This window comes from Aeromonas rivipollensis (genome assembly GCF_010974825.1).
GTDB classification, from domain to species: Bacteria; Pseudomonadota; Gammaproteobacteria; order Enterobacterales; family Aeromonadaceae; genus Aeromonas; species Aeromonas rivipollensis.
In genome coordinates, this window is the sequence record NZ_JAAILA010000003.1 from 1 (window position 1) to 57,671 (window position 57,671).

A 57,671-nucleotide genomic window follows, 5' to 3' on the forward strand; every position below is an offset into this window, starting at 1 on the left:
ATGGCGCTCCTGACCCGTTGGACGAGACGAGGGAACCCGCGAAGCGGACGGTTTACCGGGGGGAGAAGACTTTTGGTGCTATTTGCCAAAGAGGTTAGCACCCCTCACCCTGGCCCTCTCCCCCAAGGGGCGAGGGGATCTGACCGAAGGATGCCGAGGCTTTGGCAGGCCACAAACAAAAACCGCAGCCTTGAGCTGCGGTTTTTATTTCTATTCCCCAAACACGCTTTGACCCAAGCCAAAGCCCTATTTCCCCAACCCCTTGCACTGCTCTCCCCCTGCGGCGGGATAGGCGGAGAGCGTCACGTCGAGGGCGGTGCGCAGGCTGCCGGATTGGCAGAAGTCGCAGATGCCGCCAGCATCGATATCTGTGATGCGGGCGCCTTGCGGCCCCTCCTTCACCAGATAGGTACTGACAAAACGGTAGGTGCCGCTGGCGGCGTCGAGCGGGGTGCCCGGCTCGCCAAAGGTGAAGCGCACCTTGACCTCGCTGCGATCCCGGCTGCCAGCGATGGTGCGCGACGAGAGGATCTGCGAGCCCAGCAGGTGATCCCAGGCATTGGGCAGGAAGGGGTTGCCCTCGACAAAGGGAGGCTTCTCGTCCGGGGCCTCGCGAGTGGCTATCTCCCGCGCTTTGGAGGCGGCATTGAGCAGGCAGAGCAGCTCGGGGGAGACGATGTTGGGCAACGCACCGCCCAGGTCTGCCTGATAGAGGCCGCTCGGTTTGACGCTGCGCTCCCAGACCAGAAACTCGGCCACCTTGGCGCGGGCACTGGCTGTCGGTTCCAGCACTCCGCTGGTGGCGGTGCCGGCATGGGCCGGAACAGACAAGGCAAACGCCAGTAAGGGCCAGCCAGGTATCTTCATGGTGCCATCTTCCTTATGTTCGATTGCATGGACGGAGCGCCCTGAAAAAAAAAGCGCAGCCCAAGGGCTGCGCTCTGCGTCAGGTCGTCAACCGACGGGCCTCAGGCACGGCGCCAGCTGGTCTTGCCGGCGCTGTCTTCCAGCACTATGCCCATCTCGGTGAGACGGTTGCGGGCGGCGTCGGCGGCGGCCCAGTTCTTGTCGGCACGGGCCTGGTTGCGCTGGGCGATCAGTTGCTCGATCTCGGCCACTTCGTCGTCCGCTTCGCCACCCTTAAAGAAGGCGTCCGGGTCTTGCTGCAGTATGCCGAGCACGGCGCCCAGTTCCCGCAGGCGGGCACCCAGGCCTGCGGCGACAGCGATGTCTTCGGCCTTCTGGCGGTTGATCTCGCGCACCAGATCGAACAGGGCGGAGTAGGCTTCCGGGGTGTTGAAGTCGTCGTCCATGGCATCGACAAAGCGGGCCACCTGCTCGTCACCACCGGCGGCGGCAGCCGCAGGCAGGTCGCGCAGGGCGGTGTACATCCGCTCCAGGGCGGCGCGGGCCTGCTTCAAGTTGTCTTCCGAGTAGTTGAGCTGGCTGCGGTAGTGGCCGGACATCAGGAAGTAGCGCACGGTTTCGGCGTCAAAATGGGCCAGGACGTCGCGGATGGTGAAGAAGTTGCCAAGAGACTTGGACATCTTCTCCTTGTCCACCATCACCATGCCGCTGTGCATCCAGGTGTTGACGTAGTCGCCACCGTGGGCGCAGCAGGACTGGGCTATTTCGTTCTCGTGGTGGGGGAACTGCAGATCCGAGCCGCCACCGTGGATGTCGAAGTGGTTGCCAAGGTGCTTGGAGTTCATGGCGGAGCACTCTATGTGCCAGCCGGGGCGACCCGGGCCCCAGGGGCTGTCCCAGGTCGGCTCGCCGGGCTTGGACATCTTCCACAACACGAAGTCCAGCGGGTTGCGCTTGGCTTCGACCACGTCGACCCGGGCGCCGGCCTGCAGCTGCTCCAGATCCTGGCCAGAGAGCTTGCCGTAGTCGGCGAAGGACTCGACGATGAACATCACATCGCCGTTGTCCGCCACGTAGGCGTGCTCTTTCTCCAGCAGGGTTTCGACCAGGGCGATGATTTCATGGATGTGCTGGGTAGCGCGGGGCTCGATGTCCGGGCGCAGCATGCCGAGGGCGTCAAAGTCCTGGTGCATGTCGCCGATCAGGCGCTCGGTGAGGTCGTCACAGGTGACCCGGGTCTCGGCAGCGCGCTTGATGATCTTGTCATCCACGTCGGTGATGTTGCGCACATAGGTGAGATCGTAACCGGCGTAACGCAGGTAACGGGCCACCACATCGAAGGAGACGAAGGTGCGACCGTGGCCGATATGACAGTGATCGTAGATGGTGACGCCACACACATACATGCCCACCTTGCCCGGGTGGATAGGTTTGAATTCTTCTTTTTGACGAGTGAGTGTGTTGTATATCTTCAGCATCTTATAACCACTGCCTGTGAGTAAAATGGCCTGACATTCTAACCGCATCCGGTGGAGAAAACGAGGCAGAAAAAGCGCCGGATCCCCCATGCCATCTATGCCGCAGCCCCTTGATGGGCTAGAATTGCCACCACTTTAGGCCATAGCCCATGCAACAGCCGCGAGCCGGCTTCGTGCTCGCGCAACATTTGAAAGGACATATCATGGTTACTCTGCACACCAACCACGGCGACATCACCCTGACCCTGAACGCGGAAAAAGCCCCCGAGACCGTGGCCAACTTCCTGCAATACTGCCGTGACGGTCACTACGACAACACCATCTTCCACCGCGTCATCGACGGCTTCATGATCCAGGGCGGCGGTTATGCCCCGGGCTTCGAAGAGAAAGAGACCCGCGCCTCCATCAAGAACGAGGCGGCCAACGGCCTGTCCAACAAGATTGGCACCATCGCCATGGCCCGCACCTCGGAGCCGCACTCCGCCAGCGCCCAGTTCTTCATCAACGTGAACAACAACGACTTCCTGGACTTCAAGTCCCCCACCACCCAGGGCTTCGGCTACTGCGTGTTCGGTGAAGTCACCGCCGGCATGGACGTGGTCAACAAGATCAAGGGCGTCAAGACCGGCAACTACGGCCGCATGCATCAAGACGTGCCAACCGAAGACGTCGTCATCACCAAGGTGACCCTTGCTGAGTGATTGTCGCCTTCTGCGCACTGATATAACTGCGGCCCCGGCCGCAGTTTTTCCATCTGCGCAGGCCACCCCCGCCAACTGGCGCCGCCTCGACTATCTGGCCCAGGGCAATCCCCGCCAGCGCTCCGCCCATGCCCTGCTCAACGCAGGCTGCTGGGATGCGCTGGGGCGCCTGTGCCAGGACCTGGCGCTGGTGAGCACAGTCGCCATCGGGCTCGACAGGCCCGGCAGCGATCTCGACATCCTCTGCCAGCACCCTGATCCCGCGCGCCTCGCCGCCCTCTTGCGTGAGCAGGGCTGGACGGCCAGCGACAAGGGGCACCAGGTGTGGCTGATGGAGCAGACCCTGACAGGCCCGGACCAGGCGCGCTGGCCGGTGGAGCTCTATGTCACCCAAGCCCCGCTTGAGACGCTCAACGGCTGGCGTCACCTCAGCCTGATGGCCGCCCTGCTGGGGCACTTTGGCCACGACTTCTATCAGGCCGTGGTGCGCCTTCGCCTCGAGTCAGGGCTCAAGGGAGAGGCGGCCATCTGCCGTCTGCTTGGCCTTGGCGGCGATCCTTACGCCGCACTGCTGACCCTGGAGGGGCGCGACCTTGCCAAGCTCCACTGGCAGGCCCATTCCCAATGCGACTCGTCCACCCCGGCAGGCTCCCCTGCCCCCCTTTGCCCGGAACCCATCAAGAGCACTCATCCCACATCATGAGCACCCTTTTTATCAGTGACATTCACCTGTGCGCCCAGCGGCCCGACATGACAGCCGCACTGGTGCGTTTTCTCGAGCGCGACGCCCCCAAGGCCGATGCCCTCTATGTGCTGGGAGATCTGTTCGAATTCTGGATTGGCGACGACGATCCCAACCCGCTCCACAGCCAGGTGGCCGAGGCCTTCCTGGCCCTGAGCCGGCAGGATGTGCCCATCTACTTCATCCACGGCAACCGCGACTTCCTGCTGGGCAAGGCCTTCGCCAAACGGGCGGGCATGACGCTGCTCGGCGACCCTTGCGTCATCGATCTCTACGGGGAGCGGGTGCTGCTGAGCCACGGGGACCTGCTCTGCACCCTGGATGAGGGCTATCAGAAGTTTCGCCGCATCACCCAGCAGAAGTGGCTGCGCTGGCTCTTCCTGCGCCTGCCGCTGGCCCGCCGCCAGATCATCGCCTGCAAGATGCGGGGCCAGAGCCAGATGGAGAATTCCGGCAAACCACAGACCATCATGGATGTGACCCCGGCGGCGGTCGATGCGCTGTTGCGCCAGCATGGCTGCCAGTTGCTTATCCATGGCCACACCCACAGGCCCGCCGTCCATGACTTCATGCTGGACGGCAAGCCGGCGCGGCGCATAGTGCTGGGAGACTGGTTCGAGCAAGGATCCGTGCTGAGCTGCTCCCCGCAGGGCCAGCGGCTCGAGAGTCGTCCCCTCCCCGAGTGACGCTCCCCCTCGGGGATAAGGGATGCCCATATGACAACGTCTGTCCCCCTCCCCGAGCAGGATGCAACGCCGAACCCTGCATATACTCTGTGTCTGTGCACACAAATGAGGACTAGATGATGGGATTTCTTACCTGGGTTGTATTGGGATTGATCGTCGGCATCCTGGCCAAATGGATAATGCCGGGCAAGGATGGGGGCGGTTTCTTCATGACGGTGATCCTGGGGGTCATAGGCGCCATGGTGGGTGGTTACATCGGCACCCTGCTGGGCATGGGAACGGTGACCGGCTTCAACCTGCCGAGCATACTTATCGCCACCGTGGGTGCCTTGATAGTGCTGTTTTTCTACAACAAGATCCGCAGCTGAGCCGCTGAATCCGTTTCTTTCAGCACTCGATGTGTATGCCCCCCGGGCCAGGATCCGAAACCTTGGGTTTCGGATTTTTTATGGGCGCTCCGCCCCTTTCGCCTCCGGCGCAGCTGGCAGCCCAACCCAGGTGCCGGGGTTCTGGCGCGAGGCGCTGATCTATCGAGGTTGGCGGGTGCGGCATTGGTGCAAACCTAGTGCTTCCGTCTATGGCATCCCGTTATTGCCATACAGACAGAAGCCGGGGCGCTCGCTCAATTGCGCGTAGTAATCGCTCACCGCCGCGAGTGGCGGGCGCTCGAAGGGGGTATGGAACCAGCGATTCACCGACAGGCCGACGGGAATGTCCGCCAGCGAGAAGCGGCTCCCGGCCACATAGCCGCCGGTGGCCTCGAGCTGCCTGTCCAGGATCTGCATGTACCTGGACCACTCGGCACAACTCGCCTCCATCGCCTGGCTGTCCTGATGGGCGGGGGAGTGCCTCACCAGCGACATGAAGGCGTAGCTCCAGGCGCGGTTCAAGTCCGACGACTGCCAATCCATCCATTGATCGACCCTGGCCCTTGCCCGCGCCTCGGCGGGATAGAGAGAGCCGTCACCATAACGCGTCGCCAGATATCGGATGATGCTGTTGGACTCCCACAGGGTGAAGTCCCCATCTCTCATGACCGGCACCATACCGTTGGGATTCAATGCCAGGAACTCGGCACTCCGGGTGGACTGAAAACCGCTCCCCCACTCCTCCCGCTCGAAAGGGAGATCCAGCTCGGCGCAGGTCCACAACACCTTGCGCACATTGATTGACGACCCCTTGCCCAGTATCAGTACCATGTCTTCGTCCTTGTATAAGAAGGCACCAGCTTCCATCAAGGGGAGAGCGCCGGTCAAGGGGAGAGCCATGACTGCAGTTGGCCCATGGGACTGGCGCTCATGGGCCGCCCTGGGCATGGCCTGAGCGGGGTGAGCCACAGATGAAAAAGAGGCGGTGGGCTAAACTCATGCTTGCGTGCCCGGCTTGACCGACCCCTTCAGAGCGGCCGCGGGACAGGCGAAGCAGTAAAGGACAACATCATGAAAATATGGAAAATCTGCCTGATAGCAGCGCAGCTCATGCTGGTTGCCTGCGCCTCCTCCGACGGCTCGGGCCCTCCCCCGACCGGGGACGACGGCAGCAACGCCGGCGGCAAGAGCGGAGGTGGCAGCAGCTACCTGACCTATTAACGAGGCCATCTCCTGCAAGCTGAGGCTCAGTCAGGCCCCAACGTCTAATACGACAAGACCAGAAAGCGCCGGCAGCTCGCCGGCGCTTTTCGTCTCGCCAATCGGTGATGCCCTGCCCGACGACCATGCGCACAATGACCCAAAGAAGGGGCAGAACAGCGCCATCTGGAGCAAAGGTGGACACGGAGGAAAAACAAAAAGGCCACTATCGCTAGTGGCCTTCGTAAGTCTTTGATTGCTTTCTTCAATAACTGGTGCCTGAGGCCGGAATCGAACCGGCACGACGCGAACGTCGAGGGATTTTAAATCTAGCAGCTCCGTTTGCATCTTATAACATGTAATAGCAAGTAGATGGAGCGAGTAACACTGCTAATTCGCAACGAATGGCACCACGACATAGAGCATCGCATACCGCTTATCACAGAATTCGCAAAGATAGCGAAATAGCACCTTGTAAGACAGCCAGTATTCCGCATTTCCCCCACCCCAATGCTTTTGTTACATAAAAGCCAATCCAGCTACTCGCGCAAAATGCATATCTTGCGCCCCCAAGGAACTCCCAACCATATGATTTATCATGCAATATTAACTGGGTGAAACAGCCCCATTGGGGACACACCAATAAGGATTCTGCTCTCCCTACATACGCCATATCCTGCCGGGTGCTGTGACTTCACAGTAGGGGAGATACAGGTATCTCCTATTGAGCTGCTCAATGTCCCCTTATCATCCCTAACGCCGACTACAGTGTGGCTCGCGCCAGAGAGCCTTAAGCATCCGGTCCGAAGTGTGCAATGGCAAAATCGATGAAGCTTCGGAGTTTGGGGGTCATGCGACGATCCGGGGCATACAGGATGTGCATTGGCAATGTTGGTGCGTGGTATTCAGGCAGCAGTGTGACCAGCTGCCCGGATGCGAGATAGGGCTGAACAATTTCAAAGGGTTGCAGCAAAACGCCTACTCCGGCGATTGCAGCAGCCATTAAAGCCTCTCCACTATCCACCATCAAACGGCCTGAGACAGGGACAGTCACCGTTCCCTCAGGCCCGATCAAGGTCCACCGCTTACTCAACTCTGGGTGCAGGTAACCTAGACACTCCTGCCGAGAAAGATCCTGCGGCGTATTGATTGGCCCTCGCGCCGCCAGATAACTGGGGGCTGCGCACAGGATCAGTCGATAGGGCGCCAGTTGTCGAGCAATCAAGCCGCTATCCGTCAATTCACCAATACGAAAGACCACATCGTATCCTTCATCAACGACATCGACCAACCGGTTGGTCATGGATAACTCCAGCGTCACCTCAGCGTTGGCATTCAGATAGTCGGGAAGCTTTGGTGAAAGCGCATGAATGCCGAACGTCACCGGGGCGTTGATACGCAGCCGCCCACGGGGGGTTGCCCGGGTTTCTGCCGCCAGTCCTTCTGCCGCCTCGACGTCCGCCAAAATGCTTTTAGTCCGCTCGTAAAACTCGCGACCAATATCGGTCAGGTGTTGCCGGCGCGTGGTGCGATTGAGTAGGCGAACTCCCAGATGCTGTTCCAGCATCTGCACATGTTTTCCGACCAGCTGGGAGGACATTCCAAGCGCGTTCCCTGCCGCCGAAAAGGAGCCGAGTTCGACGGCTTTGGTGAATACCGTCATGCTTAACAACCTGTCCATTAGAAACACCCTGTTTCAGGTATTGGTTAATTTTGACAATTTATCCCACAAAAGCTCAAGTCGTATAGTGGCAACAGTTGATCTAGCCCTCTCAAGTTCAAGGAGTTGCAAAATGAAAGTTGCCATCATCGGTACCGGAAACATGGCCAGCGGCCTAGCAAGTACTTTGGCGGGAGCCAACCACAACGTCGCCATCGGCAGCCGCGATCCGGCCAAAGCCGCCGCACTCGCTGAAAAAGTGGGACAGGAGTCCCAAGGTGGCGGCATTGCTGCCGCTACCCGGCTGGCAGACATCGTGATCCTGGCCATTCCCTTCGGCGGTGCTGCCGATGCCCTCAAGGAGGCAGGGGATCTTGCCGGTAAGATTCTGGTCGATATCAGCAACCCGATCAGCGCCGACTACAAGGAGCTGGTGATAGGACACACCACCTCCGCCGCCGAAGAAATCCAGGCCCTGGCACCTAAGGCCAATGTCGTGAAGGCATTCAACACTATCTTTGCCCAGTTGCTGCCGTCCGAGGCCCGCCAAGGCAAGATGCTCCAGGTGTTGATCGCTGGCGATGACGAAGAGGCCAAATCTCAGGTGTCCGCACTAGCTCAATCGATGGGCTTTGAGGCGGTCAATGCTGGTCCGTTGAGCAATAGCCGGTTTATCGAGCCTATTGGTGAAATGAACATTCACTTTGGCTACTTCCTCGGCAAAGGCCCGACCGTGGCACCGGCCTGGGTACAGGTATAAGTTACTCATAGGGATGCCATGGCCAGCGTTGGACTGACCCTGGCATCCCGACAAGGACCATGATGAAACCTTTCATTCGTTCGGCACTGATTACGCTGTCATTGCTCATCCCGCACGGCTTGGTCAACGCAGCTCCGGCCATAGAGGTTCTGGGTAAGGACTACAGCTTCCCCCACAAGCTGACAGGCTTGCCAACCAAGTTATCAGGCTTCCAGGACTTGCAAATCAACGCTTTCACAACCAGCGATGGCGTAAAACTGCGCTATTGGGAGACAGGTTCAGGCAAACCCTTGGTGTTCATTCCTGGCTGGTCGGCCAGCGGTGCTGAATACATCAACGTGCTCTATCTGCTCAGCAAGCATTACCACGTTTATGTGCTTGATCCCCGTAATCAGGGACTATCGCAGCACGTCGAATACGGCAGTCGCATCACGCGCCTCTCGGTCGACCTAAAGGAGTTCACGGAACACCTCGGTTTGCAGATAGCGGATTACTGTGGCTGGTCGATGGGCGCGGCTGTCCTGTGGGGTTATATCGACCTATTCGGCACGAAGAGTATTCGCAAGGTGGTTTTCGTCGACGAACCAGTCTCCATCTACTCTCATGCCGACTGGACCGAACAGGAACGGCTCGACGCTGGCGGCATGACGTCATCGGTTGAACGTATGGTGGCAACCTTCACCACCGGAGCACCGACAAACCAATTGGTGGTCGATATGAAGGTTGTCGAGCGAGCCATGGTCAACGATTCGCCGTACTACGAGAACTCGACCGCTTTCGCGCACGAGTTTGTCAAAACCGATCCGAAGTACACCGCCAAGGTGCTGTTCGATCACGCCACAAATGACTGGCGCGACGTGATCCGCCACAAGATCGACATACCGACAGCCATCTTCTCTGGCGAATACAGCAACAACTTGCCTAGTCAACGCTGGATGGCTTCCGTCATACCGAATGCGAGGCTCTATACCTATAGCCGGTCTGAGCAAGGCGACCACTTCCTCATGTTCAAGAACCCGCTCAAGTTCTCGCAGGACCTGCATGCCTTTCTTGAACGTTAAGCCAACCATGACTCTCCGGCTCCCCCGGTGGGTCAACCGCTAAGCAAACATCCATTTTTCACCCTAAGGAGAATTTTATGCCCGTCGTACGTGTTACCTGGTTTGAAGGTAAAGAAACCGCCACTAAACAAGTCGTTGCCGCTGAGATTACGGATAGCATTGTCCGCAATACAGGAACGGACCCGAAGTACATCTACGTGATTTTCGAAGACGTGGCGCCATCTGATTGGGCCGGTGAAGGGAAACTGTTCGGTAGCTGACACCAAACCTTTTCAGGCTGACGATGACGGTGCGATCAAATGGTCGCACCGTGTTAATACTGGTGCAACGGCTCGGAAGAGCATTGATAGCCAGTCTTGCAGCCGACTTGTACTAGAAATTCGGATTGAGTGCTCGGTGCCGTTGCCGTTGCCGTTGCCGTTGCCAAGCCGCTTCTTGGAATAGAGACACAACCATGAACATAGATTTTTCTCCCCTGATAGACGATCTCCCCCTCGCGTATCGCTACCGTCCTGCCGTGGGTCAGCCAATTGGTCTGGTGATACTGATGCATGGGGTCGGCAGCAATGAGGACTCCTTGCTTGGCCTGGGAAGCTTCATTCCTAATAACCTTTCTGTCGTTTTGGTTCGCTCCCCTTTGACCATGGAGCCTGGGGCGTACTCCGCATTCTCGGTCAGTTTCACGGCAAACGGGCCCAAAATCGACACGGCAGCGGCAGAAGCAAGCCGGCAACGGCTCCTCCGGTTTATTCCCGAGCTGCAACTACGTTATGGCGTTACATCTGATCAAACCCTGATTGCCGGATTTAGCCAAGGGGGCATCATGTCAGCCAGCCTTGCACTGACCGCCCCCAAATGCGTTCGTGGCTTTGCCATTCTTTCTGGGCGCATCCTGCCGGAAATTGAGCCTCTCATCGCCCGGGCTGAAGATCTGCAACACCTGTCTGCGCTCGTGATACATGGTAAAAACGATGATCGACTGCCGTATTTCTGGGCAGAGAAAAGCACTGAGTTGCTTCAGGCACATGGCATCCCATCTCATCTGCTGAATTATGGAATTGGTCATGAAATTACCCATGAGGTGGCTACTGATTTTGCATCCTGGGTTCGCAACATCTTGCTTTGAGGGCTGTATAGATGATGCCTGACAAAGCCTTTGGCACCTCGCCACCCTCCATTGCACAACGCTTATCACAGAATTCGCAAAGATGAGGTGTGGATCACACCGTCGATGCAATCCCATGCAGCCTCACCTAATGGCCCCATTTGTCACCAACCAAGACAACCCAAGCGCATTGAATTCCCTTTGTGCACAAAGGAAACGAGATAACGTACTGTTTTGATTCACGAAAAGACAAAGTGTAAGAGCCCCATTGGGGATAGATACTACTGTTGTATTGAGACCAGTTGGTGATGGGGTAAAGCGACTTGCCCATGATGCAGACTTGAAGGAATGGTGATGATCAGATCGCCATGCCCTCAGTTAGTTCCATTCAAACCGTATCGATTTGGGAAACAACGTCGCTTGTAACTGAATGACCTGACCAACGAGTACAGCCTCCTTCCACTCGAAGGGGGGCACTCAACATCTTGATGCTGCCCCGCCCCCGCAATAAAACTCAACAAGTGAGGCATATCATATTAATTTTTAAAAGAAATTTGCTCATTATCTTCACCCCTGATATTTATTATGGTTATATTTTTCGGCAAGCATCAGGAGCTACCGAACATGGCGACTTATCCCATTCCACCAGATGAAGCGGAGCGACTCCATCTGCTCCACGCTCTCCGCATCCTCGATACACCATCAGAAGAGGTCTTCGACCGTATAACCCGTTTAGTTGCACGCATTTTAGATGTCCCAATTGCGTTGGTTTCACTGGTCGACACGGACCGACAGTGGTTCAAGTCGCGGATAGGTATTGATGTGAATGAAACCCCTAGAGAGCTTGCTTTTTGTGCTCACGCCATAGCGCAAACATCACCGTTGATAGTAACTGACACAACACAAGACTCGCGCTTCATGAGTAACGCTCTCGTAACGGGAGACCCAAATATTCGCTTCTATGCTGGTGTGCCTCTGCGTAGCATAGGCGGACTCTCAATAGGTACATTATGTGCTATCGACTCCAAACCTCGGCAATTGAACCCTGGGGAGGTCAGTATTCTTGTTGACCTAGCGGCACTAGTTAGCAAAGAAATGCAAATGCGTGAAGCAATGCTTTTGAGCCATGCTCGTTCCGAGCAAGCCATACAAGCGATGGAGGATGTCGAGGCGCGTTTCAGAACTATATTTGAACGTGCAGGTGTGGGTATTGCGATGGTCGCGCCAGACGGCGGATGGCTGCGTGTCAACGATGCGTTATGCCAAATTGTCGGTTACAGCCAAGATGAGCTCATAAACCTCACATTTCAGGATATAACCCACCCCGACGATTTAAATACTGATTTGTCTCTGCTACAGCAATTAATTAATGATGATATCGACCATTACCAGCTGGAAAAACGTTACATCACTAAATCAGGACGTTATGTTTGGATACAGCTAATAGTAACCAAGAAATTGAGTGAAAATGGTGAGCTAGAGTATTTCATTTCAATTATAAAAAATGTGCAGGAGCAGAAGGAAGCAGAGGCATCCTTGGCTGAGTTACATAAGGACTTGGAGAACCGAGTAGAAACAAGAACGAGAGACCTACAATTAGCCAATGAAATGCTGTCCGCCTCTATCGCACAGCAGCTTAGGTTTGAGCAAGAGTTACGCAGGCGCGAAGCTGAATTGCAAATGGTGCTCCAAAACGCGAACGATGCTTACGTATGCATTGATCACCACGGTGTGATCCGCGACTGGAATCAACAAGCAGAGCATACCTTCGGTTGGAGCCGCGAAGAGGCAATTGGCCGCCCACTTGATGAAACAATCATCCCGGCCTCAATGCGTGAGGCACATCGAAGAGGCTTGGCACGCTATCTGGCTACCGGTAAGCACCATGTCCTCAATCAACATATCGAGCTGACAGCAGTACGCCGCGATGGTATGACCTTACCTGTTGAGGTACGTATTAGCCCTTTATTCATTGATGGAAAAACAATTTTTAGTGCGTTCCTGCATGATATCACCGAACGTAAACAGGCCGAAGCAATCCGCGAATACGAAGCAACTCATGATTCACTGACTGGATTGCATAACCGACGTGGTATGTTCAACCTGTTACCAGAAGCTATAGCTCGCGCTAAGCGTACTCAGACATCTTTAGCGCTACTGTATATAGATCTTGATGGTTTTAAGCAAATCAACGATACACATGGTCATGATAGCGGTGATCACGTATTACGTGTCATAGGTACTCGCTTACAGGAAAGCATTAGACAAACGGATACAGCAGTACGCTTAGGCGGCGACGAATTTACTATCTTGTTGGAGAATATTAAGCACGGTACTACCGATGCAGATATAGTTGCTCATAAGATATTGGAAGCAATCCAACAGCCGATACAACTCGACTCAACAACAGGTGCTATTAGTGCAAGTATCGGCATAGCCGTTTATCATGCTGACAATATGATAAGTGCTGATCAATTGCTTAGCCAAGCTGACTCTGCGATGTATGAAGCCAAGAACGCAGGGAAGGCTCGTGTTTGCGTACATAAGTGACAATATGCCGATATAACAACGGTGTCTGACAATCGAGTCATATACCGCTTATCGTTATTGAGTCGCCTGAGCACCGGTTTTCGCTAATCCCCTCCACAGACTGCCACAACCTCACCGAACGGGCCTTCCTGGCCCGCTCAACCGCTTCTCACCGGTTGATAACAAAACCCTTCCCCTGATGACAAAAGCCCATCGCCGATGATGCGTTTTGCGAAAAACTGCCTGCCAGCCAATTCGTCACGCCGTGTCGCGGCCTGTCTAGATAATCCGCGACACGGTTATTCCCCTTCTGTGATGGTATGCACGAACACGACAAGATTGCTCAACGCCTCGGTATGCTCCTCACCCGCCTGTACAGTGGTGAGAAGCTGCACCTGGGTGATCTGGCCACCGAGTACAACGTCACCGTGCGCACCCTGCAGCGGGATTTCAATCAACGCCTCAGTTATCTACCGATAGAGCACCGCAACCAGCAATACTGGCTGGATCCTGGGTTCCTCAATCACAAGAACGACGGAAAGCTGCGAAAGCTGGCCGAACAGTTGGGCATCACCGACTTGTTCCCCCGCGCCAGTGAACATCGTCTGGGTCAACTACTGGACAGAGGCAGCCCCAGTCTCTTCGCCATCAAGGGGTTCGATGGTCAATCAGCTGACTCACTGAGTCACCAGTTACCGGTATTAGAACAGGCACTGATCCACCATCTGCAATGCTGGCTCATCACCAAAGACCAGCGCAAGCAACTGTTTAGCCCCTATCAGCTCGTCAATTACAAGGGCACCTGGCACTTGGTCGGCGTCAGCGAGGGGCTGTTGCAAGCCTATCCGCTGAGCCACATCGCACTGGTTGAGCTATCGCAACAGACCTTCACCCGTGATGCGCTGATTCAGCGACAAATCGATACCGACCCGACGCTCTGGCGCTCCGGCATGATTGAGGTGCTGCTCAAGGCCAGTGCCTCCATCGCCATCAACTTTCAGCATCGTCCGTTACTGCCCGAGCAGGAGATAGTCAAAACCCTGGATGACGGTGCGCTGTTACTGAGCAGTCGCGTGCTCGATGCCAATCAAATTCTGCCTGTCATCAAATCCTGGATGCCGGGGCTTACCGTGATCTCGCCCGGTTTTATCCATGAGCAGATCGTCCGCGATTTACGCCATCTATTGACCCTGATGAGTCAGGCTCCGCCCTGACCCATTTGTGACAAAGATCCCAGTTTACACATCTGGCGACAGCGCCTGACATGCCGCGACACCACCTGTCGCCGCTGTTTCACATTGTCGTCAACCATCCCGCAGTCGATACCCAAGGAGTAGTGCATGAACACCATCAGCCTGCAAAAAGTGTCCGACAACACTCTTTGCTCCAGCAGTCCCTATGAGCAACTCTTCGATCATGTCGCCGCCCATTTGCAAGCCCAGGGTGGCACGATAAAAACCATCGAGCGCGCACAAGGCCGGCTCGAAGCCGCATGGAAATATGGTTTTAACCCATTCGGTATGCGCATCACCGTGAATTTCGCTTCCCAAGGCGATGAGACCATCCAGCTCACCCTCAATGGCTCATTTGTCGATGCCATCGATACCTTCGGTGCCGCAAAGAAGAAAGCCAGGGCAATCACTGATGAACTGCTGAAGCCTATCGATATCGCGGCATCGCCGATTAAAGAGGGGGCAACATCCTCCCAGCAGCCCTCTGCCGCGACCACTCCCCCGCAGGCACCGCTAAACGGCGCAAACGCCGTTGCGCACCGTGGCAAGCGTAAGGGGCTCACCGCTGTGTTCGCTTTCTTGGGCGGCGGCATTGGTCTGCATAAGTTCTACACCGGGAACTGGGGCTGGGGGCTTATCTACCTCGCACTCTGCACCACCGGCCTTCCCCTGATCTTGTCCGTGATCGAGTTCATCCGTGTTTTGTGCCTGACACAGGAGGAGTTTGACCGTCGCTATAACTACCGCCCCATATCCGCGTTTTCATGGGTGTGGTGAGGAGCGCCTTGTATGAACATAAAAACTGCAGTCGGTTTAATGATGCTCTGCTCGACAGGCGCTTATGCTGGCGTACTCAGCATGCTGGATGTGGCAACCCTCAAGGAAAGCGAGCTGGAGATGTGCCCGAACATCTCCGTCGAGAAGATGGTCAACAGCTTTTTCGAAGACCCCGAGTGGACCGGCGGGAAAGCGGCGGATGGTCGGAAGTTGGTGAATGTCAGCGGCACCATCACCTATGCTAATCAGCCCGCACGGGCCATGGTGCAGGTCTGGATGCAAGCCGATGGTTTTTCTGTGGAGGCGCTGGAGATTAACGGACGACCCCAGCCGGAGGGAATGCTGGATCTGCTACTAGAGAAAATGTGCCAGAGCGCCAGAGGCTCTGACCATACCGGGGATCCACAGCAACAAGCCGTGGCGCTGCCGTTCACGGGAACCCGGTACTTCAACTTCGGAGGTGAAAATGGGATTCAACAATCCATCACTATCGCCCCCAACGGACGCGTCACATTGAGATCCCATGGTGCGACCTCTGTCTCTGTCGATTATCAGGGCGTGTATGAAAACCCACTGCTGACCCCGGCGGGTAACTACCGCGTTCATGCGGACAAGATATATCTCACCGACGAAGGCGGAGACCTCCCTGACCCATCAGAGTGTGAAGTCATCGTGTGCGAGACAGAACTGTCTGCACCTTGATGCACTGAAGCCAAAAACAACGACAAGCACGGTGAATAGAAACTCATAAATCAGAGGCTAATCAACATTTTATAGCCGTACACCGAGATAAAATTATCACGATGATAACGGACCATGCTCTGGGCGTTATCGCATACCAATAATAAACGGGAAACTAACAATGAAGAAAACCCCCTTGGCCATGATGTTGATGGCTACTTTGTCAGGCTGTGGCGGTGGTGGTGGTGGTAGCGACGGTGGAAACACGGATAGTCCAACCCCACCGAGTGCCTCCTTGGCGATGTCAGGAAAGGCGATTGATGGTTACATTCAAGGCGCTACCGTCTATCTCGATCTCAATTTCAACCGTCAGTGGGATGATGGTGAACCCAAGACAACCACCAATGATGCCGGTGATTATCGGTTAGAGCTGCCGGTAGACCTGCAAACCTGCGCTCAATACGCCCCCTTGGTGGTCGATGTGCCGGTAGATGCTGTGGACCAGGATCTTGGCCCGGTAACAGAAGCCTATCAGATGGTCCTTCCTCCCACCTTTGCCCCCATCACCAAGGATGATGTCTACCATGTGACGCCGCTGACCACGGTGCTCTGGAGCAGTGTAGAAAGTGAGCTGGCAGCCCAATCACAGACGACTTGCCAGACCGTCATGGCGAACCGGCAAAAGCAGGAACAGTTGATCGCCTCGATGAAACAGGCCGTCAGCCGTGTTGTCAGTCACTACAACATCTCCGAGCAGACGCTGTATGCGGACTTCATCGCCAGCGGTGATAGCGAGACAGCCACCCTGGCCCAGGAGATCGTGCGCGGCTTGCAGCAGTCCTTCACCGAGACAGAAGCCTTGAAACGGGAAAACCCGGACGCCAAGTTTGTCTATGTCGATTACCACAAGGGGGATAGTCGCGATCACAACAATACCTATCCGGACGCTTGGTATCGTGAAATCCAGTTGCAAGGGCCAGCCCAGAGCAGCACCGAGCTGGTGAAGGTGAGCGATGATTTCGCACAAATCATCAAGACCATCATCTATGGTGAAGAACGCCAAGTGACGGGCAATAACTACACCTACACAACCCGCTACGACTTTGAGTCGCGCAATGGGGATAACACCCCCTATAGCTGTGACATCAAGGAGACCCTCTCGACCCGCTCGAACGGAAAAATGTACTCACTGGAGAATCTGGCTAAAACATCAGCAGAGAGCTTCAACGACTGTGCTCCTGACGATATGGCAGCAGCGATCACCCACCGCTACGCCTTCATCAACTACAGCAACAACGATCTGAGCTACTCCACCCAATTCATCTATAGCCGTCAGGCGGGCGCATTCAGCTTCCTGAGCGATTGGGTCGGTCTGGAAGCACAGCTATCCACCCTGAATATGGGTGAGCTCACTGCTGCTCTTGAAGCCCTCCCCTATCAGTATGATGAACCATCCCAAGATCCTGATGCTACTAGCTGGGTCAAGAGCATGACGGCCAGTGAAAATGGCAACACCATCAAAACTAGCTACAACAGCAGCGGCCTCTATCAGAAGCAGACAACCTATGCGGACGGTACTCATAGCCTGGAATGTGGCACGGACGGCGTAAACTGGGGAGCCTGTCAGTAATCCGGCACCATAGAGCAGAAACACAGAGGTCAGGGCTAGTCGGCACTGGCCTCTTTTTCGCAATCATAAGCTAAAGGCGGACAGTCTTGGCTGATGGCAGGGCCGCATCCTTAATTCAGCAAAAAACCATCATCCAGCGCAACATGCTTGAAATGCGCATCGCAGCCTGCACGTAACCATATGATTTATCGACGAAGAATGGATAGGTGTAACAGCGCCAATGAGGATACACAGTGTACTGGTCCAAGGCAGGAGCTGGGGAAGTGATGTCCTGAGGGATGATTTAGGAAACAACGTCATGGCAACCCACCGTAGTTGCTTGCCCTCCAATGCTATACCTGCTCTTGAAGCAGGCTAAGGAACATGGATAATCAGGAAAAACTCTGTTAGATGCGGTGATTCTCACCTTAGGATTTTTATGCAGCACAAATATCTAATCAATGATAATGACCCTGATATCGCATATGTTCTTGAAGCACATCCACACCTCACTCCCGATATCTTATTTGAAGAAAAAGATGGTAAAATCACCCTCAAAAAACAATCCATAAAAATTTATTCCTCTGGTAAGACTTCACGGCTAAATGAATTCTTCAACCTGGAGATACTTAGCAAGTATATATATTACCTCCATGCCGAATGCGTTAAAAAATCGAGAGTTAAGGGTAAAGCATTTGATGCTCTGGTCGCATTTGGTTGGCGTTTTTATGGAGAGGATGACATCGCCGAAAGCCTGACCGGAGAAACAAAACGCCTGTATGCTGCATTGCTCAAGGAATTTGAGGCATGTAGCTCTATTTATAACATGACAACAGATGATTCATATTGTGGTGAAGACAATGCCATAAAGATCTATGCAACTAATCTCTCGGGTTTGCTGATAGCATTTTTGGATGAGGTGGAAATCCCTTCAAATATAAAAATCAAAAACAACACTAAAAAGAGAAAAGTTGTCAAAGCACACTTCGCAAGAGCCTGGCTCATTGAGCCGGCCATTAAAATGCTAAAGAAAATCGATGTAGATACATCAGATCCATACATAATTGATTTGGTAGGGTTTATTTGTATGGCTTTTGGCACTGCAGCATATTATGTCTTATCAGAAACAGACAAAGCTTTGATTGACTCTAGGTCATGGATAAAATCCCCAGACGAATATTTCATTGCAAACCTAAAGGAAGAGATGTTTCACGGCACTAAAATAACTAATCGTGCAGTACGAGACATCCCCAAAAACCTATACATCAAATTAATAGTTTTTTATTTGGAGGGAAACTGGGATGTTGTGTCAGAGCTGTACGGCACACCCAGCAGCCCCTTTCCATACACCATTAAAAATTTACTAATAGTTTTGAGCGATATTTGTGACGATGTATTTACTCTTACAGATCCGCGTCATAGTATCGCACCAGCCATACCGATGGGGAATAGCAATGAGGCTATTGATAAAGAGATAGTTATGCGGACAAAACTTAATAAAATCATCGGGAAGAATGGCCCTCTCCTGTCTGAGCTGACAAATAATGAGAATGCTACTTAACAAAAATGGCATTTCCTGAATGCATGTGATGTCAATGATGTAACCATCCCCGATGGCCTAGCATCCTCCTTTTTCTGAAGGAGGATCTATGTCTATTACTAATCTGAAGCTAACAAAACGAGCACTTGAGACCTTACCACCACCAGCCAATGGCAAGCAGCAGGTATATCGTGATGCTGACGTAAGGCAGCTATACGTGTACCGGTACGCTCTATCTACGTCTTTCGTCTTCGACACAACCCATCGTTACAAACGGGTCTTCGAGACCATTGGCATCTATCCGCAGCTCTCCATACAAGAGGCCAGGGATGAGGTACATGCGAGGCTCCATAAACTTGCCCGTAATACGTATCCCTTGGGACAAAACAAAACCCTCCAAGAGATCTTTGAAACCGCCTACCTCGACGATATGCAGCTGCATAAGCGCAATACGCAGTCAGAGCTATCCAAGGTCAGAAAACACATCCTGCCAGAGTTTGGAAGCCGTCGTCTAAAAACACTGGATCGCCAATCCATTGTGTCCTTCCAAAGGCGACTTGCTGAACACCTCAAGCCCGCCACTGTGAACAAGATCTTGTCTGCCCTGTCGAGGATGCTGACCTTGGCCGTGGAGCACGGATACCTCTCTGTCTCACCGATGAATGGGTTACGGCAACTCAAGGAGAATAACGAACGAAAGCGGATCCTGAGCCTTGATGAACGGTCTCGTTTTATCGATGCATGTTATGTCCAAAACTCGGAAGCAAGTCGGTCGCTATTGCTGTCTCTCTACACAGGGATGCGAATTGGGGAGGTGTGCTCCATAGAACAAGCCCACTTGCGCCTCGATGAGGCTTACCTGATCCTGCCTACGACCAAGAATGGATTACCTCACCAAGTGGCCCTAACGTCTCATGCCATCAGGCTCATCGAAACACAGCAACGACTGGTCAACAAACAGAGGTTCCTTTTCCCCTCCTCCCAAACCTCTTCAGGGTACATGAGCTACCCACGGCATGCCTTTCAGCGGATTTGTGCTGCGGCAGGGATCAGTGACCTTTGCATTCATGATCTCCGTCGAACCTTTGCCACAGAGCTGATGCTACAGACGGGTGATATTGCCATGGTTGCACAGGCCCTGAACCACTCATCACTACAGATGGCGATGAGATATCAGCAACGCACTACGACCCACTTACTCCCTCATATCAATGCCACTCAACAGCAATGGCTCTCTGAAGACATACCACTGCCCACAGCGTGTTCCAGTTGAGTTGCGCGGAACACCATTGAGACCCATTTGCAACCAAAACACGCAAAATTCCGCAATGCATGTGTTGTCAATGCTTTGGGGGGTCAACTTCTGAATACTGCAATCCAGTCGCACGAACAGGCAAACGAGAGGCAGTGATGGACGGTGTACATATGTTGACACGAAGCGAGTTAGCGCTGCGGTGGCGCATCTCAAAAAGCTGGCTGGACAAGCAAATGATCATCGCACCCGAGACGCTACCCGCATTTGTCACCATCGGGCGGCAAACCCGGTTCCCACTAAGTGAAGTGGAGAAGTGGGAACGTAAACAACTGCAAAACCAAAATTAACAACCCTAACTACAGGAGGCTCTCATGAGCACAAATAACACTCAACACACCGCTGCCTATCAAATCGTAGGTGCATTCATCAAAGTGAACGATGGTTTGACGAACCTCGGCACGATCAGCCGCGTTGCACACATGCAGCTCAATGATCCCGACCAGCCCCATGCGCTGATGGCATGGTCCGACAGCAACTCATACCCGGCCATTATGTACAGGAGCAGTGACCGACAAGAAATCGAGGAGCGCTTCAAAGAGGTCTCTAGTCTCGTGCTCAAGCAAAAGAAGCGCAAGTTCATCCGAACCAAGAAGTTACTGGTCGCAACAGACCTGATTGCCGGTTGCACCCCGATCGTAAAAGACGCCAATGTCTGGATCAGTATTTCCCTTCTGTTGCCAGACACCAAGCCCCTGTGGGTTGCATGCGACTCTAAAGAAGAACTTGATGAGGACATGGAGGCTATCGAACGCCAGCTAAGCGCCTAACCGTATTCCTTTTCAATAAAGGGTCTCCAAGGAGGCCCTTTTTTTTACGAGCCAACACGCATGAAAAGACAAGAAAAACCTACACATAATGCTGGAGACACGGCGGTGAGCTTTCCCTACGCAGATACCGACCTGCTGCCGGAGCTTAATAACAGCCCCCTTCCCGATGACTACGGCATGCTCAACGACGAGCAACACCAGAGTGCATTGGCGCTCGCGATTGAAAGCGCACTCGACCCCTGCCAGTACATGAATGCTCCCTCACGCCTTCCTGACTGGATGATAGATGGCCTGAGTTCTGATGTGATTGCGGGAGACCCCGACATACCTGATTACCTGCTACCCGTGCAGGAGAATTCTACCAACAAGGCACTGCGGTTACGCACCCAGCATTATCTCAAACCGGGAGAGACAGTAACCCCGGCCAAAGGGGCTAGGCTCCATATCGGCATAGACAGCGAATACGTTTACAATCCCGCGACAAAGCGTAACGACATTCTCTCCTACCAGTTCTTTGCTATGACAGAGAAAGGAGAACATTCAGACATCATTTACCCCGCATCCAATCGGATATCTGATCGCCTGAGTTTCGATAAATTCCTCGGCCACATCGTAGTGGTATGTAAGGAAAAAGGGATACTCACGGAGTGGCCCAAACATGTCTTTGTGTATGCCCATTTTCTGCGGGCAGACCTTGCCTCGTTTGGCGACTTCTGGCGGTTCAAAACTCAGGTTAATGGCATTCGCCGAACAGTGGCGTCAGTAAACAATGCCTATGGCATCGATCTTGAGAACGTCTTGCACCGTCAAGCAAAACCGGCCCCGCTGATTTTGCGAGACAAGCAGCGTAAAGCACAAAGAACCTTGATCACCTTTGTCGATACTATGTTACACACCCCTGGTGGTGCGGGCCTTGCAGCCGTTGGTGAACTCATTGGCTTACCCAAATTGTCTCTCCCTGCGGGTCACTCTATTGATCGCATGGATGAACTACTTGCCAGCAACAAGGCAGCCTTTGAAGCTTATGCCCTGCGCGATGCCGAAATCGCGGTCAAATATGGCCTACAACTCCATGAATTCACTAAGACACTGGGGCTTTCATCCCTGCCAAAGACGATTGGCGGCTGTGCCACATCGGTGTTCCTGAAACATCTGCGCGAAACAGGTCAAGACCGGGATCAGCTATTTGGAACCCATGAGGTGGTGCAAACTGGATGGAACAAAAATGCATCCAGACCTGTGACCAAGACAATTCGGGAGATGATCCCTGCTGCAAAGCTATTCGAGAGTCTTGCCATCGATTGCTACCACGGTGGACGAAATGAATGCTTTTGGGGTGGCCCGACCCCACTATCGCTCTTCAACGATTTTGACCTCAGCGGAGCCTATACCACAGGGCTCGTTGACCTTTTTCCCCTTGATTATGAGCGAGGGCGAATGACCACGAACACAGCCGAGTTCTGTGGTCATGTCTTTGGTCTTGCTCGCGTTAAATTTAGATTTCCAGACGGGATACGTTATCCCAGCCTACCGGTGCGTACTGAAATTGGCCTGCTGTTTCCCCTCACTGGTGAATCGCTCTGTACCGCACCGGAGATCGAGGTCGCACTCCGCATGGGTTGCCAGATTGAGATACATCAAGGTGTCATCATCCCTTGGACAGATACGACGCAGCGCCTGTTTGAGCCCTTTGTCTCGCAGGTTCGGGAAAAACGACAATCGTATGTGAAAAAATCCTTCGAAGAGCTGCTTTGGAAAGAAATTGGTAACTCTCTCTATGGCAAGCTGGCACAAGGTCTGAGGGGGAAGTCTGCCTTCGATACATCCAGTGGATTGAGCAAGCCCATTGAACGCTCAGCCATCACTAACGCATTCTTTGCCGCGCATACGACCGGCCTGATCCGTGCCGTACTCGGAGAAGTCTTGGCCTCCATCCCCGCTCACCGAACAGTGGTGAGCGTCACGACGGATGGCTTCCTCACCGATGCAACCTATGACGAACTTGTGCTGACTGGCCCGATATGCCGCCGCTTTCAGGAACTGGGCGAACGACTGGATGGCCCTGGCTTTCGGATGCTGGAGCAAAAACACCAGGTTAAACAGGTCATCGCGATGAAGACTCGTGGTCAGCTCACAGCCGAAGGCGTTGAGGGTCAGCCTCAGATCCTGGCCAAGGCTGGGGTTAAGCCCCCCTGCTCTAAGGACCAGCATCAGGCGTACATGCTTGACCTTTATCTGAATCGTACCCCCGGTCAAAAAGTCGAGAGTGACCATTTAATATCTACGGCTGAAATGTGGATCAATGAACACGATCTCGTCTCCGTGAGCAGGTCAAAAACCCTGAATCTTGAGTTCGACTTCAAGCGGCAACCCATGCTGCCATCAATGCAGATCGTGCTGGGCACCGAGCATATTTGTTTTGATACACGCCCCTGGCCGACGGTAGCAGCCGCTATGGAGCAACGTGTGGTATTCGATAACTGGCGGCGAACGAACTGCCTGAAGACCCTCAATGACTGGGAGAGCTGGGAGGATTACTTCGTCTGCAAGACGTCGATAAAAGGATTGCCAATGCGTGTGACGGATGAAGGTTCGCTTGGCATCCTAAAGCGGGTTTTCCTGCGTGCTTATACCCAGTCCGCTTTCGGTATGTCGAAAACGATGGGGTACGATGAGCTGGCCGAATGGCTGACCATCAATGGCTGCCCAACCAGTGTTGATGACTGTAAGTCCGCCAAACGCGCCAAACTGGTCGGGCAGTGTGTGCCGGTGACGACGCGCACCGTCCGCCTGATGCGGGTGATCCTGCAAGAGTGTCCAGGGATAGATCTGGGGGTGCTGTTCAAGCCCGAGGACATGCCACAGCTCCAAGGCCGGTTGAACAACCCCAAGACCGAGATAGCGCAAGTCACGCAGGATGCGCCGAGCAAGGATGAGATAACCGACTGATTGATATAGCAATATCTGGCTGGTGTAATAAGGCAATTGGGGAAGCAACTATTATGTTGCTTCCCCTTCTCTTTTTACTGGCACGGTGATGATGGCGATGCTATGTCCAGAGCACTAACCACCAGAGCCGTTTTAGACGCCCAATAGCCTGTCAGTGTGATCCGTGGGCATGAATCGGATCGAATGGATTCACTAGGCCGGATGTGTCGACTATCTTGAATCTCATATGAGCCAGCGAAGTGGGATTTCATGCATAGCAAATGGAGATGGCCAGCCTTGAAGGTTGCCATATGGGGCTGCAGCATGGTGAGTTCTTCGATCTTTACGATGTTGCCTATCAGCTTGGGATACCGATTCACGAGGCGGGTAAAGTTATGATCTATCTGAGGACGTTACGCCATGTGGAAAAGCAGGGCGAATGGCCGCTCGACGGATCTTTATCAAGGTACTGGCCATTCATCCAGAACCGGTAAAAGTAGAGTCTCTGGTTCAGGAGCCCCTGACCTAACTCAGTGTCATGCCAGCGGGCGCGATAGTCGAGCCGTTCCCGGCATGGAAAGACTTGTCCACCTTGGAGTTAACCATCGGCTATCGTTATGAACTACATCAGTTCAGCAGAGCTAACCGAAGAACAATTTGCAATTTGCCAATGCGGTATAAAGTCATTGGGGCATCGAAATCCAGCTGCATTGGGTACTGGATGTCACCATGAAAGAGGACGCCTGCCCGATTTACCGGGGGATGCAGCCAAGATACTGGGCAGTGCGCGGGGGGCACTAAACATGCTCCGAGCGGAAGAGGGAAAGCAAGCCAACATTCGCCGCAGACCACCTTAAACACAAAACGCAACACATAATGAAAATACCACGCGTTGCGAATCACTCTTGAACAGTTTGTTAGCCGTCATTCCGCACCTAATTTTTGCATTTTAAATGGTGATGATGCCCACACTGCCAGGATTGAATTGAGAAAACCCGTAACTTCACTCACATTGCCACGTGATAATGCTCTGTTGGGTAACTGTTCACATCATTTCACGGGGGACGAAAGAATGAATCTGAGCATTTTAGCTTTTGTTCCCGCCTCCACTGCTAACACCTCAATGTTGCCATTTGCTGTGAACGTATAGGCATCGTCTCCGAAAAAAAAACCAATTAGGTGCAGGATGTCGGTGTTAGCACTCTTACGAAAAATTATCGAATAATTTTTTTTCGTGCTCTTCAAAATCAAAAAATTCACTTAATGTGTATGATGAACAACCATTTTCATTCAAATGAAGTACATTTATTTTACCACCAATATAAATCCTTTCATGTTTAGGATTTTTTTCCTGAATAGTACGTTGCTCATACATCATCTCTGAAAAAACAGCAGGGATAGAATACTCACCATTAGGAAACGTACATTCAGGCTTAGCAGCTAGACCATAGGGACGAATTTCTGAAATAAAGTCGTTTGTGGAACGATATGCTATCCCAACCATTTTTTTAGAATCTTGGCAAAACCCAAATTGATAAACTGTTGTGGTTGCTTCTGGTGGTACTTGAAATTCAGTACAATACTTACTCCACAACTCACGCAAACCTTTTGAAGTATGGAAATCCAAGTTATTGATCCCGTTGATTACCATTCTGTCATTTACATGCATTGCCCAACGGGTGGCAAAACCACCTTGGCCTGTTCCCGCAATTACAATATTTAAATGAGGAAGATGGATAGCTTTGGAACAAAATAACAAAGGCTCGCCAGATGGCGTGACAGCGAGTGTATCTGTTGCAATAAGTGCCTGCTCTTCATCTATATAAAAAATCAATGATGACATTATTTTTTCCTGAGTGCTAACGTTCAAGCTAACCGGCGCTGCACGGCTTTATCGTGCAGCGACCGAGGGGAGCGGATTTAATGGCTTTGTTATGCACTTACAGCATACCTATTAAAGCTGAGGCGCCAGCCCCAATAAGGCTACCAACAGTGCTGTTTTGCAAAAAATCTTTTAGTTTAGATTTGGCCTCAGGATCATTACTTTTAGCGACTTTTTCCGCTAACTCCTGAATGGTAACGTTAGTTGTTAATGTATTGCTGTTACCAACTTGAACGTTTTCGCCAGTTATTGAACCAATATTGAAAGTTGAAGCAGCATGTTTGGTTACATGAGGCTGTGAAGTAGTATTTTCGACTTTAAGAGTCAGCATATGAGGATGATTAGTACCTACTCTTAAAGACCCGTCTTCTAAAAATGAGGCATCTATAACTTTCAGATGAATTTCGCGTTTACCTGATTTTTGAGTAATAACATCTCCAATACCTACATCTGGTTCATCTGTGTATGGCACAAGAACCTGACCTTTAGACATATTGCGTTGAGCCTTGTATTCCGTACCCGCGATAGTCAATGTTTCTGGGTATGCAAGCTTATCAAAATCCATCTTTGTCTCCTATGTACTCATGTAACTGAGAATTTATGCATAACGCCGCGCTCTGCGGAAATTCAGGAGCGCCAGCGAGTAAATTTACCGTAGCAGCGCCTTGTTAGCTCTACTAGCAATGACTAGACCTTTGCAATTGATTTAGCACATCCATAGCTAGCTCTTCATCCCTATCAAAACTACTATTCAAGAATTCTTGGTGTCTTGGTTCACTCAGCCCATGAAGACACGCAAACTCTCTAATAAAGCTATTTTTTGATTTCATAAGATCTTTCATACCAGTTGATGAAACCAGTCGCATTAACTCTGTATTTATTGCCTTGTAATTATGCTGGACACCGTTAATTGCTAGCACCGCCAAAGATTGTTCCGAGACAGGAGATAAATCAATATCACTATCAATCCTAACAGGTTCATCTCCTTCAGCACGAACAAGTTGAGCGGCAGAATGGGTGGCATTTACTCCCATAGATAAAACATCAGTAAAGTCCCTGGATGAAACGGCTTCCATTGTTTTAGCAATCAAATACATGTCAGGCCTATTTTTTAATATTTCACCGATTTCACCCAAATATTCTCTGCTAGATAAATACAGTAGCCTTCCTGACAAGTATCTAAGCTTTGGTGTCATTCTTTTTTCAGTATATGGTGACGATGAGCAATCTACCGTCAGCAAATCCGCCAATCTTGCAGAGAAAGACTCCTCGCACTTCTTCGCTTGGGCCAGCAAGCCATTTATAGTTATTGACTTTACAGACTTAGTTGCCCACTTATACTTACGCACCCAATCTTGAAATTTCTGTAAATAATTTGAATCTTTAACGGCATCGGAATAATCAACAATAGGAATTCGAATGTTGTTTCTCTGGAAGCTTTGTTGTAAAGCATCCTTTTTTGATGGGTTTGCGAGCAAAAATCTCTTTACATCAATTATTAAGGAAACCCAATCATTCCCAATAGAGTCATCAAAATCAAACTCCCCCTCGAGCCATTCTTCACATGACACTTGAAAATCTTTATCTCCATCATGAAGTACTAGGTTGAGCTCATTAAATTTCACCTCAAGCCTTTCTCTCCACGAAGAAACTTGCTCAGCAGTTCCCACAAAAACAACATCATCAACATAACGCCAGTAGTTTCCATTTGAAATCTCATTCATTTCCTCATCAATACGATCAAGTAATAAATTAGCAATCAGATGACTAAACGTCGGGCCAGTTAATAAACCCTTTCCAGTTCCATCCTGCTCGGAGACCTTCATGTGATTTTGAAGTATTCTAAGACCCAGATGTTCATAATCTTTATTTAATTCAGACTGTTGACATGCTTCTTTCCAAGCAGATATGGCATCTGCTGAAGTTATACTTGGATAAAATTTTTTAATATCGGTATATAGGACTAATCCATTTTCAGTTTTCCAACACGAATCTGATATAGACTTGTGCCTTTCCCTGAAACCATCAAAGTATGGCGTAAATACACCACTTTTTTCTTTTTCAGAAGATAACCGATAGCTATAAACATAAGGTTTGGGGATGAACACTTCATGTTTAGAAAGTTCAGTAATTAACGCCACTTCAGCCAACGCTTCGCTAGGTGCTGGGACATATATATCTCTGTGTATGCAATTACCTTCAGAAATATCTTTAAAATGATACATCCTTAGATACCCAAAACTCTCGTTATGAGTCGTGAGCCTAGTACAGACATCTTTAATCCAGCGGTTTTGCCGTCCAACTGAACTTTCTAAATAGTACCGAAGCGCAAGGTATGGAAATATATCCCTCCTGCGATATTGATTAAGGGCTTTAACCGCAAGTTCATTACTCATTCTTGAACCTCAACAGGAAGATCAAATCTCATAACAGTCAATCTTACAGGGAAGGTTCCTTCTTTAATTGGCTGCTTACACGTTACTTCTGTCTGCGCATACCAACTTGAATCTTCTAATGCTGCTTGGCTTCCTATCAAGTTTTTAAATGATTCTTTGAGCCACTTAATAGCTCGATTAAAGAAAGTAACTACATTTTTTCTTTGAGGCTCAATCCAAATGGCAGTACTCATAGAGTCTCTGCTATGTAAGAAAATATCATCAAATTGGGGCTTGGCCTTTTTCCAGTTACCAGAGCTCTCAAGGAAACCTGTAAAATTAGTAAGTAAGAGCATTCTTGCATGACAATCATGACTTAAAAGAGTCATTCGCTTAATTAAATCAACCGTACTTACCTTGCTTAATGTGTCCCATTCTAGTATTTCGTATTTTATCCATATTGCTTGATCTTCAAGCTTATCTTTCAAATATTCTAGTTGTTTTTGTAAATACCCCCTGGCAGTCTCAGATATCTCTCCAGCTATAATTGTAATTTCTAACGGATGGCGTGGAAGGACGTTACTTTTTCTTAGTTCATAAAGAGTACAAAGTATACTGATTATTGCAGCACCAGAACCACTTGGGAGATCGGCGACAAAAACCCTATTCCCTGCAAATGTTGAAGCATAAGCATCAGAAACATCTGACAGTTTTGCCTTAGGATCTAATAATGACAATATTACTCGCGCGCACGACCCGTTATAACGCCAAGCAAGATGTTTATCGGTTTCCTCTTTCGATATACCACCTTCAAAACCCTCAGGGGCCTTTTCCTTAGCTAGATCCATAAGTGAATTTTCATTCAACAGTCCTTTCCACAGGTCGATCAGCTGATTTGGTAGTAAAATATTGCCTGACTTATCACACCATAAGCTGTCTGGCAGATTTTCTGTCTTTATAAATCTATTTTTCAAGTATTTACCCTTGTTCATCCTGACAAGATCACTAACTACGATCAGACGATCAAGCCACTTCATAGAGCTAACAGTGATTAGATGGAAGGCGTCAACAACCCGTTAACAGAGCCTTCCATATAACTCCAACCTATTTTCATCATCATCAAGTAAAATCCCAATTAAATCATTACATTACCAGCAACCTCTGGGCGACTAAGCGCATTCCCTTTGCCTCCTCTTTTTGCGCTATCACTGTATAAAAAATCAGTTGGTAAGCCATGGATGCGCCGCCAAACCACGCCTGTGTGAACAGATGCATAAGAGCCCTACCATACCAGTAGATTGAAACATTTAACATTTGCCATCATCACAGAATGAGCGATTACTCGACAGCGGCAGTTCTGTGCTGCGCAAATCGAGTCTATTGCGTACAAGCGCGTATCAAAAACCCCAGAGCGCCAGCCGGTTTCAGGCTTGGTGGAATAACGCCATTGGGGATACACCCATATCTGTCTTTCTCCCTCCTCGCCAATGACAAAAAACAAGCCTCCCAGCCACAGGCCGGGGGATACTTGTTTTGGGGGTGGTGGCTGAGAGGGACACCTGAAACAGACGAGGGATGGACTAACCTACTGAGCCGCTGACCGGTTTCGAGTTGGGTTAGTCCATGGCTCCTTGCCCTGCATGGAAAGGTGAACACAGCAGCACCACTGCCAGAACCAAACCACCGCTGGTTCCTGTTCCTCTCCTGTCCGGTGCGACGGTTACGCAGCCACTGAGACGGTAAACACGCCCATCTGGTAGTAACTGACGAAGTTCGACTCCCACATCGTATAGAGCTCCCTGGCCGACGCTGGTCCCATCTGGCCGTAACGGAGCAGGTAGTACTCTTCGCTCAAAAAGTTGAAGTCGATCTCTTTGACCAACTCCGCCATATCCTCCGGTCCCTGATAGCTAAAGTCCGTCACGTAATCGAAAAGCCACCGGTCTTTACGCTTGAGCAGCCGAATTTCCACCGGATGAAACCCGCCACGAACCGGGCCGTAATCCGGGTCTCGGAAGTTGAAGACCAGACTGGATTTCCCCTTCAGCACCATTCCAGATCTAACCAGTTCCTGGTCCAGAATACTCATCAATGTCTGACTGGCAGGCAGGGTAAAATCGCCCGCGAATGGGATCGTCATAATCACCTCAGATTGGTTGTTTGGGGGGCTCACCCTTGGACAGGTAAGCACTATGCAGAGGTTATTCGATGGTAGAAGTTACGGTACAGAGCTCATTGGTTAGCGACCCCAAGCGCTCAAGGTAATCAGGCACCAGTTCGTGCAGCATCGGATTGCCGTCAGCCTTCTGGATCAACTTCAGCCCGTCCGAGCGCAGAATGGCTGATAAGAATCCGGCGTTGTTGGCGCTGCCCCCTTTAAACAGTCGCTTCATGACGCTGGATTTGAACGGCTTGTCTGCGGGCAAGGAGCGCAACACATCGTCAATCGCCGACAGCGCAATCCACTCCTTGCTATGCAGACCCCCACCCTGATTGCCGGTAATTTTCAGGAACAGCTCGCCACTCTCTTCATGACGACCGATGGCATAGAAAATCAGCCCTTCTGATCGGGCACTGAGTTTCTCGGCGGTATGGTTGAGCAAGGTGTGTATGGGTGCAGGGCCGCCGGGCACGGAGTCTGCGGTGTCGCCGGGTCCAGGCCTGGCCTTGTCGGCGTCAGCCGCAAGGGCTGGCGAGAGGGGGTCGGCGCAGCCGCTTGCTCCGGATGTGAGTGGGGGCTCTGTGGTTGGCGCGGTGTCGGGGGTGTTTGATGCTGCTGCCGTGTTACTGACAGATTTAGGGGTCTCTTCAACGCGGTTTTTACGGGGTCTTGTCATGATAGTTTCCTTACAACGTCATTAGATAACCGGAGATTGCGATCTCCAGTTCATCGCTAGATGGGTCATAGATAAAGGGTCATAGAAAACGCGATAGCGTGACAGGACCGACTCCATCACTGTCACAGTGATCTCATTCGGTCTTTCGCGGATTGACGGTGGTGTGACTTAACCGGCAGTGCGGCTAATGCCGAGGTGATGACCGATAAATCATCCAGATAACCGGCAAATGGAATGGGATCTGGTACCACGTCGAACGGGTTTACCAGATAAGCCAGCGCACCGATGATGAGCGCATAGCACCAGACCGGCAGATCGCCATCCGTGAGCAGGACATACAACAGCACGGCCTTCTCCAGCAGCTCTTTAATCCCCTTGATCTCTTTTAACTTGCGCATGATGTCGCTATGGCTGGGATTACTCATGGTGCATCGCCTCCAGGGTGGGAAGCAGCGGTGCATCTGAGTGGATCAGCAGGTAAATCCCAGCCCCCTCATCGTTGAGAATGGCCAGCAACAGACGCCAATCTTCGGATATGGCGAACTCTTGCTCCGGGTAACGCAAACCGAACATCACCTGATTCTGGGTATGCTGTGACATGGCCTGGAACTCACTCATCGAGTCAGCCATCTCGATAATGACCAGACTACAACCGGTCGTGTCCCAGAATGCCCTCGCCTCCTCTACTGATGAAAAGGGCTCGATAATTTGCTCCATGACCGGGACATGGAGTGCCGGGTAGGCCGCAAGCAATGACTCCTCCGGCCATTCCATACAAGTTTTCATCGTGTTTCTCTCCAACTAAAAGGCCCTTAAGCTCAGATGAACTTAAGGGCCTGGGAACTGTGACATGTGGACCAACAGCCGATGTGACAGCGCTGTCTGGTTATTAATATCTGTTTATAAACAATACCTTTTCGGTCACTCCGCCTGGATCATCGACGAGAGACCTTCACTGATATTGCGACTGCGCTCAGAAGTCAGCTTTGCATAACGCTGGGAGGATTGAATGCTGGCGTGGGCCAGTTGCGCCTTCACGTCATACAGGCTGTATTGACCGGAAGAGACCAAGGCGCTGGCGACAGAATGGCGAGCCGTATGGAAGCAGACCTCATCGAGGTTTTCGATACCGGCCTTCTGCAACACCCGTTCATAGGCACATCTGGGTTCACCGATGGGCTTGCCCTGACAGCGAATATGCTGGCTCGCGAACACATAGGGATTACCGGCTATTCTGGGGAGCTTCTCCAGAATATCGATAGCCAATGCGCTCAGGTAAATGATCCGGCTCTTGCCATTCTTGGTCAGAGGTACGAACAGCGTCTTATCCTCCCAGTTCACATGTTCCCATTTAGCGAGTAACACCTCTGATTTTCTTGCCCCCGTCAGGTAGAGCATCGCAATGAAGCTGCCTGCGGCTTGATTGCGATCCTGCAATGCCACCTCAATGACCCGTTTCATCTCTTCAATCGATAGGAAACGCGTCCTGGCATTGTCCTCCTTCAACAGCTTGATCTTGGCCGCCTCGTTGGTGTCCAGAATGCCCCAGCGCACCGCATAGCTGCCCATGGTCTTTAACTGGGCCAACACCCGGTTGGCGGTACTCGGTGCATAGGCCGTCTGCTGAGGGTTGTTAGGGTGAACCATCTCCGATTGCAACTGCAGGACATCCATCGCCTTGAGTTGCCGGTAACGCATGGCACCAAAGCGTGGTTCGATGTTGTGTTTAAACCGCTGAATGTCGCTGTTGATCGACCGTTTGCCGATGGTCTTGAGGTGCGGCAAAAAGGTCTGCCAGAAGAACTCCGAAAGGGTGGGCTCAGTTTTGTAGCTATCCCGCTCTGCTACCGGGTCGATGCCTTCTGCCAGCATCGCCTTGTACTTGCGGGCAATGGCCCTGGCTTGGCTCACATCGATATCGCCGAATCGCCCTAGGGCGATGCTGCGCTTCTTGCCCTGGAGGGTATAGCGCAGTAGGAAACGCTTACTGCCCTGGCTTTTTCCTGACAAGAGTTTTAAGCCGATGACCTCTGTATCGGAGAACTCCAGTTCAGTAGCGCCAGCCTCTCGTTGTTGTGCGGGCAAAGCCTTGATGGCTGCATTGGTAAAGCGAAATTTGGTCTGCATAGATACCTCCGATGATGGGTTAGATCATGGGATTAATATCTGTTTCAAAGGGGATTCAATGCGGGTTTAGGAGGGGGTGAAGAGAAAGGGGGAACTGTGAGCGGCACTTGTCTCAGCACCAGAGACAGACCCCGGAAAGGTCCGGAGCAGTGGCCTACCAAACATCCTTGGCTATGTTTGAAGACTGGGCAGATTGTTTGCAACGAGTAGCAGGAAGTAGTAAGTCGCTTAGACAAGAAATGGACAAGAAAGGAAAATTTGGAGAGAAATCTTGGAGAGAGTTAAAAACAAAAACGACGCAATGAAGCGTCGTATCTGTTTAATCTGTAAGGCTTTTTTCTTCAATTTTAATGGTGCCCGAGGCCGGAATCGAACCGGCACGACGCGAACGTCGAGGGATTTTAAATCCCTTGTGTCTACCGATTTCACCACTCGGGCACCGCAATCGGTATCAAGTCCGCGCCGCGGGCTTGTCAATATGGAGGCACGTTCCGGAGTCGAACCGGACTAAACGGATTTGCAATCCGCTGCATAACCGCTTTGCTAACGCGCCATGCAAAAGAGAGTTGGCTCTCTATTGTCTGAATTTGGAGCGGGAAACGAGACTCGAACTCGCGACCCCGACCTTGGCAAGGTCGTGCTCTACCAACTGAGCTATTCCCGCATCGGTCTGGCTGACTGCCTGACTACGAGAACGCATTCTAGCGATGTTCCTCGTCCAGTCAACCAAAAACATTTAATACTCTGATCGTTCGGGCATTTTTTGCCCTTCTCCCACACTTTTGCCACTCATGGCCGTTTCTCTGCCCCAACGGCAAGGAAACGGCCATTTGCCCATAGGCGGACTAGAAGCGGGAGTGGTAGGTCAGATCGCCCCAGGCGGCCTTCATGTACTGGAACATGGACCAGAAGGTGAGCACAGTGGCGACATAGAGCAGCACGTAGGCGAGCCACACCATCCAGATGTCGTATTGCCAGATGAGGCCGGTGAGCGACACCATCTGGATCATGGTCTTCCACTTGCCAATCCAGCTGACCGCCACCGAGGAGCGCTTGCCGAGCTCCGCCATCCATTCGCGCAGGGCGGAGATGATAATCTCGCGGCCAATCATGGTCATGGCCGGGATGGTGACCCAGATGGTGTTGTAGTGTTCGACGATGACCACCAGGGCGGCCGCCACCATGATCTTGTCGGCAACAGGATCGAGGAAGGCGCCAAAGGCGGTGGACTGGTTCAGCTTGCGGGCGAGATAACCATCAAACCAGTCGGTCGCGGCCGCCAGGATGAAGACAAGCGCGGCCGCCAGGTAGGACCACTGATAGGGAAGGTAGAACAGGATGACGAAGACGGGGATGAGCAAAATCCGAAAAAACGTCAGCAGGTTAGGAATATTTGTCATTATTTTCAGCCACTTCTTGTATGCCGCTACATGGTAGCCCCAAGCCGATTACCGTTGCAACCGGACAGGCGCCCGCCTTGGTCTATTAATCCGTCAATAACCTCAGGATGCATGCCATTATGGCATTTGCGGGCCCCCTGCGTCACGGCTCTTGTGCGGCCGGAGCCGGTTTGCGGGATCCACATCAACTGCAAGCCACTCTGGGTAGCCCTGGTCAGACCCGCTCCTGACTGATGCCGGATATCCGATTGCTCCGAACGCCGCCAGCCCGGAATAAGCCTGTTTATTCAGGGTTAGAGCGAGTGCAGGGCGTCATGAATGGACTGGGCAAGCTCCTGGCTGATACCGGGCACCTTGGCAAGCTCGTCCACCCCCGCCTTCTTCACCTCCTGTAAGCCGCCCAGATATTTGAGCAGCGCCTGCCGCCGCTTGGGCCCCACCCCCGGGATGTCCTCCAGGGTACTGGTGGTGCGGGCCTTGGCTCGGCGGGCCCTGTGGCCCGTGATGGCAAAACGGTGGGATTCGTCGCGAATGTGCTGGATAAGGTGCAAAGCGGGCATATCTGCCGGCAAATGCAGCTCTTCGTGGCTCTCCCCCATGATCAGGGTCTCCAGCCCCGCCTTGCGGGTTACCCCCTTGGCGATGCCCACCAGCAGCGGGTATTTGCCGCCAAGAAACTCCAGCTGACGGGCCAGGATCTCCTCGGCGCGGCGCAACTGACCGAGGCCGCCGTCGATGAAGAGCACGTCAGGCACCTTGTCCGGCTCCTGCTGCTTGCCAAAGCGGCGCTCCAGCGCCTGCTCCATGGCGGCGTAGTCATCGCCCCCCGTGATGCCGTCGATGTTGAAGCGGCGATATTCCGACGAAAGCGGCCCCTCCCGGTTGAACACCACGCAAGAGGCGACGGTGCGCTCCCCCATGGTGTGGGAGATGTCGAAACACTCCATGCGGGCGATGGGGGTCTCGAGCTCCAACAACTCCTCCAGCTGGTCGTAGCGGGCTGTGATGGTGCTCTTGTGTGCCAGGCGCGAGCGCAGCGCCGTCTGCGCGTTGATGGAGGCGAGCTTGATAAAGCGGGCACGTTCGCTGCGGGTGCGGCTCTGCACCCGCACCTTGTAACCGGCTGTCTGGCTCAGGGTCTCGGCGATCACCGCCTCGTCTTCCAGCGCCACATCCAGCAGCACCTCGCTCGGGATCTGCCTGCCCCCCTGCCCCGACAGATAGAACTGCAGCAGGAAGGATTGCACCACCTCCTCCAGCGGCGTATCGCTCGGCACCTTGGGGAAGTAGCTGCGCGAGCCGAGCACCTTGCCCTGACGGATGAAGAGCACGTGGATACAGGCTGCCCCCTGATCGAAGGCCACCCCCACCACATCCAGCTCGTCCAGCACGTTGCCACTCACCGACTGCTGCTCGGTGACCCGGCGCAGGGCCTGGATCTGATCCCGGTAGCGGGCCGCCTCCTCGAAGCGCAGATCGCCGCTGGCAGACTCCATCTTGCCCACCAGTTCCCCTATCACCTGCTGGTTCTTGCCCGCCAGGAACAGCTTGGCCAGCTCCACCTGCTGGGCATATTCCGACTCGCTCACCAGCCCCGCCACGCAGGGGCCGGCGCAGCGCTTGAGCTGATAGAGCAGGCAGGGGCGGGTGCGGTTGGCATAGACAGCGTCCTCGCACTGGCGCACCGGGAAAATCTTCTGCATCAGGTGCAGGCTCTCGCGCACGGCGCCGCCGGAGGGGTATGGACCGAAGTACTCCCCCTTCACCTTGCGGGCACCGCGATGGACGCCGATGCGGGGATGCTGGTGCGCCGTGATGATGATCCAGGGGTAGGACTTGTCATCCCGCAGCAGCACGTTGTAGCGCGGCTGGTACTGCTTGATGAGGTTGTGCTCGAGGATCAGCGCCTCTGTCTCTGTGTGGGTGACAGTGACCTGGATGTCGGCTATCTGGCGCACCAGGGTGCGGGTCTTGATGCTGTCGACATTGGTGCGAAAGTAGGAGGCGAGCCGTTTTTTAAGATCCTTGGCCTTGCCCACATAGATGACAGTGCCGCCGCCGTCATACATGCGGTAGACACCGCTCTGGTGGGTGACGGCGCCGAGGAACGCCTTGCTGTCGAAGAGAGGTTCAGAGGTCGTCATGCGGGCTCCGGCAGCAGAGATCCACATGGCAGGCAACGGCGCTTGACGACGCCTGGCTGTCGAAGAGGGGTTCGGGAGAGGGGATCATCGGCGACTCGACTCAACACTAAGGGCGAAAACGGACCAAGAGAGCATACTGCGCCGGGCCTGCGAAAAGCAAAAAGGCGGCACTCGCCGCCTTGGGTGGGCACAGGCATCCCTTACAGAGTGTCGGCATCCAGCATGCCATAACGAATGGCCAAGTGGGTCAGCTCCACATCGCCATTGATCCCCAGCTTGCTGAACAGGCGGTAGCGATAGCTGTTGACCGTCTTGGGGCTCAGGTTGAGCTGCTCCGAGATATCGGTCACCTTCTGCCCCTTGGTGATCATCATCATGATCTGCAACTCGCGCTCGGAGAGGGACTTGAAGGGGTTCTCGTCCGCCGAGGCAAACTGGCTGAGCGCCATCTGCTGGGCTATCTCGGGGGAGATGTAACGCTGGCCGGAATGCACCAGGCGAATGGCGTGGATCATCTCGTCCGGCGCGGCCCCCTTGGTGAGGTATCCGGCGGCACCCGCCTGCATCACCTTGGTGGGGAACGGATTCTCGGAATGAATGGTCAGCACTATGATGCGCACATCGGGGCGCAGCCGCAGGATCTTGCGGGTCGCTTCCAGACCGCCGATGCCCGGCATGTTCATGTCCATCAGGATCACGTCGGGGTGATGCTGCCGACAGAAGGCCACGGCGGTTTCCCCGCTCTGTGCCTCGCCCACCACCTTGATCCCGCGGACATCTTCCAAAATGCGTCTTATCCCTGTACGCACCAACTCATGATCATCGACCAGGAATACATTAATCACCCAAACACCCCGTTTTTTATCTCGTTATATGCCAGTTAGGGTTAACACGGCGTCTTGCATCATAACCAAACTCGATGATTTGGCAAACCATGGCCGGGAAAAGTTTGAAAGCGATCGTAAATACTGTTTACAATCAAATAATTATATAAAAATTCAACCAAGAAATGGCCGTTCGGACCGTCTTGATGAAAAAAAGCCCAGGATTTTCATCGCGGGCTTTTTCAGATGGCATCGGCTCTCCTTACTTGGCCCTGGCCGCCTCCTGCATCAGCCGATCATGCTGGAACTTGTACTCCGGCTGGGTCTCATTGAGCCTGCTGCGCAGTTCGCCGTTGTGCCCTATGGTCAGGTGGCAGGAGACGCACTGCAGCGTCTCCCCATTTTGCTGCATCTTCTGGTAGTGTCCATGCATCTCCAGCGACTTGGGATTGCTGGCCACGGTCTTTTCCAGCAGCCCCTGATGGCAGGATAGGCAACCCGAGTCGTACACAAACTCCTCGCGCCGCTCCCGCTTGCCGAGCCAGTCGATCTGGCTGGTGTCCGTCAGCGTTACCTTGTAGACATCGTTGAGACCGCTGGTTGCCTTCTTCAGCAGGTAGTTGAAGGTATTGTCATGGGGCAGGTGGCAGTCGGCACACTCCGCCTTGAAGCCCACCCTGTTGTTGCCTCCGTGTATATCATGCCGATAGGCCTCCACCATGGGCTGCATCTCGTGGCAGGCACCACAGAACTGCTCGCCCCCTGTCGCCTTGACCACCTCGGCCCCGATCAGGCTGATCCCCATGGAGACCAGGCCCACCACACAGGCCAGGAGCAGGCCGAATTTCATTCGATTCATTGCGAGGGCTCCTAGGGAGTGGGGCCGAACCAGTCACGGGTGTTGTCGTGGCAGGTCTGGCAGAGGTTGTGGGACGGCTTGTGCTCGGCGTGGCACTCGTAGCAATCGAGATCCAGCTTGTCGTGCAGCGAGTTGTGCGGGTTGGTATGGTTCGCATCCATGAACCGGGTGCGATTCGCCACTTTCTGCGCACTGCCGTGGCAGGCCAGGCAATCCTCGGTCTTGAGCCGCTGGTACTGCTTGGGATCCCCACCCTGATGACAATTCTCACAGGTGAAGCCGAGCTTGCCGTGATGGGGCTTGAGCCCATGGGTCGCCGGGGCTGGCGTCATCGCGCCGACCGGGGCCTCGGCCAGGGCGACAGTGCCAACCCAGAGGCTGGCCAACGCCATCAGGACCAGGAGTAATGATTTCATCCCTCGCTCCTTAGGCCCAAGGCGTCGTGTGGGCGGCATTCTCACCGGCGATCATGCCGTAGACACCGCTGTCCAGACTGCTGCAGGCGGTCAGCCGGATGTAGCCGAAGGTCCCGGCGGCCGCTTCACCGCACACGAAGGCGCCGGGAATGGGCTGCTGGCTGATCACGTCCAGCGCTTCGGCCCTGGGGCTGATGAGAGCACCGCCCTGGCTGTAGTTGTAACGGGGGTTGAGGTACATGGCGTAATAGGGCGCCTTGCCGATGGCGGTGGCCTTACCCACCACGGATTTCGGCTTGCCGAAGGCATCCTGATCCTTGGCCATGTTGGCGTTGTATTCGGTGATGGTCGCCTCCAGCCTGGTCAGATCCATCTCGAAACGGGCCGCCAGCGCCGCCAGGGTATCGAACTTCCAGATGGTGCCCTCGGTGCCGTTCTTCGCCTCCAGCGAGAGATGCAGCCGCTGCTTGTCGTGGTAGCTGTCTACCCCAGTCTGGTCATAGATGAGGATCGCCTGCTGACCGGGCTTGAGCTTACGCCGCTCGGCCAGGATAGCGAGCCCCAGCCCCTGGCGGTCATTGTTGTTGTGCTCGTTGATGAAGCGCCGACAGGTCTGCGGGTTTACCAGAATGCCCCAGTTGATGTCTTCGGTGGGGATGGCGAAGGCGAAGCGGAACAGCGTCATGTGCACCGGCTTGAAGCCCGCCTGCATCATGCACTTGAGGGCACCGCCTGTGGCACCGGGGCTGGCGGTAGAGACGCAGTCGTGCAACACCCCTATCTCATCGCCGCGGAACTTGCGATCCTGGTTGAAACCGCCGGAGGCCATCACCAAGGCCCGCTTCACCTTGTAGAACCTGGTGACGCCGGTGCCGTTGAAGGCGGGATCGTCATTGCGGCCAAAGTCCGGGGTATCGAGATCGAAGAAATACTCTTCCCTGACCCGCACCCCCACCACGCGCCCGCTGCCATCCCGATAGATCTCTTCCAGCTTGACCCGCTTGCGGATCTCGATGTTGGGCAGGTGCCTGGCCATGTAGGCGTGCAGGTTCTTGATGACACCGGTGCCGCCCTCCTTCGGCCACACGACCCGGGCACGAGAGTGGCCGCCGAGATCCTTCACGCCGGTGCCGTTGCCCATGCTCTTGTCGTATTCGACACCGTGATCAGCCATGAAGTTGAACAGCGTCAGGCTGTTTTGCGCCACCACCTTGCTGATGTCCGGATGATTGAAGCCCCTGGACTCTCTTTCCATGTCCGCATAGAGCAGTTCCCAACTGTCATCCGTCACCCCCATCGCCTTCTGCCATTCGGAGCCGACCACCGCCATGTTGAGGCCGGAGATCAGCGAGGAGCCACCGAGGCGAGACATCTTGTCGGCGATGACGATCTTCATGCCGGCGCGGGTCTCCGCCGCCTTGATGGCCGCGACCGAGCCCGCGATACCGCTGCCAATGACCAGGATGTCCATCTCCTCGTCCCAGGGCAGTTGGGTCGGATCGATGCAGCCTGGACTCTGGCCAGCACTGGCGACCCTGGGGATGGCGGTAGCGATGGACGCAAAGGCTGCCGTTTGCAGGCCCTTGGTCAAAAAATCGCGCCGGGAACGGTTGGACTGCTCTGGCATGATGAACTCTCTGCTATTGAAGAAGAGCCTCATGCTCCATAATGCGCGTCCGCCGCTCTATAGTGGCTGACCGCAGATCGGTGTCGACCTTGATCTGGATCAAGGACCAGACAGTACCGGATAGTGCCCTAATCGCCCTTTCCCTCTATCAGGAGCAACGAATCTCATGGGCCGCGTCCTCCTCTGCGTTTCCCTGCTCTGGCTCGGCTGGCTCGGGCCGCTCGTCGCCAAGGAGTGGCAGACCAGCCTCAGGCCGGTGATCCGCATCGGTGTCATCACCTTCGATCAGCCCGACGCCGAGAAGGCTCGCTGGCAACCGACGGTGGATTATCTCAACCGGCGCTTGCCGCAATACCAGTTCCGGCTCGTGAGCGGGGACGTGAGCAGCCTTAATCAGCTCGTGGCCTCCGGCACCCTGGACTTCGTCATCAGCAATGGCCTGAAGTTTCTGGATTACCAGCGCCAGCATGATGCGGTACGCCTGCTGAGCCTCAGCCCCCTGCAGGGCTCCGCCGAGCAGGCGGTCGGCTCGACCCTCATCTCTCGTGCCGATGGCCCCCCTATCACCGACTGGCAAATGCTGGGGCACCAACGCGTCGTCGCCACCAGTCCGGAAGCCTTCGGTGGTTTTCAGATCATCCAGGGGCTCTGGCTCAAAGCCGGACTCGATCCCAGAGAGGCATTCCCCGGGTTGCTGTTTGCCGGCTTGCCGCAAGAGGATCTGCTGCACCTGCTGCAAGACGGCAGCGCCGAGGTGGCGATCCTGCCGACCTGCATCCTGGAGCAGGCCATCGCTCAGGGACGCTACAGGGTCGATCAATTCAGGGTCATACTGCCGCAGCCCCAATCCGCGCTCCCCTGCCAGAGTTCGACCCCGCTCTACCCCTCCCTCAGCCTGGCCAGGCTGGCGCACGTCAACGAGGCCTTCGCCCGGGATCTCGCCAGAGTGTTGCTGGAAATACCTGCCGATTCGGATGCCGCCAGGGCCGGCCACTATCTGCACTGGACGGCGCCGGTCAAGGACGCCGCCGTCATCGCCCTGCAACAGCAGCTCGACGCCGCCAACGCGCAGCCGCTGGCGTTGCAGATCTGGCATCACTATCGCGGCTGGTTGCTGATCGCCCTGGGGCTGTTGTTGCTGCTGGGGGGCTATCACCTGAGGGTGAAACACCTGGTGCAGTTGCGCACCCGCCAGCTTAAGGAGAGCAACCAGCAGCTCACCCAGGTGCTGACCGACAATCGGCTCGCGGCCGAGCGCCTGAGCCAGCAACAGCAGCAGCTCTTCTCGGCACAGCGGGTGCTGCTGTCCGGTGAGTTGGCGGCCGGGATGGCACACGAACTGAACCAGCCGTTGATGGCGCTCAACAACTACCTGGCGGGTTGCCGGCTGCGCCTGGCGGCCCAGCCACCGGCGCTGGCCGATGTCGAGCAGGGGCTCACGCTGGCCCTCGCCCAGGTGACCCAGGCCAAGGGGATCATCGCCCGGCTGCGCAACTTCATGCGCAAGGGCGAGGCGCAGGATCGCCTGCTCTCCCTCGACGAGTTGCTCCGAAATACCCTGCCACTCTTCCACGACCAGTTCGTGCGTCAGCGCATCAGCCTGCACCTACCACAGGGGGAACCCGTCCATCTGCGGATCGACCCCATCCTGATGCAGCAGGTGCTGGTCAATCTGCTCTGCAACGCCAGCGAGGCGGTGGCGCTCAACCCCGACACCCGACCGCCATGCATCGCCATCCGCCAGCGGATCGAGGCCAATCGGGTGATCATCAGCATTCATGACAACGGCACAGGCATGACAGAGGCGCAGCGGGCCCATCTCTTCTTGCCGTTTCACACCAGCAAGAAAGAGGGGCTGGGCCTCGGCCTTGTCATCTGCAAGCGGATCATCGAGTCCTATGGGGGCACCATTTGGGCGGAAGCGGTGCCGCAGGGGGCGGTGATCGCCTTCTCGCTACCGCTCCAGCCACTGGAAGAAGGAGAGCAGGAATGAAGGATAACGTCTATCTGGTCGACGATGACCCCGCCGTGCGGGCGTCGTTGGGCTGGCTGCTGGAGGCGGTGCAGATCAGGCTGCAGAGCTACGACGGGGCTCGCCGCTTCCTGGCCGAGGTCGATCTGAACCAACCTGGGTGCCTGATCCTCGATCTCTGCATGCCGGGGATGAGCGGCGGTGAGCTGCAGGAGGCGCTGAACCGGCTTCCGAACACCCTTGCCATCGTCTTCCTCACCGGTGAGGCAGATGTCGCCACGACAGTGTGCCTCTTCAAGCAGGGCGCCTTCGACTTGCTGGAGAAGCCGGTAGACTCAACTGTGCTGCTGGCGGCGATCGGCCGCGCCTGCGCCCACAGCCGCGCGGCACATGAGCGTCAGCTCGCCCGCCAGGTGCTGCAGGCACGGCTCGAGCTGCTGTCGCCACGGGAGCGGGAGATCATGGAACTGGTACAGGAGGGAATGCAGAACAAGCAGATAGCGGATCGGCTCTGCATCGCCCTGCGCACCGCAGAGATCCACCGCCACAACATGATGAAGAAGATGGGTTGTACGACCCCGCTGCAGTTGGTACAGCTGCTGACGGAGGCTCAGTCTCGTTATCCGGCTCGAGCGATGGATTTGGACAACCCGGCCCCTGTCTGAGCGGCAATAGAAAAACGGCGCCTCTTGGCGCCGTGTTTCTCAGATGGACACTCCGACCTCAAAGGGCCAGCAGCGCACGCACCTTGTCCAGGTCCTGCTGGGTATCCACCCCGACCGGGGGGGCTTCCAGCGCCTGGGCCACGTGGATCTTCTCCCCGTACCAGAGCACCCGCAACTGCTCCAGCGCCTCTACCTGCTCGAGCGCGCTCGGCGCCCAGTCCACGTAGCGCTGGATGAAGCCGGCGCGATAGGCGTAGATGCCGATGTGGCGCTGATAGTGACTGCCAATCTGCTCCCGACTCTGGGCGAAGCGATCCCTGTCCCAGGGAATGCTGGCCCGGCTGAAGTAGAGGGCATAGCCATCCTTGTCCGTCACCACCTTGACCGCATTGGGGTTGAACGCCTCTTCGGCGTCCTGAATGGGCACCGACAGGGTGGCCATGGGGGCCGTGGCGGCGGCCAGGTTGTCCGCCACCTGGCGGATGATGGCGGGCGGGATCAGGGGCTCATCCCCCTGCACGTTGACCACGATAGTATCGGCGGCAAAACCGTAGTGACGGCACACCTCGGCCAGGCGCTCGGTGCCGGACTGGTGATCCTTCGATGTCATGCACACCTCGACGCCGGTGGTCTGCAGCGCCTGCTGCACCCGCTCATCGTCGGTGGCGACTATCACCCGATCGGCGCCCGATTGCAGGGCCTTCTCCACTACGTGCTGCACCATGGGCTTGCCATGGATGTCCGCCAGCGGCTTGCCCGGCAAGCGGGTGGAGGCGTAGCGGGCCGGAATGACGACGACGAAACTCATGGCTTCAGCTCTTCCAGGGGCAGATGACGCGCCCGGTTCTCCAAGAGGACGGGTATCCCCTCCTCCAGCGGATAGGCCAGTCTGTCGAAACGGCAGATGAGCTCATGGGCGGCCTTGTCCGATTGCGGTTGATAGTGCAGCTTCCCCTTGCAAACAGGGCAGGCGATGATGTCGAGCAATTTGATATCCAGTGCCAAAACGAAACTCCTTCAACGATGTCGAGCAAGCGACGATCTCGAGCGGGCTATGCTGTCGAGCAGTTTAATGGTCCATCGCCGGAGCCGGAACCCGGCTCCTTGCAACGGCGCCGCACGGGCTATGATGCCGTGCAGGCGATGATCTTGCGCCATTCAATGTGCATGGTCAGGGTCGGACGCTTGCGGCGGGGTCAACCGCTGCAGCAGAGTGTCAAGCAGTGAGGCGGGCAACTCGGCGCTCACCGGCAGATACCACCAGTGCGCCGGCGCGAAGGCCCGGCACTTGACCGCATCCTTCTCCGTCATCAGCAGGGGACGCTCGCCGAAGCGGGCGAGCAGCTCATCCCGATCAAAGGCCTGATGATCCGCATAACCGACACTCTGTACCAGCTCATAACCGAGCCCGGTCAGGGTGGCAAAGAAGCGGGGGGGATGGCCTATGCCCGCCAATGCGTCCACAGGTCCGGCGAGGGGAGCCTCGAGGGGGGCGTCGTCGCATACGCGGCGCGGCGCGGCCGCCACCAGTGCCATGGGGTATTCCCCCTGGGCCGGGGTCCCGCCGTTGCAGATGATGGCATCGACCCGCTTGAGGCGGGTCATGGGTTCCCGCAGCGGCCCCATGGGCAGCAGGCAGCCATTGCCAAAGCGCCGGGTCCCATCCACCACCACCAGCTCTATGTCCCGTGCCAGGGCGTAGTGCTGCAGACCGTCGTCGGTGATGATGATGTCCACCTCGCCGCTCTGCTCAAGCAGACGCACCGCATCGGCGCGTTTGGGGGCCACCACCACGGGGCAGCCGCAGCGCCGGGCGATGAGCACCGGCTCATCCCCCGCCTGGGCCGTGGTGCTGGTGACGCCCAGCCGATAAGGGTAATGGGGCGCCTTGCCACCGTAACCGCGGCTGACTACGCCGGGGCGCCAGCCACGGGCTTGCAGCTGTTCCACCAGCCAGACCACCACAGGGGTCTTGCCATTGCCGCCGACCGAGATATTGCCCACCACTATCACCGGCAGGCTGGCCCGATAGCGGGTGAACCAGCCACGGCGATAGGCGAAACGGCGCACACCGCTGACGAGGGCAAACAACAGGGCCAAGGGGGCCAGCGCCCAGCGCCAGCCACTCTTGCCGTACCAGAGACGCTCCAGCATCAGCCCTTGTTACTCACTGCGACGTTGCCAAACTGAATGGCCCGCAACTGGGCATACGTGCCCTGCTGGGCCATCAGGGCGTCATGGTTGCCGCGCTCGACGATATGACCCTCGTCGATCACCAGGATCTCGTCCGCCTTCTCTATGGTGGAGAGACGGTGAGCGATCACCAGGGAGGTGCGCGCCTTGCACAGCTCGTCGATGGCCGCCTGGATGTGGCGCTCGGACTCGGTATCCAGGGCCGAGGTGGCCTCGTCCAGCAGCAGCACGGGGGAGTCCCGCAACAGGGCGCGGGCGATGGCAATGCGCTGACGCTGACCACCGGACAGGGAGGCGCCGTTCTCGCCGATGACGGTGTCATAGCCTTCCGGCATCTTGCGCACGAACTCGTCGGCATGGGCGATGCGGGCCGCATGCTGTATCTCTTCCCGGCTGTAGCGCTCTTCTGCCGCGTAGGCGATATTGTTGGCCACGGAGTCGTTGAACAGGTGCACATGCTGGGAAACCAGGGCGTACTGCTTGCGCAGCTCGCTCAACTTGTATTCGCGGATGTTGACGCCATCCAGCAGTATCTCCCCCTGCTCTATGTCATAGAAGCGGGTCAGCAGGCTGGCGATGGTGCTCTTGCCGGAGCCGGAGCGACCCACCAGGGCCACGGACTTGCCCGCCTCCACCTTGAAGCTGATGTTGTGCAGCGCCGGGGTCTCCTTGGTCGGGTAGGTGAAGGTGACGTTGCGAAACTCTATCTCGCCACGGGCCCGCTCCAGGGTGCGGGTGCCGGTGTCCTGCTCCGGGGTGGAGTCCAGCAGACCGAACAGGCTCTGGCAGGCGGTGATGCCGCGCTGGAACTGGTTGTTCACGTCGGTCAGGCTTTTCAGCGGCTTGAGCAGCATCATCATGGAAGTGACCATGACGGTGAAGGTGCCCGCGGTCAGGGTCGCCTTGACCGAGTCTATGGTCGCCACGTAGAGGAAGACCGCCAGGGCGACCGAGGCCACCATCTGGACTATGGGGCTGCCGATGGCGTCGGCCGCCACCATCTTCATGGTCTGCTGGCGCATCCGGTTGCTGACGGTGAAGAAGCGCTTGTCCTCCACCTGCTGGCCACCGAACATCAGCACCTCTTTATGGCCCTTGAGCATCTGCTCGGTGGAGGTGGTGATGTCACCCACCGCCTGCTGGATGTGACGGCTGATCTTGCGAAAACGACGGCTGATGAGACCGATGAGCACACCCACCACAGGGCCGACCACCAGGAAGATCACCGACAGCTGCCAGGAGTGCCAGAACATCAGGCCGAGCAGGCCGATGACGGTGGCCCCTTCGCGCACCAGCGACACCAGGGTCGAGCTCGCAGCGGACGACACCTGACCGGCGTCATAGGTCACCTTGGAGAGCAGGTTGCCGGTATTTTGGCGGTCGAAGAAGCTCATGGGCATGGCCATCAGGTGGCTGAATACCTGCTGCTGCAGCCGCATCACCACATGGTTGCCGACCCAGGCCATGCAGTAGTTGGAGAGGAAGGCGGCACAACCGCGCAGGGCGACGATACCGAGCACGAAGAAGGGCATCCACTTGAGCACGCTGCTGTCGTTGCCGTTGAGGCCCTGATCGATGAGCGGCTTGATGGAGTAGACGAAGGTGGTATCCACGGCCGCATAACCCAGCATGCCGATGATGCCGCCCACCAGCCCCAGTTTGCGATCCCGGACATAACCGAGCAGGCGTTTGAAGACGGGCCAGCTCTCTTGTGAGGTTTCTTGTTGCATGAATAGCCGTTAATAAGGGAAATGACGGGGTATTCTAGCCAAAGCGCAGGATTACACCAAGCGTTGCCATAGCCTGACCATCTCCCTCACCCTTCCTCAAAGGGAAATGACGGATTATTGCCTTGGCCAAAGCGCAGGATTACACCAGGCGTTGCCATAGCCTGGCCATCTCCCCTCCCCTCCCTCAAAGGGAAATGACGGATTATTGCCCTGGCCAAAGCGCAGGATTACACCAGGCGTTGCCATCGCCTGGCCATCTCCCTCACCCTTCCTCAAAGGAAAATGACGGATTATTGCCCTAGCCAAAGCGCAGGATTTCCACCAGGCGTTGCCATCGCCCCAGCCCAATCCCAAAGAGAAATGACAGCTAAGGGAGTGGTCCTAGCGCCATAACCTGGGTTGCCACCAGTGGCCATTGCGCCTGTACCAGGGGCCCTGCTCGCGCTCGGCCCGGATCTTGAGCCCCCCCTCCCCCGCCTCGATCAGGATGGCGCCATCCTGCCCCGTCACCCACTGACGAGCCCCCTGGTATCTTGCCACCACCTCGGGGCGGGGAAACTGCCACTGGTTCCTGTCGCCGGCGCTGTGGATGACGACATCCGGGTTCACCGCTGCCACGAAGCCCGGGGTGGAGGAAGTGCGGCTGCCATGGTGAGGGCTCACCAACACGGTGCTGGAGAGGGTGCTGAGGTGAATGCTGGAAAACGTGCTGGCGAGTTCCTCTCCTTCTCCCTGCTCTTCCAGGGCCAGCAGGCGGCGCTCCGCCCCCTGCTCTATGTCACCGCTGAGCAGGATGCGATGCCGGCCGTCGCTTATCTGCACCACGCAACTGTCGTTGTTGCGCCCCGCCCCCGGCCGCTCGGGCCAGAGCACGCGCACCTCCAGCCCCTGCCAGTGCCAGCGCTGACCACGGCGACACAGGGTCGTGCTGCGGGCGAAGCCGAACGAGGAGAGCTCGCGGCGCACCGGCATCGCCTGCAGCATGGCGCGCCTGTTGCCCGCATGATCCCTGTCCTTGTGGCTGATGATGAGGGCATCGAGCACCCGCACATCGAGGCGGCTCAGCACGGGCAGTATGGCGGCCTCCGCCATGTTGTAGCCGCCGGGATAGCTATCCCCGGTGTCATAGAGGATGCCGCGCTCGCCCCGGGTGACGAGCACCGACAAGCCCTGCCCCACATCCAGCACCCGCACCTGCCAGGGCGTGGGAGCAGGCCAGGCACCCAGCAGCAGGGCGGCCCCCACAGGGAGCAGCAAGCCGCGCCCTCCCGACAACTGCCAGGCCCCCCACAGCAGCACCAGCAAGGCGCTGACGGGCATCAGCCAGCCGGGAACAGGCCACCAGAGCTGCAGATGGTCCGCCAGCAGGCCGACTCCCCACAACACCCAGGTCAACCCCAGATCGGACAACCAGAACAGGGCATGCGCCAGGGCGGTGGAGAGCGGCGCCAGCAGCACACCGATCAGCGCCAGCGGAATGATGCCGAGGCAAAACAGCGGCAACGCCAGCAGATTGAGCAAGAGCGCCAGCGGTGCCATGCCCTCGAACAGCAGCAGTTGCAGGGGTAGCAGGCCGAGCAGCATCAGGCATTGCAGCCGCACCAGTCCGGGACGCGCGTGCAGCAGGCTCGCCAGCAACAGCAGGGCCACCGCCATGAAGGAGAGCCAGAAACCGGCCGAGTAGAGGGCGAAGGGATCCCAGAGCACTATCACCACGAAGGCCCACAGCCAGATGCGGTGGCTGGGCCAGTCCCGTTTCAACCAGCGCAGCAGGCTCCACACCAGCACCATGATGAGGGCCCGCTCGGTCGCCACCGCAAATCCCGCCAGCCAGCTGTAGACGGCGGCAAACAAGAGGGAGACCACAATGGCCCCCCGCAACCCCAGCAGCCGCCCCAGCCACCAGCCGAGCACCGCCACCAGGGCGATATGCTGGCCCGAGATGGCGATGATGTGGGTCAGGCCGCTGCCGCGAAACAGATCCCACTGGGCATCCGTGATGCCCCCCTGCTCCCCGAAGCTGAGCGCCGCCAGCAAAGGGGCCTGCTCCAGCCCCTGCCAGGCGCTGCTGGCCGCGGCAAGCCAGCGCTCCCGCATCCCGGGGGCCGCCTCCTGGACCTCGATGAGACGGCGCAGGTTGCCGGTCGCGGTGATCCCCTTGCCAAGCAGCAGGCGCCGCCCGTCCATGCCCGCCTCGTTGGCCAGTCCATGGGCGGGCTTGAGGGAACTCACCAGGGTGATGCGACTGCCTGCTGGCAGGGGCGGCAGGGCCTGATAGGCATTGATCCTGACCAGGGGGGCTATCGCGAGGGGCTGCTCGTCCAGCGTCTCGACCCGCAGCAGCAGGCGGGCAAATTTATCTCGCGGTTTATCGCCCGAGGACTCCGTACTTTGCACCCGTGCGGTTATGATGTGGCTGGTCTGTGTCTCCAGCTTGTCCAGCCAGGCCAACCGATACTGCAGGTTCAGCTGCATCCAGAGCACGCCGAGCACCAGAAACAAGAGCCGCCAGTGACGGCCATGGGCAAGCAGGATGGCGAGGGCCAGCAGCGTGCCACCCCATGCAGTAGAGGGTAACCAGGGCCAGAGCAGTGAGGAGCTTGCCCCCAGGGCAAACGACAACAGACGCAGATCCATGGAGCAAGTATTTAGCAAGGTTTCAAACATGCCCAAACGACTCATAAAACGCTGGCTGCCCGATCAGGACAAGCTCAAGGAACACAAGCACTTGCGGCTGTTCGGCAAGCTGCTGCTCGATGCCAACCTCTGGCACCTCAACCGCCGCTCCGCCGCCGGTGCCTTCGCGGTCGGCCTCTTCATGGCCTGGATCCCGCTCCCCTGCCAGATGCTACTGGCGGCCGGTGGCGCCATCCTCTTTAGGGTCAATCTGCCCCTCTCGGTCGCCCTGGTCTGGCTCTCCAACCCCTTCACCATGCCGCCGCTGTTCTATGGCGCCTACCTGGTGGGCTGCCAGCTGCTCGGGCACCCCGCCCAGCACATCGATATCCAGTTCACCTGGGAGTGGCTTGTCTCGGTATTTGAAACCCTGGCCCCGCCGCTGCTGCTGGGCTCCCTGGTGCTCGCGCTGCTGAGCTCCTTGATGGGTTACGCCTTCATCCGCACCTTCTGGCGCATCAACACAGTGCGCCAATGGCAGAAGCGCAAGGAGGCGCGGGCATGCTGAGCCGCTGGCTGGCCCGTTTCAAGATAGACCCGGACACCCTGCGCCAGCAGAAGTGGTTCGCCCTCTTTGGTGAGCGCCTGCTGACCCCCGCCCTCTGGCAGGGCGGCACCCGGGCGCTCAGCGGCGCCGTGGCGGCCGGCCTCTTCGCCAGCTGGATCCCCATCCCCATGCACTCCCTCGTCGCGGTCGGGCTGGCGCTGGCGTTTCGCCTCAACCTGCCGCTGGCCCTGCTGGCGGTCTGGTTCAACAACCCGCTGACGCTGCCCTTCATGTACCTCTATGCCTATCGCACCGGCTGCCTGGTGCTGCACCAGACGCCTGAGCCCTTCCACCTCACCTGGTCATTGCACTGGCTGGAGCACGAGGCGGCGACCCTGGTGCCCCCCTTCCTGCTCGGCAGCCTGTTGCTGGCGGTGCTGACCGCCGCCACCGGGGCCCTGCTCACCCTGCTGATGCTGCAACTGGGCAGGCTGACCCGCCCCCGCTGAGCCTCCTGCCCGCCCTTCGGCTTAGCCACAGGGCGCAATTCGCGCCGCCTTGCCATCGTTTGGCTCTGCCACCACACTCCTTGTAGTCCTCAGCTTGCCGCTACCTGCAAAGACAAGGAGTTCACCATGGCCCAACCCCTGACGCTGGCCTATGCCAATGGCCAACCCATCTCACTGCTGCCCGCCATGGCCAACCGCCACGGCCTCATCACAGGCGCCACGGGGACCGGCAAGACAGTCACCCTGCAGGTGCTGGCAGAGGGGTTCTCCCGCCTCGGGGTGCCGGTCTTTCTGGCGGATGTAAAGGGGGATCTCAGCGGCCTCGGCGCCGCTGGCACCCCGTCGAGCAAGCTGGATGCCCGGCTGGCCCAGCTCGGCATCCCGGCCCCCGCCTTCGCCCCCAGTCCGGCCCTGTTCTGGGACCTGTTTGCGGAGCAGGGGCACCCGGTGCGGGCCACAGTCTCCGACATGGGGCCCCTGCTGCTGGCCCGCCTGCTCGACCTCAACGACACCCAGAGCGGGGTGCTGGAGCTGGTGTTCAAGGTGGCGGACGACGAGGGCTTGCTGCTGCTCGATCTGAAAGACTTGCGCGCCATGGTGCAGTTTGCCGGGGACAACGCCAAATCCCTCACCACCCGCTATGGCAATGTGTCCACCGCCTCCATCGGCGCCATACTGCGCAACCTGCTCACCCTGGAGAGTGCGGGAGGGGACCACTTCTTCGGCGAGCCCATGCTGGATATTCAGGATCTGCTGCAGACCGACGGGGCCGGCCACGGCCACATCAATGTGCTGGCGGCCGGCAAGCTCACCCAGTCCAGCCGCCTCTATGCCTGCTTCCTGCTCTGGCTCTTGTCCGAGCTGTTCGAGCAACTGCCCGAGGTGGGGGATCCCGATAAACCCGTGCTGGTGTTCTTCTTCGACGAGGCTCACCTGCTGTTCAACGACGCCCCCAAGGCGCTGCTGGAGAAGATAGAGCTGGTGGTGCGCCTCATCCGCTCGAAAGGAGTGGGCGTCTATTTCGTGACCCAGAGCCCGGCCGATATTCCCGACAGCGTGCTGGGGCAGCTCGGCAACCGGGTGCAGCACGCCCTGCGCGCCTTTACTCCGAGCGACCAAAAAGCGGTGCGCATCGCCGCCAACACCCTGAGGGCCAACCCGGCCTTCGACGCGGCCGGCGTCATCACCGAGCTCGGGGTGGGCGAGGCCCTGGTCTCCCTGCTCGATGAGAAGGGGCGCCCAAGCGTGGTGGAGCGCGCCTTTATCGCCCCGCCCGCCAGTCGCATAGGTCCCCTGGGCGACGCCGAGCGGCAGGCCCTGATCCAGGGATCAGTGCTTCACGGCAGATACGAGACCCGCGAGGATCGCGAATCCGCCTTCGAGCGCCTCAATGGCGGGGCACCAGCCGCCTCGGATGATGCCTCCCAGACCCCGTCGGAGCAGGGGGGCGGATTGCTCGACGCCCTCAACGGTATCCTGTTCGGTCGCACAGGCCCGCGCGGTGGTCAGCATGACGGCGTGGTGCAGACCGCCGCCAAGAGCGTGGCCCGTACCCTGGGCAACGAGGTGGGGCGCCAGCTGGTACGGGGCGTACTCGGCTCCCTGCTGGGGGGCAGCAAACGGCGCCGTTGATGTCGGAAAACAGGCATGAAAAAGCCCGCCGACATGGCGGGCTTTTTATTGAGCGGATGCCGATGGTTGTGCTTACAGCACCTTGGCGATGGCATCGCACAGGGGATCTATGTTGGCGCGGGTGATCCCGGCCACGCTGATCCGGCCGGAGCCGACGATGTAGATGGCAAACTCGCTCTTGAGACGCTCCACCTGATCCTTGGAGAGACCGGAGAAGGAGAACATGCCGTTCTGCTCGCGGATGAAGCTGAAGTCCTGGCTCACACCGAGGGCAGCCAACTTCTCTACCAGCAGTTCGCGCATCTCGCGAATACGCACCCGCATGGCCGCCACCTCTTCCACCCACTCGGCATAGAGGGCCGGATCGCTGACTATGGTAGTCACCACGGCGGCGCCGTGTGACGGCGGGTTGGAGTAGTTGGCTCGGATGACGGTCTTGACCTGGGTGAAGGCCACGTCGGCAATCGCCTTGGTCGCGCTGACCAGGGTGAAGGCACCGACCCGCTCGTTGTAGAGGCCGAAGTTCTTGGAGAAGGAACTCGCCACCAGCAGTTCGTCATGGCACTCGGCGAAGATGCGTAGCCCCTCGGCATCTTCCTCTATACCACGGGCAAAGCCCTGATAGGCGAAGTCAAACAGCGGCAGCCAGCCAGCGGCGGCGCTCTGTTTGGCCAGGGCGCGCCACTGATCAGCTGTGGGGTCAATGCCGGTCGGGTTGTGGCAGCAGCCGTGCAGCAGCACCAGATCGCCGGCCTGCGCTTCACAGAGCGACCCCTGCATGGCGGCAAAGTCGAGACCCTTGGTCGCCGCATCGTAGTACTTGTACCACTTGACGGTGAGGCCGGCAGCCTGGAACACGCTGACGTGGTTGGCCCAGGTGGGATCGGAGATCCAGATGGTCTTGGCCAGACCGTTGCGCACCACGAACTCGGCGGCGATGCGCAGGGCACCTGTACCACCCGGCGCCTGGGCTGTCTTGGCGCGGCCGCTGGCAATCAGGGCGGAATCCTGCCCGAACAGCAGTTGCTGCACTATGCGGCCATATTCGATATTGCCTTCAATACCGAGGTAGTTCTTGGTCTTCTCGTCGGTGAGCAGCTTCTGCTCTGCTTTCTTGACGCAATGAAGGATAGGAGTGGCACCGGTCTCATCCTTGTAGATCCCGACCCCCAGATTGATCTTGTGGCTGCGAGAGTCGGCACGGAAGGCTTCGGTCAGGCCCAGGATCGGATCCGCTGGGGCGGCAACAACCTTTTCAAACATGGTATTCCCTGTATTCCGTTGAGTTCATTGGCTGGCAAACTAGGTTGGCAAACTAGGTTGGCAAACAAAAGCGCTCCTTTGGCGAGCGCTCCGTCAACTCTTTATACCACTGCCTTCCATAGGGGAAAACCGCTTTCTCAAGGTGGATGGCAGCCCCCTCAGCCGATTGCATGCCAGCCCGATGCCAGGGCGCATACCTCGGCCGACAGGCCACGGTTGGACTCCACCAGATCGCTGCACAGGGCCCGCAATGGACGGGGGATCCGGCTCGGCTCCCAGGGGCGAGCGCCCTGCAGAGGGGCGGCATAGGCCTCCTTGATGGGAGCCAGGTCCCGGGGCAGCCACCAGCTGGCCGGGCGTCCCAGCCGCTGGGCCAATACCAGGACCCTGTCGACCCCTGCCGGGTCCAGTGCTGTGAGGTGACTCCAGAGGGTCTGGGGCGGCAAGGCGGCAATCAGGGGTTGCAGGGCGCCGGGATCCTGGGCAGGAAGCCAGACCAGCAAGGCGTCGTCCGGGAGGCTCAGCTCGGCGAAGACGCCGACGGAGTCGGTGCTGATCACCCGCTGGATCTCCCCCTCGCCCCAGAGGATCTTGCCAAGCCCCGCCAGGGTGCGGGCGGGTAACGCCACCTCTCCCAGAGTGTGCAACCAGGGGGCCGCATCGAGCAGGGTACCGCCGCTGAAGAACAGGCTGAACGGGCGGGCGGCCCGCAGGCGCAGCGGCAGATCGCTGCACAGCCGTATCCCCTTGTCTTCAAAGTTGATCTGCTCGACCGGACTGAAGCTCGCCTCCCCCTTGCGATAGAGTGCCGCCAGCACCCGCTCGTTGACCCGCTCCCCCAGTTGCCAACCCTGGGCATGGAGCCACTCCTCGGGTTCGGGGGGAGCACAGGCCAGCTCGGCCAGCATCAGCTCGCGGGTGAGATAGCGCCGTCCGGCCGGGGTCAGCTCATAGCGGTGATTGCCAAGGGGGAGCAGCAGCTGATTGTCCCTGAGCATGCCGATGAGGGGCTGCCATTGACGACCGCGGATAACCTGGGGCGCCTCGTCCAGCAACTGCTGAGCCAGCGCTCGCCACTCGGGGTGACTGAAATCGATCACACGCATCCTTCCCTGTCGGCAGACCATCTTTCAACGAATTGAATAATCTAGCGATTTACGACTAAGGAGCCAAGGGTAGAAAAGAGACAACGTGACCTGGCGCAGGGCCAAACGGCGGAGGGAATAAGGTGAAAGGCAGATAAAACAAAACGGCCAAGCAAGCTTGGCCGTTTATCAACTAAATCCGTACTAAGACTGGATTAGAAGTTGTATTGCAGGGCAACAGTGAACTCGTCGTCCATGTCATCGATACCCTGGATCTTGTACTCGGTGTACGCCTTCAGCTTGGAAGTGAAGTTGTACTGAACACCCAGCAGGGTTTCGTCAACCATGTCTTCGTAGGAAGAACCGGCAGAGTTGTCCTTGCCTTCCTTGAAGTTGTAGCCAGCCAGGAAGGTCCAGGCATCAACGTTGTAGGAAGCAGCCAGCTCGTAGCCACGACCTTCACCCTTGTAACCGGTGGTGTCGTTCTTCAGGTCGCCTTCGGTGTAGACACCGGCGAAGTAGAAGCCGTTGATGGCGTAGTGTGCGCCCAGGGCCCACTCGGACTTGTCACCAGTGTTGGTGCTGGTGGTGCTTTCCAGGTCGGAGTAAGCGTAACCGCCGTTCAGGCCCAGACCGAAGTCGAAGTCATAACCGATGGCAGCTGCGTAGCCGTAGTTACGCTTCAGGTCCGGGAATACGGTAGTGACGGTTTGGCCACCCATGTCAGAAACCTTGACGGCTTCGTCGTCGTTGGTCTGGTAGGACACTTTGCCCTTGAAACCACCGTAGGTGTTGGAGTAGATGATCTGGCCTTCTTGACGACCGTCGTAGAAGTTACCGTAATCACCCCACTCGTTGAAGATATCGGTCGGCTCCAGCACATCGTAGAACGCGGTGTCGGTCTGGCCGAAGATGATCTTGCCGTACTGGGTACCGTCGAAGCCAACCCAGATGTGACGGGAGTTGAACTTGTTGTCGGAGTTTTCGGCGGAAACCTGCCACTCGGTCTTGGCAATACCGGACCAGGTGTTGTTCAGCGCAACTTTACCGGACCAGCCCAGACGGGAGGAACCGATCAGCTCGGCATCACCAGCGTTGCTGGCAGTGATGGGGCTGGCGTCGTCAGCGTCAGCATAGTAGTTAGCCTGAACACGGCCGTAGATATCAAAGGAGGTACCGTCTTTGTCATAAACCACTGCGGCGTTAGCGGCAGATGCGAACAGAGCCGGGATAGCGATAGCCAGAATTGTCTTTTTCATAGTTGTTTCCAATGCCTACTGTAATTAAACACTAAGTCCTTGTTATTCCCTGTGTTAGCGATGTTCTTTGCATCACTATGCCGCCGAGACTATCACCGGGTTTTCCGATCCGCAACGAAAAAACTTGGAACTTTTTGAGAAAACCATAGTCATAGGAAAAAAATTGTGAGCTGAATCTCATATTGTTTGCCCTCTCAGGGAAAACGTTTACAGCGATACGCGCTGCCTGAAACGCCCTTTTTTGGTGGTTTATTGCACTCACAATCCACCCCATGACATAAGTGCGGATCCCGGCCCATAACCCCTGCCTCGCCTTGCCTCGACCCAGGCCGCCTGTTGCGGGTATCCTGTGGCCATTCATTCCAGACACGGTCACGCCCCATTCATGCTATCGACTCGCCTCAAAGCCACCATTCGCAATACCTATCGACAGATTGCCGATGGTTTACCCGGTTTTGTGCCGCGCAAGGAGCAGAATTTTCTGGTGGCCGAAATCGCCAAGACCCTCACCGGAGAGTATGAAAAGAGTCGCCGCATCCTGGTGGCCGAGGCGGGCACCGGCATCGGCAAGTCCCTCTCCTATGCCCAGGGTGCCATCCCGGTGGCGCGGCTCACCCAGAAGAAGCTGGTGATCTCCACCGCCACCGTCGCCCTGCAGGAGCAGCTGATCCACAAGGACCTGCCCTTCTACCATCGCCACAGCGAGCTGCCGTTTCGCTTCATGCTGGTCAAGGGGCGCCAGCGTTACTGCTGCGAACATCTGCTTGAACAAGCGGCAAGCGGCGCCGATATGGCCAATTTCGAACTCGACTTTTTTTTGCAAAATACGGGCAGCTTAAGCAAGCACAAGCCGTCAGATTCTGACAAGGAGCGCTATCAGGCGCTGTGGCAGGCCTACACCGAGGGGAAGTGGGACGGGGACAGGGACAACTGGCCCAAGCCGATTCCAGATCTGTGCTGGGATCGCATCGCCGCCGATCGCCACAGCTGCAACAAGGCGCTGAGCCACCACCAGCACTGCCCCTTCCACCGTGCCAGGAATGGCATGGACGCCGCCGATGTGCTGGTGGTCAACCATGCCCTGCTGCTCTCTGACCTCACCATGGGCGGCGGCATCATATTGCCGCCACCGGACGAGTGTATCTATGTGCTGGATGAGGCTCACCACCTGCCGACCATAGCCCGGGATCACGGCGCCGCCTCCGCCAGCATCAAGGGGTCCCGCCGCTGGCTGGAAAAGCTGGTGCAGAGCGCCGGCAAGCTGGCCAGGGCGCTGAACAAGGAGAGCCTGCTCGACCCCCAACTCAAGCTGCAGGATGCCCTGGCCTCCCTGCAACCGGATCTCAAGGCGCTGGAGCAGTGGCTCGCCGGCAACGATCAGCTGTTTGGCACCGAGCAGCACCACAGGTTTGCCGAGGGGGTGCTGCCCGATCCCCTGCCCATGCTGGCGGAGAACCTGAAGGAGGCGAGCAAGAAGGCGCTGCGGGCGCTGGACAGGATGCAGGGCGCCATCGGCGAAGCGCTCAAAGACGGCGAAATCCGTCGCAAGGAGGCCGAGCCCCTGCTGGCGGAGAGCGGTTTTCACCTGCAGCGGCTGGAGAGTTTCTGCGCCCTGTGGGAGATGCTGAGTCGCCACGTGCCGACGGGCAAGACACCGCTGGCCCGCTGGATGGCCAGGAGCGAGGATGGGGACATCTGGCTGC

General features: G+C 56.4%; 53 protein-coding genes, 3 tRNA genes and 1 pseudogene (1 of these 57 running past the window's edge). 27 read left to right on the forward strand and 30 right to left on the reverse strand.

Annotated elements, in window-relative coordinates:
- Window positions 1–246: 246 nt before the first annotated feature.
- Both G4923_RS00860 and cysS read right to left on the reverse strand, forming a co-directional pair.
- A complete protein-coding gene (locus tag G4923_RS00860) occupies window positions 247–867 on the reverse strand; it encodes a hypothetical protein (protein WP_163135023.1) in 621 nt (206 codons plus the stop codon).
- Between the two features lie 101 nt (window positions 868–968).
- Window positions 969–2,345: a cysteine--tRNA ligase gene (gene cysS / locus G4923_RS00865; RefSeq protein ID WP_163135025.1), complete on the reverse strand. Its 1,377-nt coding sequence runs from the start codon at window positions 2,343–2,345 to the stop codon at window positions 969–971.
- A gap of 203 nt (window positions 2,346–2,548) precedes the next feature.
- On the opposite strand from cysS, the gene G4923_RS00870 reads away from it, so the two are divergent.
- The 4 genes from G4923_RS00870 (at window position 2,549) to G4923_RS00885 (ending at window position 4,842) form a co-directional block, all read left to right on the forward strand.
- Window positions 2,549–3,046 carry a peptidylprolyl isomerase gene (locus G4923_RS00870; RefSeq protein WP_025327420.1) on the forward strand — a complete coding sequence of 166 codons (498 nt, stop codon included), beginning with the start codon at window positions 2,549–2,551 and terminating at the stop codon, window positions 3,044–3,046.
- Window positions 3,036–3,749: a DUF4269 domain-containing protein gene (locus G4923_RS00875; protein WP_163135027.1), complete on the forward strand. Its 714-nt coding sequence runs from the start codon at window positions 3,036–3,038 to the stop codon at window positions 3,747–3,749. The genes G4923_RS00870 and G4923_RS00875 overlap by 11 nt, the downstream gene beginning before the upstream one ends.
- Entirely contained in the window at window positions 3,746–4,474 is a 729-nt protein-coding gene (gene lpxH / locus G4923_RS00880; protein WP_163135029.1) for a UDP-2,3-diacylglucosamine diphosphatase, read from the forward strand. The genes G4923_RS00875 and lpxH overlap by 4 nt, the downstream gene beginning before the upstream one ends.
- Before the next feature lie 119 nt (window positions 4,475–4,593).
- On the forward strand, window positions 4,594–4,842 hold the full coding sequence (locus G4923_RS00885) for a GlsB/YeaQ/YmgE family stress response membrane protein (protein WP_025327423.1): 249 nt from the start codon (window positions 4,594–4,596) through the stop codon (window positions 4,840–4,842).
- Between the two features lie 207 nt (window positions 4,843–5,049).
- Here the strand turns inward: G4923_RS00885 and G4923_RS00890 are convergent, their stop codons facing one another.
- A complete protein-coding gene (locus G4923_RS00890; protein WP_163135031.1) occupies window positions 5,050–5,673 on the reverse strand; it encodes a glutathione S-transferase family protein in 624 nt (207 codons plus the stop codon).
- A 240-nt stretch (window positions 5,674–5,913) separates the two neighbouring features.
- Between G4923_RS00890 and G4923_RS00895 the strand changes: the two genes are divergently transcribed.
- The gene (locus G4923_RS00895) at window positions 5,914–6,063 is read left to right on the forward strand and encodes a hypothetical protein (protein WP_163135033.1); all 150 of its coding nucleotides are present in this window, start codon (window positions 5,914–5,916) and stop codon (window positions 6,061–6,063) included.
- A 769-nt stretch (window positions 6,064–6,832) separates the two neighbouring features.
- On the opposite strand, the gene G4923_RS00900 is transcribed toward G4923_RS00895, so the two are convergent.
- Window positions 6,833–7,705 carry a LysR family transcriptional regulator gene (locus tag G4923_RS00900; protein ID WP_233462892.1) on the reverse strand — a complete coding sequence of 291 codons (873 nt, stop codon included), beginning with the start codon at window positions 7,703–7,705 and terminating at the stop codon, window positions 6,833–6,835.
- A gap of 130 nt (window positions 7,706–7,835) precedes the next feature.
- Here G4923_RS00900 and G4923_RS00905 point away from each other — a divergent pair, with 130 nt between their 5' ends.
- The 16 genes and pseudogenes from G4923_RS00905 to G4923_RS21195 form a co-directional block, all read left to right on the forward strand.
- Window positions 7,836–8,462, forward strand: coding sequence for an NADPH-dependent F420 reductase (locus tag G4923_RS00905; RefSeq protein WP_163135035.1), 627 nt, complete (start codon window positions 7,836–7,838; stop codon window positions 8,460–8,462).
- Window positions 8,463–8,524: 62 nt separating this feature from the next.
- Window positions 8,525–9,523, forward strand: coding sequence for an alpha/beta fold hydrolase (locus tag G4923_RS00910; protein WP_163135037.1), 999 nt, complete (start codon window positions 8,525–8,527; stop codon window positions 9,521–9,523).
- Window positions 9,524–9,600: 77 nt separating this feature from the next.
- The gene (locus G4923_RS00915) at window positions 9,601–9,783 is read left to right on the forward strand and encodes a tautomerase family protein (RefSeq protein WP_163135039.1); all 183 of its coding nucleotides are present in this window, start codon (window positions 9,601–9,603) and stop codon (window positions 9,781–9,783) included.
- A 194-nt stretch (window positions 9,784–9,977) separates the two neighbouring features.
- Window positions 9,978–10,649, forward strand: a complete 672-nt coding sequence (locus tag G4923_RS00920) for an alpha/beta hydrolase (protein WP_163135041.1) — start codon at window positions 9,978–9,980, stop codon at window positions 10,647–10,649.
- A 603-nt stretch (window positions 10,650–11,252) separates the two neighbouring features.
- Window positions 11,253–13,178 (forward strand): PAS domain S-box protein, encoded by a 1,926-nt coding sequence (locus tag G4923_RS00925; RefSeq protein ID WP_163135043.1) that lies wholly within the window; start codon window positions 11,253–11,255, stop codon window positions 13,176–13,178.
- Between the two features lie 299 nt (window positions 13,179–13,477).
- Window positions 13,478–14,371: a helix-turn-helix transcriptional regulator gene (locus G4923_RS00930; protein ID WP_163135045.1), complete on the forward strand. Its 894-nt coding sequence runs from the start codon at window positions 13,478–13,480 to the stop codon at window positions 14,369–14,371.
- A 126-nt stretch (window positions 14,372–14,497) separates the two neighbouring features.
- Window positions 14,498–15,166 carry a TM2 domain-containing protein gene (locus tag G4923_RS00935; protein ID WP_163135047.1) on the forward strand — a complete coding sequence of 223 codons (669 nt, stop codon included), beginning with the start codon at window positions 14,498–14,500 and terminating at the stop codon, window positions 15,164–15,166.
- A gap of 12 nt (window positions 15,167–15,178) precedes the next feature.
- Window positions 15,179–15,868: a hypothetical protein gene (locus G4923_RS00940; RefSeq protein ID WP_163135049.1), complete on the forward strand. Its 690-nt coding sequence runs from the start codon at window positions 15,179–15,181 to the stop codon at window positions 15,866–15,868.
- Window positions 15,869–16,028: 160 nt separating this feature from the next.
- Window positions 16,029–17,477 carry a hypothetical protein gene (locus G4923_RS00945; RefSeq protein ID WP_163135051.1) on the forward strand — a complete coding sequence of 483 codons (1,449 nt, stop codon included), beginning with the start codon at window positions 16,029–16,031 and terminating at the stop codon, window positions 17,475–17,477.
- A 418-nt stretch (window positions 17,478–17,895) separates the two neighbouring features.
- Complete coding sequence (locus tag G4923_RS00950) at window positions 17,896–19,017, forward strand: hypothetical protein (RefSeq protein ID WP_163135053.1); 1,122 nt, start codon at window positions 17,896–17,898, stop codon at window positions 19,015–19,017.
- A gap of 88 nt (window positions 19,018–19,105) precedes the next feature.
- Window positions 19,106–20,269 carry a site-specific integrase gene (locus G4923_RS00955; protein WP_163135055.1) on the forward strand — a complete coding sequence of 388 codons (1,164 nt, stop codon included), beginning with the start codon at window positions 19,106–19,108 and terminating at the stop codon, window positions 20,267–20,269.
- Window positions 20,270–20,406: 137 nt separating this feature from the next.
- On the forward strand, window positions 20,407–20,598 hold the full coding sequence (locus tag G4923_RS00960) for a hypothetical protein (protein ID WP_111899567.1): 192 nt from the start codon (window positions 20,407–20,409) through the stop codon (window positions 20,596–20,598).
- A 24-nt stretch (window positions 20,599–20,622) separates the two neighbouring features.
- Complete coding sequence (locus G4923_RS00965; protein WP_103260388.1) at window positions 20,623–21,078, forward strand: hypothetical protein; 456 nt, start codon at window positions 20,623–20,625, stop codon at window positions 21,076–21,078.
- 60 nt (window positions 21,079–21,138) lie between these two features.
- Window positions 21,139–24,027 carry a hypothetical protein gene (locus G4923_RS00970; RefSeq protein WP_163135057.1) on the forward strand — a complete coding sequence of 963 codons (2,889 nt, stop codon included), beginning with the start codon at window positions 21,139–21,141 and terminating at the stop codon, window positions 24,025–24,027.
- Window positions 24,028–24,293: 266 nt separating this feature from the next.
- The gene (locus G4923_RS00975) at window positions 24,294–24,500 is read left to right on the forward strand and encodes a hypothetical protein (protein ID WP_240455234.1); all 207 of its coding nucleotides are present in this window, start codon (window positions 24,294–24,296) and stop codon (window positions 24,498–24,500) included.
- A gap of 41 nt (window positions 24,501–24,541) precedes the next feature.
- Window positions 24,542–24,765 (forward strand): annotated as a pseudogene (locus G4923_RS21195) (ISAs1 family transposase); the annotation flags it as partial.
- A gap of 445 nt (window positions 24,766–25,210) precedes the next feature.
- Here the strand turns inward: G4923_RS21195 and G4923_RS00980 are convergent.
- The 18 genes from G4923_RS00980 to G4923_RS01065 form a co-directional block, all read right to left on the reverse strand.
- Window positions 25,211–25,849 carry a hypothetical protein gene (locus G4923_RS00980; RefSeq protein WP_163135059.1) on the reverse strand — a complete coding sequence of 213 codons (639 nt, stop codon included), beginning with the start codon at window positions 25,847–25,849 and terminating at the stop codon, window positions 25,211–25,213.
- A 97-nt stretch (window positions 25,850–25,946) separates the two neighbouring features.
- The gene (locus G4923_RS00985) at window positions 25,947–26,453 is read right to left on the reverse strand and encodes a hypothetical protein (RefSeq protein ID WP_163135061.1); all 507 of its coding nucleotides are present in this window, start codon (window positions 26,451–26,453) and stop codon (window positions 25,947–25,949) included.
- A 112-nt stretch (window positions 26,454–26,565) separates the two neighbouring features.
- Window positions 26,566–28,284: an RNA-directed DNA polymerase gene (locus G4923_RS00990; RefSeq protein ID WP_163135063.1), complete on the reverse strand. Its 1,719-nt coding sequence runs from the start codon at window positions 28,282–28,284 to the stop codon at window positions 26,566–26,568.
- Window positions 28,281–29,300, reverse strand: a complete 1,020-nt coding sequence (locus G4923_RS00995; RefSeq protein WP_163135065.1) for a hypothetical protein — start codon at window positions 29,298–29,300, stop codon at window positions 28,281–28,283. Before G4923_RS00995 ends, G4923_RS00990 begins: the two co-directional genes overlap by 4 nt.
- Window positions 29,301–29,983: 683 nt before the next feature.
- Window positions 29,984–30,403 (reverse strand): DUF2787 family protein, encoded by a 420-nt coding sequence (locus G4923_RS01000; RefSeq protein WP_163135067.1) that lies wholly within the window; start codon window positions 30,401–30,403, stop codon window positions 29,984–29,986.
- Window positions 30,404–30,464: 61 nt separating this feature from the next.
- Window positions 30,465–31,100 (reverse strand): hypothetical protein, encoded by a 636-nt coding sequence (locus tag G4923_RS01005; protein ID WP_163135069.1) that lies wholly within the window; start codon window positions 31,098–31,100, stop codon window positions 30,465–30,467.
- 122 nt (window positions 31,101–31,222) lie between these two features.
- Window positions 31,223–31,525 carry a YkvA family protein gene (locus tag G4923_RS01010; protein WP_025201450.1) on the reverse strand — a complete coding sequence of 101 codons (303 nt, stop codon included), beginning with the start codon at window positions 31,523–31,525 and terminating at the stop codon, window positions 31,223–31,225.
- Window positions 31,518–31,874: a hypothetical protein gene (locus G4923_RS01015; protein ID WP_163135071.1), complete on the reverse strand. Its 357-nt coding sequence runs from the start codon at window positions 31,872–31,874 to the stop codon at window positions 31,518–31,520. Before G4923_RS01015 ends, G4923_RS01010 begins: the two co-directional genes overlap by 8 nt.
- A gap of 147 nt (window positions 31,875–32,021) precedes the next feature.
- Window positions 32,022–33,227, reverse strand: a complete 1,206-nt coding sequence (locus G4923_RS01020) for a tyrosine-type recombinase/integrase (RefSeq protein WP_163135073.1) — start codon at window positions 33,225–33,227, stop codon at window positions 32,022–32,024.
- Between the two features lie 351 nt (window positions 33,228–33,578).
- Window positions 33,579–33,665: transfer RNA gene (locus tag G4923_RS01025), tRNA-Leu, on the reverse strand.
- A gap of 41 nt (window positions 33,666–33,706) precedes the next feature.
- Window positions 33,707–33,780: transfer RNA gene (locus G4923_RS01030), tRNA-Cys, on the reverse strand.
- Window positions 33,781–33,815: 35 nt separating this feature from the next.
- A tRNA-Gly gene (locus tag G4923_RS01035) sits at window positions 33,816–33,891 on the reverse strand.
- Window positions 33,892–34,072: 181 nt separating this feature from the next.
- Window positions 34,073–34,627, reverse strand: a complete 555-nt coding sequence (gene pgsA, locus G4923_RS01040) for a CDP-diacylglycerol--glycerol-3-phosphate 3-phosphatidyltransferase (RefSeq protein ID WP_139436951.1) — start codon at window positions 34,625–34,627, stop codon at window positions 34,073–34,075.
- Between the two features lie 293 nt (window positions 34,628–34,920).
- Window positions 34,921–36,771, reverse strand: a complete 1,851-nt coding sequence (uvrC, locus tag G4923_RS01045) for an excinuclease ABC subunit UvrC (protein WP_111910076.1) — start codon at window positions 36,769–36,771, stop codon at window positions 34,921–34,923.
- A 200-nt stretch (window positions 36,772–36,971) separates the two neighbouring features.
- Window positions 36,972–37,616, reverse strand: a complete 645-nt coding sequence (uvrY, locus tag G4923_RS01050; RefSeq protein ID WP_025327477.1) for a UvrY/SirA/GacA family response regulator transcription factor — start codon at window positions 37,614–37,616, stop codon at window positions 36,972–36,974.
- Between the two features lie 241 nt (window positions 37,617–37,857).
- Window positions 37,858–38,454, reverse strand: a complete 597-nt coding sequence (locus G4923_RS01055; RefSeq protein ID WP_163135075.1) for a cytochrome c3 family protein — start codon at window positions 38,452–38,454, stop codon at window positions 37,858–37,860.
- Between the two features lie 11 nt (window positions 38,455–38,465).
- Complete coding sequence (locus G4923_RS01060; protein ID WP_205596941.1) at window positions 38,466–38,870, reverse strand: cytochrome c3 family protein; 405 nt, start codon at window positions 38,868–38,870, stop codon at window positions 38,466–38,468.
- 10 nt (window positions 38,871–38,880) lie between these two features.
- Window positions 38,881–40,497, reverse strand: coding sequence for an FAD-dependent oxidoreductase (locus tag G4923_RS01065; protein WP_162627165.1), 1,617 nt, complete (start codon window positions 40,495–40,497; stop codon window positions 38,881–38,883).
- A 166-nt stretch (window positions 40,498–40,663) separates the two neighbouring features.
- Between G4923_RS01065 and G4923_RS01070 the strand changes: the two genes are divergently transcribed.
- A complete protein-coding gene (locus G4923_RS01070) occupies window positions 40,664–42,490 on the forward strand; it encodes a sensor histidine kinase (RefSeq protein ID WP_163135077.1) in 1,827 nt (608 codons plus the stop codon).
- Window positions 42,487–43,134, forward strand: coding sequence for a response regulator transcription factor (locus tag G4923_RS01075; RefSeq protein ID WP_163135079.1), 648 nt, complete (start codon window positions 42,487–42,489; stop codon window positions 43,132–43,134). The genes G4923_RS01070 and G4923_RS01075 overlap by 4 nt, the downstream gene beginning before the upstream one ends.
- Window positions 43,135–43,192: 58 nt before the next feature.
- Here the strand turns inward: G4923_RS01075 and kdsB are convergent, their stop codons facing one another.
- The 5 genes from kdsB to G4923_RS01100 all read right to left on the reverse strand — a co-directional run bounded on the left by kdsB (window position 43,193) and on the right by G4923_RS01100 (window position 49,694).
- Complete coding sequence (kdsB, locus tag G4923_RS01080; RefSeq protein WP_163135081.1) at window positions 43,193–43,942, reverse strand: 3-deoxy-manno-octulosonate cytidylyltransferase; 750 nt, start codon at window positions 43,940–43,942, stop codon at window positions 43,193–43,195.
- Window positions 43,939–44,139 carry a Trm112 family protein gene (locus G4923_RS01085; protein ID WP_005331987.1) on the reverse strand — a complete coding sequence of 67 codons (201 nt, stop codon included), beginning with the start codon at window positions 44,137–44,139 and terminating at the stop codon, window positions 43,939–43,941. Before G4923_RS01085 ends, kdsB begins: the two co-directional genes overlap by 4 nt.
- A gap of 153 nt (window positions 44,140–44,292) precedes the next feature.
- A complete protein-coding gene (gene lpxK, locus G4923_RS01090; RefSeq protein ID WP_163135082.1) occupies window positions 44,293–45,288 on the reverse strand; it encodes a tetraacyldisaccharide 4'-kinase in 996 nt (331 codons plus the stop codon).
- Window positions 45,288–47,057 carry a lipid A ABC transporter ATP-binding protein/permease MsbA gene (msbA, locus tag G4923_RS01095; protein ID WP_139744167.1) on the reverse strand — a complete coding sequence of 590 codons (1,770 nt, stop codon included), beginning with the start codon at window positions 47,055–47,057 and terminating at the stop codon, window positions 45,288–45,290. The genes lpxK and msbA overlap by 1 nt, the downstream gene beginning before the upstream one ends.
- A gap of 381 nt (window positions 47,058–47,438) precedes the next feature.
- Window positions 47,439–49,694 (reverse strand): DNA internalization-related competence protein ComEC/Rec2, encoded by a 2,256-nt coding sequence (locus G4923_RS01100; protein ID WP_163135408.1) that lies wholly within the window; start codon window positions 49,692–49,694, stop codon window positions 47,439–47,441.
- A gap of 28 nt (window positions 49,695–49,722) precedes the next feature.
- On the opposite strand from G4923_RS01100, the gene G4923_RS01105 reads away from it, so the two are divergent.
- The 3 genes from G4923_RS01105 to G4923_RS01115 all read left to right on the forward strand — a co-directional run bounded on the left by G4923_RS01105 (window position 49,723) and on the right by G4923_RS01115 (window position 52,361).
- Window positions 49,723–50,241 (forward strand): DUF2062 domain-containing protein, encoded by a 519-nt coding sequence (locus G4923_RS01105; RefSeq protein WP_025327482.1) that lies wholly within the window; start codon window positions 49,723–49,725, stop codon window positions 50,239–50,241.
- Window positions 50,235–50,729, forward strand: coding sequence for a DUF2062 domain-containing protein (locus G4923_RS01110; RefSeq protein ID WP_163135084.1), 495 nt, complete (start codon window positions 50,235–50,237; stop codon window positions 50,727–50,729). The genes G4923_RS01105 and G4923_RS01110 overlap by 7 nt, the downstream gene beginning before the upstream one ends.
- Before the next feature lie 126 nt (window positions 50,730–50,855).
- Window positions 50,856–52,361, forward strand: coding sequence for a helicase HerA-like domain-containing protein (locus tag G4923_RS01115; RefSeq protein WP_163135091.1), 1,506 nt, complete (start codon window positions 50,856–50,858; stop codon window positions 52,359–52,361).
- Between the two features lie 72 nt (window positions 52,362–52,433).
- Here the strand turns inward: G4923_RS01115 and G4923_RS01120 are convergent, their stop codons facing one another.
- From G4923_RS01120 to G4923_RS01130, 3 genes are all read right to left on the reverse strand, one after another.
- The gene (locus tag G4923_RS01120; RefSeq protein WP_163135093.1) at window positions 52,434–53,624 is read right to left on the reverse strand and encodes an amino acid aminotransferase; all 1,191 of its coding nucleotides are present in this window, start codon (window positions 53,622–53,624) and stop codon (window positions 52,434–52,436) included.
- Window positions 53,625–53,782: 158 nt separating this feature from the next.
- Window positions 53,783–54,724 (reverse strand): hypothetical protein, encoded by a 942-nt coding sequence (locus tag G4923_RS01125; RefSeq protein ID WP_163135095.1) that lies wholly within the window; start codon window positions 54,722–54,724, stop codon window positions 53,783–53,785.
- Window positions 54,725–54,924: 200 nt separating this feature from the next.
- Window positions 54,925–55,968, reverse strand: coding sequence for a porin (locus tag G4923_RS01130; RefSeq protein WP_106886400.1), 1,044 nt, complete (start codon window positions 55,966–55,968; stop codon window positions 54,925–54,927).
- Window positions 55,969–56,353: 385 nt separating this feature from the next.
- On the opposite strand from G4923_RS01130, the gene dinG reads away from it, so the two are divergent.
- A protein-coding gene (gene dinG / locus G4923_RS01135; protein WP_163135096.1) for an ATP-dependent DNA helicase DinG crosses the window boundary here: on the forward strand, window positions 56,354–57,671 show its 5' portion. The gene runs 770 nt beyond the window's last position; only the first 1,318 of its 2,088 coding nucleotides appear in the window; its start codon is at window positions 56,354–56,356; the stop codon falls past the right edge of the window.

Coding starts and splice junctions, on each gene's coding strand:
- G4923_RS00860 (WP_163135023.1), bottom strand. CDS start 867: ATGAAGATACCTGGCTGGCCCTTACTGGCGTTTGCCTTGTCTGTTCCG.
- cysS (WP_163135025.1), bottom strand. CDS start 2,345: ATGCTGAAGATATACAACACACTCACTCGTCAAAAAGAAGAATTCAAA.
- G4923_RS00870 (WP_025327420.1), top strand. CDS start 2,549: ATGGTTACTCTGCACACCAACCACGGCGACATCACCCTGACCCTGAAC.
- lpxH (WP_163135029.1), top strand. CDS start 3,746: ATGAGCACCCTTTTTATCAGTGACATTCACCTGTGCGCCCAGCGGCCC.
- G4923_RS00885 (WP_025327423.1), top strand. CDS start 4,594: ATGGGATTTCTTACCTGGGTTGTATTGGGATTGATCGTCGGCATCCTG.
- G4923_RS00890 (WP_163135031.1), bottom strand. CDS start 5,673: ATGGTACTGATACTGGGCAAGGGGTCGTCAATCAATGTGCGCAAGGTG.
- G4923_RS00895 (WP_163135033.1), top strand. CDS start 5,914: ATGAAAATATGGAAAATCTGCCTGATAGCAGCGCAGCTCATGCTGGTT.
- G4923_RS00900 (WP_233462892.1), bottom strand. CDS start 7,705: ATGACGGTATTCACCAAAGCCGTCGAACTCGGCTCCTTTTCGGCGGCA.
- G4923_RS00905 (WP_163135035.1), top strand. CDS start 7,836: ATGAAAGTTGCCATCATCGGTACCGGAAACATGGCCAGCGGCCTAGCA.
- G4923_RS00910 (WP_163135037.1), top strand. CDS start 8,525: ATGAAACCTTTCATTCGTTCGGCACTGATTACGCTGTCATTGCTCATC.
- G4923_RS00915 (WP_163135039.1), top strand. CDS start 9,601: ATGCCCGTCGTACGTGTTACCTGGTTTGAAGGTAAAGAAACCGCCACT.
- G4923_RS00920 (WP_163135041.1), top strand. CDS start 9,978: ATGAACATAGATTTTTCTCCCCTGATAGACGATCTCCCCCTCGCGTAT.
- G4923_RS00925 (WP_163135043.1), top strand. CDS start 11,253: ATGGCGACTTATCCCATTCCACCAGATGAAGCGGAGCGACTCCATCTG.
- G4923_RS00930 (WP_163135045.1), top strand. CDS start 13,478: ATGCACGAACACGACAAGATTGCTCAACGCCTCGGTATGCTCCTCACC.
- G4923_RS00935 (WP_163135047.1), top strand. CDS start 14,498: ATGAACACCATCAGCCTGCAAAAAGTGTCCGACAACACTCTTTGCTCC.
- G4923_RS00940 (WP_163135049.1), top strand. CDS start 15,179: ATGAACATAAAAACTGCAGTCGGTTTAATGATGCTCTGCTCGACAGGC.
- G4923_RS00945 (WP_163135051.1), top strand. CDS start 16,029: ATGAAGAAAACCCCCTTGGCCATGATGTTGATGGCTACTTTGTCAGGC.
- G4923_RS00950 (WP_163135053.1), top strand. CDS start 17,896: ATGCAGCACAAATATCTAATCAATGATAATGACCCTGATATCGCATAT.
- G4923_RS00955 (WP_163135055.1), top strand. CDS start 19,106: ATGTCTATTACTAATCTGAAGCTAACAAAACGAGCACTTGAGACCTTA.
- G4923_RS00960 (WP_111899567.1), top strand. CDS start 20,407: ATGGACGGTGTACATATGTTGACACGAAGCGAGTTAGCGCTGCGGTGG.
- G4923_RS00965 (WP_103260388.1), top strand. CDS start 20,623: ATGAGCACAAATAACACTCAACACACCGCTGCCTATCAAATCGTAGGT.
- G4923_RS00970 (WP_163135057.1), top strand. CDS start 21,139: ATGAAAAGACAAGAAAAACCTACACATAATGCTGGAGACACGGCGGTG.
- G4923_RS00975 (WP_240455234.1), top strand. CDS start 24,294: ATGGCCAGCCTTGAAGGTTGCCATATGGGGCTGCAGCATGGTGAGTTC.
- G4923_RS00980 (WP_163135059.1), bottom strand. CDS start 25,849: ATGTCATCATTGATTTTTTATATAGATGAAGAGCAGGCACTTATTGCA.
- G4923_RS00985 (WP_163135061.1), bottom strand. CDS start 26,453: ATGGATTTTGATAAGCTTGCATACCCAGAAACATTGACTATCGCGGGT.
- G4923_RS00990 (WP_163135063.1), bottom strand. CDS start 28,284: ATGAGTAATGAACTTGCGGTTAAAGCCCTTAATCAATATCGCAGGAGG.
- G4923_RS00995 (WP_163135065.1), bottom strand. CDS start 29,300: ATGAAGTGGCTTGATCGTCTGATCGTAGTTAGTGATCTTGTCAGGATG.
- G4923_RS01000 (WP_163135067.1), bottom strand. CDS start 30,403: ATGACGATCCCATTCGCGGGCGATTTTACCCTGCCTGCCAGTCAGACA.
- G4923_RS01005 (WP_163135069.1), bottom strand. CDS start 31,100: ATGACAAGACCCCGTAAAAACCGCGTTGAAGAGACCCCTAAATCTGTC.
- G4923_RS01010 (WP_025201450.1), bottom strand. CDS start 31,525: ATGAGTAATCCCAGCCATAGCGACATCATGCGCAAGTTAAAAGAGATC.
- G4923_RS01015 (WP_163135071.1), bottom strand. CDS start 31,874: ATGGAATGGCCGGAGGAGTCATTGCTTGCGGCCTACCCGGCACTCCAT.
- G4923_RS01020 (WP_163135073.1), bottom strand. CDS start 33,227: ATGCAGACCAAATTTCGCTTTACCAATGCAGCCATCAAGGCTTTGCCC.
- pgsA (WP_139436951.1), bottom strand. CDS start 34,627: ATGACAAATATTCCTAACCTGCTGACGTTTTTTCGGATTTTGCTCATC.
- uvrC (WP_111910076.1), bottom strand. CDS start 36,771: ATGACGACCTCTGAACCTCTCTTCGACAGCAAGGCGTTCCTCGGCGCC.
- G4923_RS01055 (WP_163135075.1), bottom strand. CDS start 38,454: ATGAATCGAATGAAATTCGGCCTGCTCCTGGCCTGTGTGGTGGGCCTG.
- G4923_RS01060 (WP_205596941.1), bottom strand. CDS start 38,870: ATGAAATCATTACTCCTGGTCCTGATGGCGTTGGCCAGCCTCTGGGTT.
- G4923_RS01065 (WP_162627165.1), bottom strand. CDS start 40,497: ATGCCAGAGCAGTCCAACCGTTCCCGGCGCGATTTTTTGACCAAGGGC.
- G4923_RS01070 (WP_163135077.1), top strand. CDS start 40,664: ATGGGCCGCGTCCTCCTCTGCGTTTCCCTGCTCTGGCTCGGCTGGCTC.
- G4923_RS01075 (WP_163135079.1), top strand. CDS start 42,487: ATGAAGGATAACGTCTATCTGGTCGACGATGACCCCGCCGTGCGGGCG.
- kdsB (WP_163135081.1), bottom strand. CDS start 43,942: ATGAGTTTCGTCGTCGTCATTCCGGCCCGCTACGCCTCCACCCGCTTG.
- lpxK (WP_163135082.1), bottom strand. CDS start 45,288: ATGCTGGAGCGTCTCTGGTACGGCAAGAGTGGCTGGCGCTGGGCGCTG.
- msbA (WP_139744167.1), bottom strand. CDS start 47,057: ATGCAACAAGAAACCTCACAAGAGAGCTGGCCCGTCTTCAAACGCCTG.
- G4923_RS01100 (WP_163135408.1), bottom strand. CDS start 49,694: ATGGATCTGCGTCTGTTGTCGTTTGCCCTGGGGGCAAGCTCCTCACTG.
- G4923_RS01105 (WP_025327482.1), top strand. CDS start 49,723: ATGCCCAAACGACTCATAAAACGCTGGCTGCCCGATCAGGACAAGCTC.
- G4923_RS01110 (WP_163135084.1), top strand. CDS start 50,235: ATGCTGAGCCGCTGGCTGGCCCGTTTCAAGATAGACCCGGACACCCTG.
- G4923_RS01115 (WP_163135091.1), top strand. CDS start 50,856: ATGGCCCAACCCCTGACGCTGGCCTATGCCAATGGCCAACCCATCTCA.
- G4923_RS01120 (WP_163135093.1), bottom strand. CDS start 53,624: ATGTTTGAAAAGGTTGTTGCCGCCCCAGCGGATCCGATCCTGGGCCTG.
- G4923_RS01130 (WP_106886400.1), bottom strand. CDS start 55,968: ATGAAAAAGACAATTCTGGCTATCGCTATCCCGGCTCTGTTCGCATCT.